Genomic DNA, 57,388 nt, shown 5'->3' with positions numbered 1-57,388 from the left:
GAGAGATAAGAATGGAAGTCGGAAGCGCCTTTGCCCGAAAGGCGCTGACCGCTTCTCCCGTTATATCCACGAATACGGGCATGTCGATATGATTGGCATTCCTTCTGGCCCCTGGCTTTGAGAACGGCAATGCCGTTCACGATTTCTTCCCGAGAGTGCTTGCTTGTCAAGAAATCCGCTGCGATCGAATCTCCGGGATACGTTACTCCGAACGCCAAAGCGACAATGTCGACCTCTGCAGGAACTTCCTCCAGCTTGTTGCCTCCGCTTCGTATCCTAACCAATACCCAATAACTATTCCGCGCTCATAGTCCATCGCCGCCTTGCAATTGATAGATTTTTAGCCCTCGGAGCCAAAACAAAGTAACCGAGTCGGCATTCACAATTAATGAAGTTGTGTTGGTGCCCGGACGTAGAATCGGAATCTCCGCCGCGAAGTAGCTGTCGACATAACCGAATCCCGCGCCGGGAAACTTGTAATTGGCAGCAAGCGGCTGATCGTTAAAGCTGATTTCAACCGGCGCGTTTCCTGCTTGATCGCGGTTTCGGGAAACGAGTCCGTTATAGTTGACAACAACCGGGAAAGCGTAGCCTTGTTGAAATTCCATTGACGCTTGGAAGGTGCCGTTTCGATCATAGGCAAAATGATCCCCTGCGAACCTCCCGTCATTGCGTTGAACCGATACGTTGTGGGTAGCCGGCGGGTTTGTCGACAGATTGCAGCTAGTCGTTTCCTGAAAATACGTGAGTCTAGTAATTTGCAAGTTATACAGCCAAAAGAACGTTCGTGCATCAGAAGCGACCTGCAATCGGGCTGTATTCGTCCCATTAGCCAGCTGTGACGAAGGGATCACAAATTGAATCAGATGCGGGCTGAAGCCTGCTCCTGGAACGGTGAATTTGGATACGATAGGCTGGCCGTTTACCGTTAACGTAATGGGAGAGTACCCTTCTCTTTCGCTGCTTCTGGATACAAGCCCATAGACCGAAAACAAGGTGTGGCCGAATTGATTCTGAAAGTCGCCCGAACCGAACTCAACGGCAACGCGGCCGTTATTTGCAATCAGGATATGATCGCCCGCAAACTTGCCACTATTCTCGATCAGCCGCAGATTTTGGTTTACTGCCGGCGGGTTTTTCGAGAAATCCGCGACATCGTTTTCTTGAACGTAACGAAAGATATTCAAGTTTAAGTTATACAGCCACAAGTAGGTTCGAGCAGCCGGGGAAGTCTGAATTTGCAACTGGTTGACTCCTTGAAAGAGATAGACCGGCGGAATGATGAAGAAATTGGGATAAGCTCCGTAACCACCGCCCGGAATCGTGTAGTCGGCGATGACGGTATTTCCGTTAACCGAAATAGTAATGGGCGAATACCCTTCACCTTCCGATGTTCTGGATACAAGCGCGCTTAAAGATAAGGCTGCGGTGTCCGATGTATGGGCTACGGCGTCCCAATTGAAGGAAAGAGTTACATTTTGGCTAATGCCTAACATAATATGATCGTTTTCAAAGGCACCGTCGCTATGGACCATGCCGAACCCTTGCAGCTGCGGCGGGTTAATGCTGAAGTTGGCTGCCAGACCGGATTTGCCAATGGTAAAAGGAACCGGTGCAGACCAAGGTCCCGCTTGTACTTGGAACATGCCGCGCACTTGGGCGTTATAACGTGCAGGCCGCGGAAGAGGCGTCATGTCTACTTTTCCTTCGTTTCCGGATATAGCGTAATTTGGCTGTAGGTCGATCGGTTGACCCGCTTCGTTCGTGACCCGGATCTGAAAATCGGTTGTTCCCGCCAAGGGGCTCCAGGAAAGCAGAAGCGTAGAATCCGATTGTGCAGCGATCGCTACTTGCTGCGGCGGCTGAAGGCCGATAATCGTCACCGGGCTGCTGTGTGTGCTCCAGTCGCTTGAGTAGCCTTCCACTGTAACTTTCACTTGCGCTGAATATTGATCTCCTTCCGCAAAAGGCTGACCGTTATCCAGCGTTAATTGTGCTGCTGGATTCGTCAGGCCGTCCATTTGCACAGCAGTCTGAAACGTGTAATTGGCTGAAAAGAGCCGGATGGAATATAACGCGGTCTTCCCCTGTAAAGCCGGAGGAAGCACGGAGGCTTGCCATGCAGCGTCGACTCGCTGTTGAATCGCCGCATACTGCAGGGATAACCCTGAAGGCGGCTGCAGCACGATCGGATCGGGATACAGCGCAGCGAGTGCTTCAGCGATTTCAGTTTCATTGAACTGGGCCGACAGCAGTGCATTCTTCATCGCTTCCTTATCCAGTTGAGGAAATACATGCGCCGATTTCAGTACCTTCGCGGTATCTAACGCATGAGGCAATTCTGGAAACACACCGGATAAATGAAGCGCTTGGGCAACAGCCGGCGGCTGGCCATAACCGACCTCCGGCCGGATCAGCACGGAAGCGGTGGCTTCCGGCGTCAAATCGGGGAAAACGGGATATGGCTCGCCATGCTTCAAAACCAGCGTCATCTGAACGGAAGTAAGCGAAGTGTAGGCTTCGTGAATCGCTTGCGTAATGTCGGCGGCTTCCTTCTGCGGAAACGCCAGGCGCAGCAACCATGCTTGGTAAGAGATGGCTTCAACCGCTGCGTCATGCTCCGTTGAGATTGCGAAAGCATCGGCTTCAATGATAGCTGGATACTGAGCACCGCCCGACGGCAGTATTAAGGGCCGGAATACATACAAGGCTTCGTTCAGCGTGATTTTCGGGTCCATTCTCTCCCGCCCCTCATGTTTACGATTTGTTGAATGCCGAATCGATGGCGTTCCGAATGTCATTTGGGGCCGACTGCGGGAACAATGTGGCCAGCGCTGCCGACAATGCCTCTTTGTCCTTGTACCCTGCGTTAAAGAACGTTTGCGCCATCAGCAAAGGCGTATTGGAGCTGTCCGTAAAGTAGACTCGCAGCAGGATGCCTAACTGCACAGGCTGAGTGTCGAACTGCGAATCGCTTTCTTTAATCGTCGCGACCGCCTCTTGAGCCGTTTTGCCTTGCTGCTGAAGCTGCAGAACGACTTGTTTTACCGATGGCGCCGGAAAGGAGCCGATTGTGAGCGTAATAAAATCCTGCATGCTGATTTTGCCTTTATAAAATACACCCAGCGCCGCGCTCGCGCGAGCAGCGGAAATGCGTGCCGCGCTCAGCGACCAAGCCACTTGGGCGGGCTGTGCGGCAGATTCGGGGAACACCTTCACCAACAGTTCAATTAGCAAAAGCGCATTGGCATGAAGCAAAGGCTTTTGGCTTACCAATATCGGAGCCGCATCAGGGGCGATCAAGCCGTTGTTTTTAAGCTGCTGTGCCAACGTTTCCACCGTCGGAAGTGAAAAAGACGGGTTGGCGACAGCCCAATACTGAAACGGCGACACGGCGTCACGGATGTTGGCGACGATTTCTCCAATGCCTAAAGGAGCGGTTGCTGAGCCTTGATACCGCTGCGTTCCGTAAGTGACCAAGCCGATGATTTTGTTTCGGTGTTCGGGAGGCAGTTCGGATTCCGGCGTCAGCAGAGAAAATTGGAACGCCTCGCTCACACCGGTAAAGGATAAGCCGGTCACAGTCTCTTCGGCCGTCCCGCCTTCCGCAGCAAGATTGTATTGTAGACGATCCAAGTACACGTTACATTTGAGCCCGGAGAACATCAGCTCGTTGGATACAAACGATACCAGCGTTTGCGGAAAGCCGATGCCCATCGAGTAATAAACATTGCCTTTGTCCGTCATGGTACGTAGCAGCCCGATCACGGTTCCCTCCTCTTTGCCAGCAGCTAGAGGGTAAGCTTTAAGACCGCTTCCGTGAGGCAAGACAGCGACGCTCTGCGCCCAGTATGTTGTAAGCTCGGATCCGTTTAAGCCTCTTATTTTGTCCGCCGGAAGCGTAGGGATTCGGTCCGGACTAAGCGTGCCGGACACGATTCGGTCCGCGTCCAAGCCGGGCAGCCGTTCAACTGCAAATTGCCCGGAATCAATCTGATCCGCGCTTAATTTCGGAATCCGGGCGATATCAAGCTGCCCCGACTGAATCATCCCGGCATGGAGGGCACCAAGCCGCCCGTCTTGCAACGTTACTTGCTTATGTACCGAAGTGTCGATGTCTAACGTATAGGCTGCGGGAGCGGACTCGTTGACAGCGTGAACGGTTAGCCTTGCAAGAGGAATTTGACCGGGTGTAAAGCTGCTGCCTTCTTCCGTCAAACTTAACAAGGGAACGCTTTGGAGCTGATTATCCGTCAGTGGGATCGGCTCTTCATTCGGTTCAATAGATAAAATCCAAGTTTTCCCCGCAAAGTCGGTCGCCCCCGCGTGAATCGTAACGACATTGGACTGCACGGTAACTTCTTGACCCGCAAAAGATGCCCTGTTAGATAATGATATCAGCTTACCTGCCGCATTTAGCGCAACACCGGTGGAGATGTTGACCGCACCGGTGTTGTCGTTCACAACCGCACTCACGGCCAAACCATACAGTATACCGGCTTCCCATAAGGAGACGGCGAGCAGCTCACGCTCCGATACGTGATAATCCCGTTCTCTTTCAAAATCCTCGACGCCCAAAAGCTGGTTTGAATAATACCGTTCTTTAATGATCGTCGGAACGGTCGTTATGGCCATTGTTCATCATCCTTTTTCGCTTATCGTGAGTCGTGCTAAGGGATTCGGGTGTTTTGGCCAATCCGGCTTTGCCCGATGGTCATATAATCCGGGATTGCCACCTTGGCGTAGACCGTATCCGTTATTACTCCGTTCGTGTTGTAAGACTTTAACTGCTCGAGCTGGCAGCGAAGATCGTCGGCATATTCCTTGGCTTTGTCGTTATCGATGCCCGCCAATTGGTCGATGGCAACTTTAATGCCTGCAACGGTGTCCGGATATATAAACGTAAGGTTCTTGACAACAGCATTCACAGATGCGTTCATGCCGTACTTTTCATACCGGGGGATGCTATCGAAAGGCACGTCGTACCTTAACTTGTTACACACTTTTATTGTGGTCCCGTCCCAGATCGGCGATTGGGAACCGATTTCACCTTGAAGCAGCTGGAAATTATACTGGATCACAGCCTCCCCGCCGGGCTCCCCACCCATCTTCCATTCAGCGTAATAGTCGCCGTTTGGTGCAATGCCTACGATTAAGCCTTGGACCTGAACATTCGATTTTACCTGACGAATAACGGCCATCACTTTGTCGATAGCGTCCTGAATTTTTTGCCTTGCCGCATCGAGCTGTTCGTTGGCTTGACGCTCCTTCTCTTCGTCTTTCCCCGTCAGCCAATCCCACAGCTCTTCAAACAAGTCTGCCAGCCCGCTGATTAATGCCGGAATCCCAAGCAAAGCTACGGCAGCTAGTGCCGCAGCCAATTCGGCCAATTCGGCGAGCGTTCCCTTCACCAAATTCTTAGCCGCTTCGGCCAGCGCCTTGGCTAGCTTCTCGAGCCCTTTAGCCAAGGCGCGGCAGATGAAGCGGGCGACGGCACTGGCGCCACCCTTCAGCGCGGCATATTCGGCAATGGCCTTATATGTATCTTCCTGCTGCAGCATTTCGCCGATGACGGACTGTGAGTTGGAAACCAAGGAGGTCCATAATGCGTTCGGCAAATCATGCACGCTGGCAGGGATGGCGAACATGACTGTGAAAGTGATTTCATTGTTTGCAATTTTGGAACCGCCGGCTTTAATCGTATAGTTAAGCTTGAGCGGAATTTCCATCAGTCCGCTGTCGTTTTTTCTCGGGCTGCCGTTCAGTTCGGGCTTCAACGAAGTTTCCGTCAACCCGTCGAGCCAATCCGATTCGATTTTCCGGCAGTTGTCTCCACTGTTGAGAACAGACAAGTAATCCTTGATCCAGTCCACGGTGTTGGACGGCAGCCCGTTCAGCTTCGAAATGTGGAATCCGCTGTTTGAGTCGGTTCCCCGAGTCCATGTAAACTCTATGTCCAGCGTAACTTCCTGGCTGCTGCTTCCATTTCCGGTAGGCAATTCGACGTAGTGCAAAGGAACTCTGACGCTGCCGACAAACGCGCTTTGGGACAAATCGTAGCTGGCGCTGACTCTAGCTATCGGGGTGTTCATAATGACGACGCAGGTGTCCAGTTTGAAATATTTGTCTCCCGCCGTTGAGCATATCTCAAGAACGGCATCCTTAAGCACGAAAAAATCGAAATCGAACGGCTGCAGGCTTCGGGCCGTCAGCTTGAACGTCTTCTCTTTGACACCGAGAGAGACGGCAAAGTCATAGTTTCCGAAAATAGTCAGAAAGGCTTCGGCATAGTAACCGGGATTAAGCTTGATAGTTTGGGACGGGTTCTCGGGGTCTTTATACGAATAGGTATAATTATCGTGTGCATCGGGAGGAGGTTTTAGAGCGTACAAAGCTCCTCTTTTAAAAGCGAATTGATTCGTTACTTCATCTGCCCAGTCCCATGAACCGCCAATCACTTTAGTAATGAAGTCGGTTAAAGTCAACTGCGGATCGGCGGATAACTCGACCCGGACCAATCTCGGAGAAGACGCTTCAAACAAAATAAGACCGGACAAGGTAAATGCATCAAGGCTTGGGAATGTAGCCGTTGCCTTGAACGTCGTATCTGCCGTCACGCTGCCGTTAAGCTTATAAATCCTTGCGCTTACTTTGAACTCGTTCAAGCGTACGCCGGTCATGCCCAACGGATCGTCAACGGACGTTGTTATGGATTCCGAATGGAGCGTAGACGGTTCACAGGGTATTCTACTTGGTACAGTAAAAATAAGCTCCTTTCCCGTACTCACTTCCATGTCGCCGTAAAGGAGGACCGGAGAACCTGAGTCTAAGTCGAATTCCATCAAGGATAACAAATATAACGTGCCTTGCGTCGTCGTATTGTAATCCATTATTCTATCCCCTAACAAGGCTGAAGATAAAAAGAAAGGGCGGACTCCCAACAGATATTGTCGAAAATCGCCCTTTGCTTTGCTTTGTGATTATGTAGTTGTTGTTGTGTATGTACGATTCACGGAAATGCCTCCGCCTAATACGCTGAAAAGGTCTCCAATAATCGGAATCGGCTTCGGCTCATGTGTATCCGGATCCAATACGGTGCCGGTTAGAGCCATGTTCAGCTTCATCGGCGGGTAATCGCCGTCGGCATCCTGCTTGTCCTGATCGATGGAGAGGCTGGTTACTTTAACGTTGGTATTGAGTATGCCGTTAAAAATTTCTTTGATCGTGTCCGGCCATTCTGGACCTACCTCTGTAGGAATGGTTTCAACTCCGCCTATCTTGTCGTTCAGCCAAGTGATCAAGTCGCTCAAACTGCCGAGATCCACCTCTGTGTCGGTCGGCAGTTGGAAATGCAAGCCTTTTTCTTTCACATGGTTCAGATCTTGCGCCGTAATGTTAACTTCCTTGTTGTCATTGCCGAGCCCGATCGTGATGTTGAATCCAAAGCTCATGCTTGGTTCATAATTCGTTGTCATTTTACTTGGCTCCTCTCACATTATCGATTTGCGGAACGCTGACCGAACATGACAAAGCCGCCAGAAGCATGGAATGCGATGTGGTACATCCCATAAGAACTGGCGGCTCATAGTTGTTAAAATATTCTAAAATTTATTATGCAGAGTAAACGAATATCCGTCAAGTGGAATTTAAGTAAAATATTATTGACTTATACGTATATTGACTGAATCACACGAAAGAGTATGGTCCGCTGATAAGACCTGTTCGTTTTTAGTAATGCACCATACCTACGCTGGTTTCCTCTGCCTATATGTATTTTCTTAACTGCGAAATTCTCCCCTGAGTAAGACCCATCATTTTAGCAATTTCACCCTGTTTTAAATCCGGTTCCCTTTCTAGTATCGATCGCAAGATAGCTGCAGCCTGCTCTCTTTTCCCTCTGGTTTGTTTTGGGAATCACCATGACGGCTTGCTGAATCAGGAACCGCAAAGCTACCTGTGCGATTGATTTGTTATACCGGTCTCCGATCGCTTTCAAGACTGGATTGAGAAAGAAGTCCTTCCGGCCTTCGGCAAAAGGTCCCCAGGATTCGATCTGCGTGTTGTACTTCCTCATAATTTAGCATCTTTACGACATAATCCGTTCTAGGGATCGTCAAATTGTGATCTTGTTTCAATTCTATTTTGTGTCCGAAAGTAACGTGTTCATCCATGGCAACTCTGCCGCACATCCATGCATTACATCCGTAATGGCCTTGGATTTTTTCATATTCTTAGATCCGAGGCTACATTACACCGCTGTTAAAATGAGCGGCTTACCTTTGGTAATGACAATCGTGTGCTCAAACTGGGCGGCGTAGTGATGGTCCGGCAACAGCAGGCCCCACCCGTCAGCGCTCTCATCTGCAAACTCCGCTCCGTCCGATACAAAGGTTTCCACCGCAAGCACCAGTCCGTTCGTAAGCAGCCTGCTGTCTCGCGGATCATAGTAATTCAGAATGCTATCCGGCATCTCATGCAATTCGCGGCCAATGCCGTGCCCGGACAAATTGCGGATGACGGTAAAGCCGTCCTTGCGGGCTTCGTTGTGAATCGCCCGTCCGATGCTGCTGATCTTCGCACCCGCCCTGGCCCTCTGAAGCCCCTGATGCAGCGCGCGAAGCGAGCTTTGACACAGCTTTTCCTTGTGCAGCGAACTGGTTCCTACCACAATCGTTGCCCCGGTGTCAGCAAAATATCCGCCCAGCTCCGCCGACACATCAATATTAACGACGTCACCTTCCTCCAGTACCCGAGGACCTGGAATGCCATGCGCAACAACCTCATTCACGGAGATACAGGTTGTTCCCGGAAATCCGTAGGTGATACCAGGCGCGGAGACGGCTCCATGCTCATCCAGCACCCTTTTGCCGATACGGTCGAGCTCTGCCGTAGTGACTCCCGCCCCGACAGAGGACAGCATCTCCTCACGGGCCATTGCGACGATACGGCCGATCCTCTGCAAAGCGATTAGATCGTGTTCTGATTCGATAGACAAGTTTTAAACCTCCGGTTTGCAATATATTTTTCTCGATTAATTTCAGTATACACGAAAAAGAGCCTCGTTTTCCTTCTGGAACTCAACTACGGCTCCTGGGCTCGCGCAAGCGATGTTCGCAATCAGGACGAATGCTCCGGCGCATGCATGTCCGTGCCCGTTCTTACCGGCGCCCCGACCTCCCCAAGGCTCAAATTGATTCTTCGGCCGTTGAACGCTACGGCGTTGATCTGGACCTCGCCTGCATTCGAGCTTGCCGGTTCCGGGGGAAACGGAACATTTTCATGTCAAACGAGCACGATGAAAAGATAAACGAAAAACCCGCTTCGATCGAAGCGGATTTTTCGTTATTCATAATGCCTCTGCTAGGGATTTCTCGATGTCCGCGACACTTTGGAATTGGCCTTGGACGATGCGGGCGATCTTCCCTTCCGGAGAGATAAGAATGGAAGTCGGAAGCGCCTTTGCCCGAAAGGCGCTGACCGCTTCTCCCGTTATATCCACGAATACGGGCATGTCGATATGATTGGCATCCATGAATTCATGGATCGTTCCACGGCTTTCCCCCACATTGACGGCTAGCACGGCCGTCGTGTTTCCAGCCAGAGCCGAGCGGGCTGCTTCGCTGATCAAAGGCAGCTCCTTGACGCAAGGAACGCACCAGCTGGCCCAAAAGTGGATCAGCACCGCCCGGCCGCGATAGTCGGATAAACGGATGCTGTCCCCGGTCAGAGACTTGACCGCGATATCCGGAGCTGCCGAGCCTTCTTTGATCGAAGCGTCCGTCCCTTGCGGCCGGTTGTCGACGATAGTGGCGACGGTCACAAGGAGAGCAGCGGCGAGAAGAAGCAAAGTCAGCATGACCTTTGGCCTTCGCAAAGAAATGATGCGGCCTCTTTTCATAATTCCTCCTTATCCGGATACAGGGCGCGTATCGCTGAAGGCTGCATGCAGCCCGCCTGGACCGTATTCCTCCAAAAAGGACGAAACAGCGCCTTGCTTGACGGCCGATCCTTCCTGAAGGAACAAGACGTAATTCGCGGAAGCTTCGGCGACGGGCAGCTGATGAGTCGAGTATATCACGGCATGGCCATCCTCGCCGGCCCTCTTCACCAGCTCCACAAAAGCATCCATCCAGTAAGGATCCAGGCCGTTGGTCGGTTCATCCAGCACGAGCAAGGACGGCCGTGAAAGCAGCGCCTGAGCGAACAGCAGCCGTTGGCGCATGCCTTTGGAAAATGAGGTGACCTGCTTGTTCCTTACTCCCGTCAAGCCGACTTCTTCCAGGACCTCCTCGGTCCTCCCGCTGGACAGTCCCCTCAGCGAAGCCCAGAAGCTCAACGTCTCCCAAGCTGTCAGTCCTCTGGCAAAGGAGTAGTCGTCCGGCATATAGCCCAACTGCCCGGCGTAGGACCGGCGGTTATCCTTCCAGCTGAGGCCGTTCACTTCAATCCGCCCTGTCGTCGGCTGAAGGATGCCCATCACCATGCGCAGCAGCGTGCTTTTGCCCGCCCCGTTGCCGCCGCAAAGGGCATAAACGTCACCTCTCTGCAAAGACAAGGATACAGGACGAAGGATCGTCTGGCCTTTGATCGTTTTGCCGGCTCCCTCGATTCGAAGAACAGGTTCATCCACGGGAACGCCCCCTTTCCCAAGCCCAGGCTGAGACTCCGGACGCCGCCGCGATCCAGAGCAGGCATACGGCTGCAAAAAGGATGGATCCCCGCGGCTCGCTCATGACGTCCACCCATTTGTAATAATCGGGACCGAGGATAGAACCGCCGCCCAGCTTCACCACGACGAATAACCGCACCAGCTCCGCCGGATTGAGAAACGTCAGGAAAATCAGCGCCGGCTTGATCCACAGATAGGGAACAAACCCAAGTCCCGCGATCAGCAGCGCCGGCCAGCCGATGACGGTGAAAAACCAGAAAGCGACCCCGTAAGAGAGCGCCTGCCAGCGGTTGCGTGCCGCAGTCCCGATCAGCAGCGCGACGGCCAGAAAGAGCAGAATCAGGAGGACGGAGAACACCAGGAACAGCAGCAAGGTCTGAAGCTGGAAGCCTCCTCCTGCCAGCGCTCCGGCCACTCCGCTCACGCCGTAAGCGAAGGCGGCGACCGTCATCAGCACAATGGCGAGCCCGGCATATTTGCCGAGAATGAACGACCATGTCCGCAGAGGGTAGGTGGACAGCAGCTGCCAGCTCCCTTCCTCTTTTTCCGCTGTCAGGGAAAAGGAACCGATCAGCAGCGTCATGAGAGGCAGCAGATACAAAATCAAGCTTAACATGGAGCCCGTCGTGCTTGTGTAGCCCGATATCGAGCTGCTGGCATGAATCAGCAGCAGAACGAGGGTGAACAGGGTGAACAGCGCCAGAAACGAGTAGGCCCAAGGGTTGCGGAAGCCGAGCTTGATTTCCCTGCGCGCGATATGCAGCATATTCATCGCTTAGTGGGAATCGGAGCCCATGTTCGCGTTGTCTCCCGCATTGGTTCCCATATCCATCTCCCCGCCCTCGTCGTGAGAATGTCCTTCTCCCATATCCATGCCCATCTGAGTTTTGTTTTGCGTCCACTCATGCGAAGCCAGGTCGGCGGCTGTCATGAGTTGGCCTTTTCCTTGTTCCTTCGTAAAAGCTTCCGCTGAAGCTTTGTCCTTGAAGCTGTAAACCCCGTATGCCATCGGCGATTTGAAATCGGCATTGTACACATAAGCGGCCTTGTCGTAAGGGATCCATTCTTTGTCGTTGTAATCACGGACGAATTCGCCGCCGATCTTTGCATCGGCGTTTTTCTCCTTCCACTCGTTCATGCAGCCGATATCGTCGAATTTGAATGTCTTGCCTTCGGTTGTCGTCAGTTGAGTGGCGAAAGCGTCGTCTTTTATCTGCATATTGCAAATAGCGCATTTGTCCACCGTCTCGTCGATCGGTACCGGCTCATAGGTTTGCTTGCCGCAACCGGCAGCCAGCAAGATGGTGAATAAGGATACGAACAGCATGAGCGTGATTTTTTTCATGATTTTTTGACCCCCATCAATGTAATGATCATCAGAGCCGCGACGAGCAGAGCCGCTCCGGCAATTCCCGTCTCCACTCTCCATGGATCCGTCCGCCTATCGGATGAAGCGATTGATGGCAATGAAGGCTCCATCCTGGGCTCGCGATCCTGAGTCCATTGCTCTGCATCCGCAGTGAAGAGACTTTCCAGAAACCTCATGCCCGGAGACTGGAAAAAAATCTGATAAGCCGGTATTCCTTTCGTCAGCCTTTGAAAAAAAGGATTCATCGCATACGGGATATCGCTGATCCCGTCGCCGCTGGGATCCAGTCCTTGAAAGGCATCCCAATAATTATGGAGCAGCTCGTTGTCCTTGCTCCCGTCCGCCTGCGTTTCGATGACATTCGAGACGAAGCGATTGCTCTCGAGCCGGTTGCTCTGGGAGTCCAGCAGCTGGATGCCGACGAAGTTGTACGATACGTCATTGTCTTCCCATACGTTGTTCCGGGACATCTCGATGTAGAGTCCGACACGGTTTCCCGTCAGCTCGTTGCCTGTGACCCGGGTATTCTGCACATCGAAGAAAAGCATGCCCTGCGAGTTGACGCTGCCTTTCTGCCGAGTAAAGACGTTGCCGGTCACCTCGGCTCCCTTGACGATCATGGCCATGATGCCGGTGACGTTGTATTCGCCGCTGTTCCCTCTCATGATCGTACCGTTGGTATACATGCAATGAATGCCGTATCGCGAATGGTCGATTTCGTTGCTCAGGACGGTATTGTCATGGCTGCTTTCCATGTAGATTCCATCGAACATGTCGGTCACCCGATTTTCCTGAATGACATTGCCGTTGGACTGAAAAAGATCGATTCCATTGCGCTTGTCGGTCTGGCGAGCCGATTTCCCCTTGAGATCATCCGTCGGTGCGACGATCGAGCTTCGAATGGTTGAACCGTCGGATTTTCGGAGCTGGATGCCGTAGGAGCGCGACTTGATCCTAAGCCCATCTACCATGACTCTGTCGGCGGATATCAGAACGGCCGGAGCTTCGCCTGCAGCCTCTTTTTCCACTGCCATTCCGTGCAGCTCCGCTCCTTCCGCCTCAAGCTTCACGACAGGAGCATCCCCGCCCGACCCGGTCAAGGTCACGCCTTCGGCTTGTACGACCAGCCGTTTCGAGATGACGATTGCTTCCGCGTACTGTCCCGGCGGCAGTGTTACGGCTTCTCCCGGCTTGGCTGCATCCAGCATTTTTTGGAGCGAAGCCGCTCTAATCTCTGGCGAGGAAGCCGCAGCCGGATCGGTATGGCCCCATGCTCCCAGTATGAATACCTTGCATACGGCTAGGATGGCTGCTCGCCTGGCGAGCCTTCCTAATCGGTAATGATGGTCAGTATGGATGGCCAGGAAACTCCCCCCTCTGTACAAAGCCCGTTTCTCCCCATCGACCATCATAAAAGAAACGGGGACTTTGCACATAACCCTTTCGGGCTATGAGCATTGACGATCCCGTGACAGGCCGTGTCAGACCGTGTCAGACCGGTATTTTTATTCCGATATCCATGCTTGCTTGGCGGAAGAACCGAATGCAAGAGGATCGGAATGCCGCGGCCGGGATGGACTAAAACCGGAAAGCAAGCCGTTCATCCCTGACTCGAAACGGCGTGAACATGCAGCAAACGCTGACAGGACTGCTGACGAGCTCAACCTACTGCCCGCAAGCAAACAAAAAGAGAGCGCCGGATCGGGGATCGGCGCTCTCTTTTAATTTTGTATCTTTTATTAAGGACATTAACAACCTAGGTCAACAATCGGAGGCAAACAATTAATATCATTAATGATATATTCCATCAAATATCGATCAAGCCTTTAACTTCTCCGCTCGCCCAATAAATCGGCTTTCCCTTAGGCGCCGTTTGACCGCAGCAGAGCTTTGATCTCTTCCAGATCTCTCTTCGTTTCGCTGCGGAAGCTTGCAAAGTCCGCCTCGAGGCGATGCAGATGCCCTTGCATATCGTCGATTTCCAGCTCGGCCTTGTAATTGATCGCATAATCGATCATGCTCTCGCGCTTGTCGCGGGCCGCTTGGCGATTCTGGCTCATCATGATGATTGGAGCTTGAAAGCCCGCCAGGAACGACAGCACAAGGTTGAGCAGGATGAATGGCGGTCCGTCGAAGCGGATCGCCTTCGTCAGCGCCAGGCTGTTGATCACGATCCATAGGGCCAGCACGGCAAAAAAGATGACGATGAACCGCCAGCTGCCGCCGAACTGGGCGATCCGGTCCGCAAGCTTGTCCGGCCAGCGGGTATTTTTATCGTACTCCTCGTTCACCTTGGAATGGATCCGCTGTTCGAACTCGGCTACGAGTCCGTTCAGCCTGGACGAATACCGGCTCAGCTCGTCCCGTGCAAGCTCGGCCTCCTGTTCAACCTCTTCGCCTGCAGCATCCATATCCTTCTTTGTATTCGCCATCGCTCATCTCTCCGCTCCGCTCTTTGTCATCGCCGCAAGGAATCTATAGAGACAAGGAAGATATCCAGAAGCTTCCGTCGCGGGAATAATCCCGGTAAGGACCCGGCACGATCACATCGATGGCATCCAGCTCTTCGCCCGTCCATTGAACGGCCAGAGCGCCCAGGTTCTCCTCGAGCTGCTCACGGTTTTTGACGCCGATGACGGGAATGACGTTTTTCCGCTGCAGCAGCCAGGACAGGGACAGCTGACTCAGCCTGACCCCTTTTTCTTCCGCAAGAGCGGCCAGCTGCTCGACGATTTCAAGCTTCTTTTGGTTCCTCGGCTCGGCCAGGTTCAAGCGCTCGCCGCGGGAATCGGCGGGAAGCGGCTGATTCTGCCTGTATTTGCCCGACAGCCAGCCGCCGGACAGGGGCGAATAAACGATTGTAGCCAATCCATGCCTCTCCGAAGCGGGCAGGATCTCCTGCTCGATCGTCCTGTCCAGCAGGCTGTAGGAAGGCTGATTCGAGACGAACCGTTCCAGGTTCATCCTGTCGCTGGTCCAGAGCGACTCCACGATCCGCCAGCCCTCGAAGTTGGAGCAGCCGATATAACGGACCTTGCCCTGCTTGACCAGATCATCCAGCGCCCTCAACGTTTCATCCAGCGGAGTATGGGGATCCGGACGATGGACCTGATACAGATCGATGTAGTCGGTGCCGAGCCTTTTCAGGCTTTGCTCCACCTGCTTCATGATCCGGTAGCGGCTCGCTCCTTCTCCATTGGGACCTTCCTCGGTCCTCACCTTGAACTTGGTCGCGACAACGACCTTGTCCCGGCGTCCCTTCAAGGCTTTGCCGATGATCTCCTCCGACGTGCCCTTGCCGTAGGTATCGGCTGTATCCAGGAAATTGATTCCGGAATCCAGCACCTGGTCAATGACCGCGAGAGAGCTTTTTTCATCCATATCCCAGCTGCCGTAAGTCATCGTGCCGAGGCAGAAGCGAGAAACCTCCAGTCCCGATCTTCCCAAGTACGTATAGTCCATGATTCCATTCCTCCTCCGATGATTAGTTGAACACGAACCAGATCAGAGCGACGACGCTGAGCACGGCCGTCACCGCATACAGCATGCTGAGCCTTGCCCATTTTTTTCCATGCGCACGGTCGTAAGCGGGGTTTCCATTTCGATTTTCCTTGGAAAAGCCAACCGCCAATGTAGCGCCAATCGCCGCCAGTATGACGGCCCCTACGAGAATATAACTGAACATGACAATCTCCTTATCGACTTATTTAATGTCAGGCTTGATAAGCGACGATGCCGTTGACGACCGTCATGAGCGCCTTGGCATGGAGCAGCTCGTCGGGATCCATGCCGTCATGGATCCGGCGGTCGACGACGGTGAAGTCGGCATGCTTGCCGATCCCGATCGATCCTCTCCGGTCGGCCTCCCCCGCAGCGGCCGCGCTGCCGTGCGTGAACAGCCCGATGGACTGCGAGATGCTCAGCTTCTCCTCCGGCAGGTAGCCTTCATGCCGCTCGCCGGGCTTGCGCCTCGTTGCCGCGGCATGAATGCCGAGGAACGGATTCAGCGGCTCGATCGGCGCATCGCTGCCTCCGGAGCATGGCAATCCCGTCTGCAGCCATTTCTTCCAGGCGTACAGGTAGCTTGTCCGCTCCGGGCCGACCCGGTCCATGACCCAGGGGAAATCGCTCGGCACGAACCGCGGCTGCAGATCGACGGCCAGATTCATCCTCTTCATGCGCTCCACCGTAGCCGGCTGCACGATCTGGGCGTGGATGAAGCGGTCCGGGAGCTTGGCGTCCGCGCCCAGCGGATGGTCCTCCAGCACATCCGCCATCATCTCGGCAGCTCCGTCCCCGATCGCGTGGAAGGCGATCGGATATCCCTGCTGCCGCGCCCTGCCGACAATGCCTGCCAGCTCCTCCGCTGTATGCATCGCCAATCCAAGCGCGGAGGGCGCGTCGTGATAAGGCTCCTTGAGCAGCGCCGTGCGGCCGCCGACCGCCCCGTCGGCGAACAGCTTCACCGCTCCGATCCGCAGCCAGTCGCTGCCGCTGCCTGCCCGCATCCCGAGCTCCTTGATCTCGTCCAGGAAGCCGTGGAACATCAGCTGATGGGTTCGGAAAGCCAGGCCTTCCTCCCGCAGCTCGCTCTGGATGCGCAGCATCGCTTCCACGCTGCCGAGCAGCCGGAGATCCTCGGTGTGGGCGGCCGTCAGTCCGAGACGGAGCGCGTCCTCGCTGGCCCGCCTCATCGAGCTCTTCAGGAATTCGTAATCCGGCACAGGCTGGACGGCGGCGAAAGGAGCGGATGCATTCTCGTAGATCCAGCCGTTCAATTGTCCGCCGGCATCTCTGCCGAAGGCGCCCGATTCCGTATCGGGAGTGTCGGCCGCAACGCCGGCTCTACGGAACGCTTCCGAATTGCCGAGAAACGCATGGAAGCAGGTCCGAGTGAGATAGATGGGATGCCGCTCCGTGATTGCATCCAGCTCGGTCCGATGCGGCGCCGTTCCGTCCGGGAAATTGTTCTCGTTCCAGTTCAGACCGAGAATCCATTCGCCGTCCGGCGTGGAGGCGGCCCGCTCGGAGATCATGGCCAGCATCTCTTCCCTCGATGCCGCTTCGGTAAAGTCCAGCATGCCGAGCTTCATGCCATGCATCCCGAGATGCATATGGGCGTCGACCAATCCGGGCAGCACCTGCGCCCCGTTCCAATCGACTTTCGCGTAAGGACGCCCGCTGAGCTGCAGCTCCAGCTCGGAAGCAGTTCCAATCGCGCGGATGATGCCATTCTCGACGTAGACCGAATCGGCCGCGGCCGATTCGGTCATGAACAGATTGCCGCGTACGAATAAGACGGCAGACATGGCGACCCCTCCCCGATTTTTCCTTCATTATACCAAATCGCCGCAGCCGTGAAAGACAAAAAACCGCCACGCGCGTGACGGTCTTGTGCCTAATGCTCCGAGGCTTATGGCGATTTCTTCAGATGCAGCTGCCTGTATTCGTCCTCGAGAATGGCCATCAGAATGGAGTCATGATAGGCATGATCATAATACAGCGCCTCGCGCTGCACGCCTTCGCGCTTGAAGCCGAGCTTCTCGTACACATGCGCCGCCCTGTCGTTGAACGCGAATACGTTCAGCTCGATGCGATGCAGATTGAGGATGCCGAATCCGTAATCCAGCATGAGCCGCATAGCCTCGCTTCCGTAGCCTTTGCCCTGATGGGACTTGTCGTTCAGCGCGATCCGTATGCCCGCATTGCGGTTGTTGCGGTCGATGTCCTGGATCGCGATGTCTCCGATCAGCTCATCCGTATCCCGGAGAGCGATCAGCAGAAGGACGGAAGAGGCATCCTTCTCCTTGCCGTGGAGATAATCCGCGATTTGTTCCCTCGTATAGTGCTTCTGCGTGCCGGTGAGCATCCGCGTCTCGGACTGGTACAGGCCGGCGTAATACCAGTCGGCATCCCAGGCTTCCACAGGTCTCAGATAGACGGATTCTCCTTCCAGAAATCGGACAGGTTTCATGATGGCTGTTCCCCTTTTCTATTGAACGCATTATTCCAAGAGATTACCAGCGTCCGTGCGGCCTGTCCAGAACCGGAATCGGTTAAACCCGTTTTTCACCATCCTTCCGGAACGGAACATAGACGAAGGACGCCTTGGCAGGCGTCCTGGCCGAAAGTGATACGAGGCATCAATCCCCGTAGTAGTACATTCTCTTGCTTGGAGAAGCTAGCATCGCCTATGTCCGAACGTTCGTTCCAATCAGTATACAAATGCCAATGCCTGCTCGCTTAGCAGCTCCACCGCAGCGGGAGACAGCTGAGGACCTTTTCCAACCAATGCTGCCGCTGAATGACTCATGATTCGGCTCCCGGGCAGCCAGGCAAAACAGGGCGTACAGCATTCGGCCCTGTGTATCCCATTCCAGCTCCAAGCCGCTGCTCCATGCCCAAGGCGCCGCACCCTATAGATCCCGCTGGATGTCTCTACCTATCCGCCGTTTCCTTGCGTCATGCCAGGAAAGGCTCTATTCCTCGCTTGCGACGGCGTCATGCCGACATATTGCTTGAACAGCCTCGTAAAATAATTGGGATTGCTGCAGCCGACGCGTTCCGCGATCTCGGTGACGGACAAGCCGGTTTCCAAGAGCAGCTTGGCTGCTTCCTGCATCCGGCAACGGTTCACGAAATCGGTGAACGTCCTTCCGGTCAGCCTCTTGAACAGCTTGCAGAAATGATGCGGGCTCACGCTCACCATCCTGGCCGCTTCCCTGACTCCCATCGGCGCTCCGCCGCTGCCTTCCACGCGCCGGATCAATTCCTTGAACCGTTCCTGCCGGAATCCGGTTTCCCTTGCCCGACCCGCCTGTCCCGGAGGCAGATGAGTCCGAGCCAGCAATGCAAAGGCAAGGAACAGATAGGTTTTGGCGATCATCCGTCCGGAAGCGGAGGACCCGGTCCCGCATTCCCCGACAGCCTTGTCGATCAGGCGAGACGCTTCTTCTCCGCATTGGCCCGGGTAGGCAGGCAAGGAAGCCCTTCCTTCCAGATAGGGACTCAGCAACGCGTCATAGTCCTCTTCCTTGGCCCAATCGCTGAACAGCGCCCCGTTGAACACGATGGAGACATACTCCACTTGCTCCGAGCTGCGGCTGAATCCCGTATGCAGATCGCCTGCCTGCACGATAAGCAGCGTTCCCGGCTCCGCCTCGCACACCTGGCTGCCGATATGGAATACAGCCAGTCCCCGCCGCATCAGGATGAACTCGAAATGTTCATGCCAGTGCAGGAACAGGACGCATTGGCCGGGCTTCGTTTTTCCGGAAGCGTTGAAAAACAGTTTGAAAGGATAGCTGCGGTCCAGAGGGTTGTTCTCCCAATGTTCCCGGTTCATCTCCATCGGCTTCACCTGCACAACATAAGAGTGTTTTTGCGCAATTTAGGATCGAGAATACAGGGCTGAATTACGCTATAATTCTCTTGACAGCGTTTACTATAGCTCAAAATCAGAGTGGATGACAAGCCCGATAGGAAGGGCCTGGCTAGAGGAGGCTAATGCTAATGAAAGAGAAGCCGTTTCGAATTGTCGTCGCCGGATGCGGCGGGATGGCGAATACTTGGGTGGAATACGCCATGGGCATGCAGGACGCGGAGGTTGTCGGACTCGTCGACATCCGTCTGGAGTCCGCTGAGCATATGGCCAAGAGGCATGGGCTGGGCTGCGGGAAGTATGTGTCGCTTGAGGAAGCAATCCGGGAAAACGGAGCCAATCTCGTATTCGATGTCACCATCCCGGCCAGCCATCACGAGATTGGCACAACTGCCATGAAGCTTGGCTGCGACGTGTTCTCCGAGAAGCCGCTCGCTGAATCGCTTGATGGCTGCCTCGATCTCGTCCGGGTATCGGATGAGACGGGACGATGTCATGCAGTCATGCAGAACAGGCGCTTCGACCCGAATATACGGGCGTTGCGGCGCTTGATCGAGGAAGGAACGATCGGCAAGCCGGGATTCGCCGGAGCGGACTTTTTTATCGGCGCTCACTTCGGCGGCTTCCGGGATGCCATGGAAAGTCCTCTCATTCTGGATATGGCCATCCATACATTCGACCAGGCGAGGCTTATTCTCGGCGCCGACCCTATATCCGTTTATTGCCATGAATTCAACCCTGCTGGCTCCTGGTATGCGGGGAGTGCGGCTGCCGTCTGCATATTCGAAATGTCCGACGGCTCCGTGTTCAACTATCGGGGCTCCTGGTGCGCAGAAGGCGCTCCTACCTCGTGGGAAGCCCAGTGGCGGATTACGGGCTCTGCCGGAACGGCGATATGGAACGGCGCGGACCGCCCTTATGCGGAAATACTCGCCCCCGAGCAAGAGCAGCAAGCCTTCTTGAAGGCCACGAAGCGGATCGATGCCTCCCCTGAAGCCGGCGGTGACTCCTGGCATCACCGCTGCCTGGACGAGATGTTCGCCTCCCTGCTGCAGGAACGCCGCGCCGAAACGGACTGCCGCGACAACCTTTTCAGCATGGCTATGGTGCTCGGCGCTATGGAAAGCTCAAGAAGCGGGCGGAAAGTGCTGATGTCGGAGCTTCTCCAACGCTAGCTGCGACTTTTCTTTGATCGGAGATGTCATCGCCGGATGATCTCTCCGATCATTCCGTTTTTTAGAGCTGTCATCGGGTGACCTCTCCGATTATGTCGTTCTTGAGAGCGCCGGAATGGCTGATGCGCGAATTCACCTTGATTTCCACAACCGGGTTCATGTCGAACAGAGACGTATCGTTCCCCAACGCTTTCCATGCGCGATTGGCTTTTTTGTACATGGCATGCTCCAAATTCAGCAGGTCCGTCTTGGTGCGGATGGATTGCTCGACCATCTGGCGGACCTCTTCTTCAATTTTCTTGCTGGAAGCCGACTCCAGCTGGGACAAAGACAAGTACTTCTCGTTTTGCCTCGACGAAATGTACCCTTTGGTCTGGATTTCGATCTCGAATGTTGGTGTCGGGCCAGGGCGGACGGAAATGCTGGATTTCGGATCCAGAAATATGATCTGCACGTCCGTTTTGTCCTCCGAAGGCACAAGCAGCGAAATCCGGTTCGATTCTTCGGCGAGCCAGCGGAGTCCCTTCAGCTGCTTGATCGGAACGAGCGATTGCAGCCGCTTTTCCTTGATGAAGTAAGCCCCGCTCACATACGGCTTTTCCTCTTTTCCTTTCTGGTCCCTCCACTGCGTTTTATTGATGGATACAGCCGGTATATAAGCGGTTTCTCCCGGCTCGAATGCGCTTCTCATCAATTCGAACAATTGCACAGGCTGCAGCTGCGAATCCTGAATGAAGATCGACTTGGGCTCATGCAAGATCGTATTCAGAGCGGATTGCCGGAAAAATCCGTTCATCATAAGGATGTCCTCCATCTTATCCTTGGTCCCGTATACCCAAGGCGTCAGCCTGATCTCATGGTAACGGGGCAAGCTGTCGAACACATGCTCGAGTCCGTGGCGAATGGCTCCTTCGCCGAAGACGATCGCCGTCATATGAGACCATACAATCATGGACTGGCTTGTTTTATAGATCTGAAACATCGCGTCGTTCAGCGTGGAGCCTTCGCCATGACCAACCCAGATCATCGGACTCTGAGCGTTCGCATTGGTTTCCGTTTTGGCGACGGATGCGAAATCGAGCATTTGATAATACCCGACGTACTTGCCGTCCACGTAGTCGATTCCGATCGCGGTAACGTAATTCAGATCCTGGGGATCGACGATATCCGTTCTTCCAGAGCAGGATGTCATCGTCAGCAAGACGGCGATCCCGCCAAGCACATGTCGGAGCATTCTATCCCTTCTTCCGTTTTTTCAGCATCGTTGCCGTATAGCTGCGCCTTTGGCGCGGATTCAAGGCAAAAGCGGACAACCACTCCCGGAAGTTCAGCGAAGCGATCGGCTCCAAATAGTTGAGGCCGAACGAATCGAGCCGGCAAAGATAGATCAGGATGCCGATGCCGGACAGCATGAATCCGTACACGCCCAGGTAAGAGGAGAGAAGCAGGACGAAGAGCCGAATGACGCTCACCGTGCCGGATAGGGATTGGTTGACGAGCACGAACGTCGCGACCGCGGATGTCGAGATGACCACGAGCATGGTAGGCGAAGCAAGTCCTGCACGGACGGCGGCATCTCCGATGATGATGCCGCCGACGATGCCTACCGTCTGGCCGACCGCTTTGGGCAGCCTGACCCCCGCTTCCCGGAGCAGTTCAAACAGGATCAGGAGCGTAAGCGCCTCGAGCGCCAGAGGAAGCGGAATGCCGCTTCTGGAGACGACCACCGTCGCCAGCAGCTGAAACGGGATTTGGGATACGTTCACCGAGCCTATCGCGACCCAGAAGCCGGGCAGGAAAATGGCGATCAGAAATCCAATCATCCGGAGCAGCCGCTGAAGAATGACGAAATGATACGGGAAATGCACATCCTCCGGCGACTTGAGCACCTCGAAGAAATTGATCGGTCCGATCAGCACCATCGGAGACCCGTTGACGATGACGATGAACCTTCCTCTAAGCAGGCATTCCGTTGCAAAATCGGGCCGGGCAATGTAATCGAAGAGAGGAAACAGGGAAAAAGACCGGTCCGACAGCCACTGCTCCAGTTGGCCGCTCCCAATGATGCTCTCCGTCTCGAAGCTGGAAAGCCGCTTCCTGATTTCCTCGATAAGGACCGGATCGGCTTTATGATCCAGATATACCAGGTATACCTTCGTGCGGCTCAAAGACCCGATCTCGAACTGCTCGCTGAATAGATGAGACGTCTGCAGCCTTTTGCGGATCAAGGCGAGGTTCGTATTCACCTCTTCGGTGAAGGAATCCTTGGGCCCTTTGATGGAAATTTCCGTATTGGACTCGGCAGGCTGCCGCTTCGGAATATCCGCGATGTTGAGGGCATGGAACCTCCGCTCCCCCGCTTGATGAAAGAGGACATAACCGGTGAAAAGCAGATCGATCATCCGGCCGGCGGTGTCCGCCTCGATGATTGGCGGGGACACTGGCGGGCTGTCCTGCTCGCTCCCCCCTTTGTCGAGCCAAGCGATAAGCGGATTCATGTATTCGTTAAGCTCGGCATTATCGATCATTCCATCGCAATAGAAGACAGCGAACTTGGATGCATATCCTTCCGGAACGGGAGCAAAGCGTAGATCCGCATAGACCGAAAGTCCTTGCTTCAGATCCCCCTCCTTCAGCTTGCCCTCCGCCAGCAGTTCCTCCAGACGAACAATCGCCGGCGGCTGCTTCCGCTTATCCTTCATTTCGGCTCATCCCTCTTCCAGGCGGAATGAAGCTGGCGATGAAAAAGATCAGCAGCATGGCAAGACCGAACAGGACAAGACCCGGATAATAAAGGAACTCCATGAATTGCTGCATCGTGATGTCGCTGATGGGCAGCAGGATCATCACGACCAGGGCAAGCGCCATTCCCGTTGTCCACCACTGCCGGAATCTCTTCGATTTTGTCTCCAAAATATCCGTCAACAAGTAAAGCATCAGAGCGACTCGAACGACCGAGCCGGTCATCAGCTGCAGAATGGCCAGGAAATCGACATGGGATATCCGCTTGCCGACAATGAGCAGCCTCCATTGCTCGAAGGCAGGGAAACGCAAGCTGCCCGCAACCGAAGGTCCAAAAGCAGCGAGGCTGCCCGTTACGGGTCCAATGACCAGCCCGCACAACAACGTGATCAGGATGACGAGGCTGATATAGTTGAGAGGCTTTTGGAGCTTATGCTGAAGCAGCAGCAGCAGAAGCAGATCCGTCGTTCCGCCTACGACGATCATGCTCCCCTTGAGCACAGGTCCTGCTCCGTTGGCCAGGACGGGCATCAAATAGCCGTAGTCTTTGGCGTAAAACGTAAATGCCGAAACGAAATGACCTAAAATCCAGACGATCGGCAGAAGCATGGCCGACATTTGAAACAGCGTGCTTCCTCCTTTGTAAGAAGCGCCCAGGGCGAACAGCATGAACAATACGGTAATAATCCAGATGGGTGTAAACGGCAGGAAAAAAATCGCCACGACCTCGACCATATCGAAGAGGGCAATATACCCCGCGAGAAAATAGTTCAATGCCAAAGCGGCGATGAGCGGAACGGCGATCCAGATGCCCATGCGCGACTTCAGCCAACCATACAGCTTCTCCTTGCCGATGGATTTGGATATCCGCACAAAGAACAGGCCCCATGCAAGCAGAAATACGTATGCGACCAGGACACTGATCCAAGAGTCCCTTCCGGAAGTCTTCAGCAGCTGCGGCAGGATGAGAACATGATTTGATATGCCCAGCGATAACAGGAGAAGAAAAATAACCTGCGTCCGTGAGTACATGTTGTTTTCGCCTCCATTGCAGCAAGTAACGCTTAGAGTATCCATTTTCATCCATGGATATTCGGCAGCAAACCTTGCAGGCGACTATGCTTTCTCGTTGCCGAGCGTATAAAAAAAGAAACGCATCTTTGGCCAAAGGCTGAAGATGCGGTCGGCAGGAGATGATGCTGCCGGCAGGCTTAATATGTAATCGTTGGACCAGGAACTTCCATGCGACTATCCCCTCTTCACCCATGTCGGTATTTTGCCGGCAACGGAATCCATCGCCTCTCGCAGCTGCTTGTTGTCGATATGCGTATAGATTTGAGTCGTCTCGATGCTCGCGTGTCCGAGCAGCTCCTGCAGCGTCCGGATATCCGTGCCGCTGCGGATCTGCATCGTGGCGAAGCTATGCCTCAGCTTATGGCTCGACAGCTTCTTCATCGACAGCTCCGGCAGGCTGGCCTGCAGCCTGGAGAGCGTGGAGTCCGCCATGTTCTGAATCATCCGGATCGACAGGCGCCTGCCCAGCTGAGACACGAACATCGGCTGCTCCTTTCCTTGCTTCATCTTGAGCTCGGAGGTTTCCATCATTTGGAGCAGCAGCCGCGCGAGCGACGACGGCAGCGGCAGATAACGCCATTTGCGCCCTTTGCCGAGTACGGACAGCATGCCTTCAGACGTCAGGTCGTGGCGGTTGAGCCTATGGATTTCTCCGACCCGAAGTCCGGCATAAGACATCAGCAGCAAGATCGATAGATTGCGCTCGCGATGCTTGCCTTCGACATGCTCGAACAGCAGCTGCAGCTGCTCCTCCTCCAGATAGACCGGAATACGGTTTTTCTGCTGCCTGGATTTGGCCGTCAGCGCGGCCGGATTCACATTCAGCAGGTCCATCTCGTTGAGAGCCTTGTAAAAGGCGCGCAGCGAAGACAGCTTCCGGTTGCGCGCTTCATCCCCGGCCCCCGCTTCCCTCGTGCGCGACAAATAACGCATGATGTCGAGCTTGGTGGACTGCTCCAGCGGAGCGGGATGCATCATCGCGAGATATTGGCCGACATCGGCTTTGTATGCTCTTTCGGTCGAGGCAGTCATGCCCTGGTTTTTCATCCAGATGCCGAACAGCTCGAGTTCCGTTCCATAGGTGTCCTGAAGCTCATGATACGTTGTGAACAAGTCCTCCAACCCTCCCGCATTGAGTACTTTTATTGCTTTAAAATCGAAGTTGCGTAAAATATGTATTTCACGCCATTTTTAAGGCAACAAAAATCGGCAATCCTATGGCTAGGAATGCCGGATATGCTGCAGCGTCTGCGTGAATATTTGCTCCACATGGTCGTCGTCCAAGGAGTAGAACACGGTTTTGCCTGCCTTGCGGCGTTTGACGATGCGCATGTTGCGCAGATAACGAAGCTGATGGGATACAGCCGACTGGTTCATATCCAGCAGCACGGTCAAGTCATGCACGCATAATTCGGCATGAAGCAGTGCGCCGACCAGCCTCACGCGCGTAGGATCCGAAAAGGCCTTCATCCAATCGGCCAGCTGGCCGGCGGAATTCCCGTCGAGCATCGATGCGCGCACAACATCCAGATTGGCTGTCGAGCCTTCCCCGAAGTCCTCGTCCAACAATTCGGCCGTCTCCTGCAGCCCGTCACCGGAATCAGGCCGCTCAGCCGAAGAATAGGATGTTTCATCGGTCATTCTTCATCACTCCGGTTTCTCTAGGGTTGTTTTATTATATCAAACGTGGAGTTAATGCGGAACTTTTACGGATAATAAAAAAAGATATCCCTCGAAGGGCTGTTTGCATTGACACTCCAATGGTTTAATCATATTATATGAGCAAGTGATCATATGTTATATTTATTCTCTTTCTGGAAAGTAGGTACCGACGATGACGGAATACCGCGTGAAAGGTCTCAGCTGCGGCAATTGCACGCTCGAGCTCGAACGTGAAATTCGCAAGCTTCCTTACGGCGATACTGCAACGCTTCATTATTCCTCCGCTCGGCTTGTCATCGACGAGCGGGTGCCGCTCGATAAGCTGCGCAAAATATTGAAATCCGACGGAGCGGCATTGATCGGTTCAGCCGTGGCTGCTTCAGGCTCTGCTGCAGAAGATTCCTCTTCTTGCGGTTTGCCGGAATCAGGCCAAGGTCATGCGTCGGAACATGAACATGGCAGCAGCGAAGATAGCCATAGCCATAGCCACAGCAACCACAACCACTCGAAATTGAACAGCACTACTGGTGTTGCGGCGGTTGCTTCAGACGGCGCCCAAGACACTGGCAATGCTCACGCAGGTTCTCAAACCCGCAGCCATAACCACACGCATGATCATGACGGTGATCATCATGACCACGATCATGGGGATGGAAGCCGATCGACCTTATATCTATTAGGCGCATCCTTCCTTCTGTTCGCTGTGGCGGCATGGTCAGGATCGCTTCTCTCCGGCACGATGCAAGTCGTCTTATATGTCGCGGCGATCGTTCTGAGCGGCTGGTCGACGTTCTGGAGAGGGTTCCGCAATCTGCTGCGCCTTCGCTTCAACATCGATACGCTCATGACCGTCGCCTTGATCGGGGCGGCAGCCATTCAGGAATGGAAGGAAGCGACGCTCGTCGCCATACTGTTCGGCATCAACGAGCTGCTTGAAGGTCTCGGGATGAACCGCGCCCGCCGTTCCATGGACCGGCTGCTGCAGGCGGCGCCGAAGGAAGCCGTGCTGCTTGCTGACGGCAGCCAGCAATCCGTCCCGGCAAGCCGACTGCTTGAAGGCGATCTCGTGCTCGTCAAAGCAGGCTCGCAGATTCCATCGGACGGCACGATCGTAAGCGGCCAGAGCTCTGTCAACGAAGCGGCTATCACAGGCGAGTCGCTCCCCGTCGACAAGAAGATCGGCGATCAGGTTTTCGGCGGCAGCCTCAACAACGAAGGCATGCTGACAGTCCGGATCGACCGGGCCTACCAGCAGTCCTCGCTGGCCAGAATCCTGCAGCTCGTGCAGGAAGCCCAGGAATCGAAAACGCCGACAGAGCTGTTCATCAACCGCTTCTCCCGGTACTACACGCCCTTTATTATGCTTGTTTCCCTTCTCGTCATCCTCATCCCTCCGCTGCTGCTCGGCGGTTCATGGAACCACTGGCTTTATGAAGGGCTGGCCGTCCTTATCGTAGGATGTCCCTGCGCCTTGATCCTCTCTTCGCCTGTTGCCATCCTGGCCGGAATTACCCGCTTGGCGCGCGAAGGAATTCTTGTCAAAGGCGGAGCCTTTTTGGAGCAGCTCGGCAAAATCGACATTATCGCCTTCGATAAAACCGGAACGCTGACCAAAGGCCGGCCGCATGTCGCAGCCGCGGAAATTTGGGATGACCGGTTCCTGCCGATCGCGGCCGCGATCGAGAGCGGTTCGTCCCATCCGCTTGCGGGAGCGGTTCTGGATTATGCCAAGCAGCACTCCGTACCTGTCGAGCCGCTGGAATCGGAGACGGCCGCGGGGCGCGGGCTGAAGGCGACGAAGGACGGAACGACCTATACCCTCGGCAGCCAGCAGCTCATCGAGAGTCTTGGCCTTGCCGGCTATGACAACATCAGGCCGTCGGTCGAAGCATTCTTGAAGCAAGGCTATACGCTTGTGCTTGTTGCCGACGATACCCGCGTGATGGGCATGTTCGGCATATCTGACGAGCTGCGGCCGGAAAGCCCGACGGTGCTGCAGAGGCTGCGCCGGGCAGGCATCAGGCGCACGGTCATGCTGACCGGCGACAATGCTCAATCCGCGGACCGCATGGCAAAGGCAGCCGGCTTGACCGATGTATATGCCGGCCTGCTGCCGGAGGATAAAGTCAAGCGCATCCAAGAGCTCAAGTCATCCGGCAAGGTAGCCATGATCGGCGACGGCATCAATGATGCTCCTGCTTTGGCGGCTGCCGATCTCGGCATCGCCATGGGAAAAGGCACGGACAGCGCCATAGAAACGGCCGATCTGGTGCTCATGCAGGACAATCTGACAAAGCTCCCCTCCGCTGTCCGGACCGCAAAGACAACGAATCGGATCATCCGCTTCAATCTCGCCGTAGCTCTCGGCCTCAAGCTCATCGCCCTTTTGCTCACCATTCCGGGCTGGCTGACGCTTTGGATCGCGATCCTGTCGGATATGGGCGCCACGATCTTCGTGTCGCTGGTCAGTCTAACGCTGCTCATTCCTGCACGAAAAAAAGATAAAGCCCATTCATAGACATCATAAAGGCGCCTTTCCACCAGGAAAGGCGCCTTTATATTCCGGGTTACTAGCAGGGCAAGAGCGTCTTCGACGGCATCACCGTTTCCCCAATTGTGGAGCCGCCAGATAAGTACCGCAAAGGTTTGTCCATGAACCCAATCGATCTTCATTCAGCCATTTCCCCCTCTCTATCGAACGGAATCTTCCAGACATTGCCTCTCCGCAGTCAAATAAGTTACGCTGGATACGAGCTGAAGCGAAAACTCAGGGGAGGCAAGGCTTGTGGAGCAAGAACCGATCATCACTCTTTCCAATATCTCCAAATCGTATGAAAAGCGCAAAATATTATCTTCCGTTAACTTATCCGTTCAACCCGGACATGTCTATATGCTGCAGGGGAGCAATGGTTCCGGCAAAAGCACGCTCATCAAGATCGCCGCGAACCTGGTGGCTCCTTCTTCCGGAATCCGCAAGGTTGCCGCATGTAAAACCATTACGATCGGTTACGCGCCCGATCATCTTCCCAAGCTGAAATTGTCTTCGTCCGAATACCTCCGATATATGGGACGGATAGCCGGCATGGACAAGCATGTCTTAACGGACAAAATCCTCGAGCTCCATCGGCTCTTTCAGCTGGATCCCGATTCCTCCTCCTATTTGCTTCACTATTCCAAAGGGATGCTCCAAAAAGTAAACCTCATGCAGGCTTCGCTGCAGAAGCCGGATCTGCTTTTGCTGGATGAACCTCTGTCCGGCCTGGATGCGGTATCGCAAGCTCATCTGCTGGAAGCGTTGCAGAAGATCAATCGCCAAGGCACAGCGGTTGTGGCAGCCGTGCATGATTCCTTGCTGATCGAGGCTCTTGGCGGCACCATGCTCCAACTGAACAAGGGCATCCTTTCGGTGGAATCGAGCGGTCAATCAAGACCTGCAGCAGCGGCCCCGGACAGCCAGGTCGAAATCAAAGGCAGAGCCGAGACGGACGTGCTGACACAAATTCTGATCCGATATCCGCAAGCCAAGCGTCAGCCTGTCGAGTCCAAAGATTTGACCGGGCCCAATGACTTCATTATTCATCTTCCCCATGGACAGTCGCAGCCGCTGCTGCTTGCCTTGCTGCAAGCCGGGGCGGTCGTCGACCATATGATTCCGATAAAGGAGTGCTGAAAATGCGCCACCTGCTGGCATACCATTACCGCTGCCATCTTCGTTCTTACCGCTATGCGGCGCCGCTCTCGCTTTTCTTGCTGGCCCTTTTGTTCATCTACGCCCAGGTTCCGAATCCGGTCATGGGCAGCTATGGTTTTTCCTCCTCCTTATTGTTCTTGATAATGATCTGGGTCTGCATCGGAGTCATGGAAGGAGAAGAGGCCAATCAAGACATGATCCTTTCCTTGCAGGCAGGTTCGTTCCTGCGGCTCTTCGCTTCCAAGCTGCTCTATGCTTGGTGCTTTTCGCTGCCCTTGGCCGCATTCGCCGTTCTCTACCCTGCCCTGTTCCATAAATTCGCCAGAGCTCCCGAGCTGTCCGAATTGGCCTTTTCATTCGGAAGCCACATCGCGATGTCCGTGCTTGGCGTCGGACTTGCATCGTTGTTCAACAGCAGATTGATAGCTTCCCGCTCGATTTCCTATCTGCTGCTGCTGGCCGTCATTGCCCTTTCTTTCTCGGGACAAGGCATCCTGGACAAGCTTCCGATGCCGGCCAACGGATTGGCCTGGCTAGCTCCTCCGGCTTGGAACATGGTCCGCACCCTGACGCAGTACGACGGCGAAGCCTTTGCAGCCCGAATAGCAGCGCTTGCATTTCCATTGCTGTACGGAGCCGTCGCGGCTGTCTTGGCGGGCAAGCTTATGAACAGCCGCAAGCTCGATCTTCCAGCCAAGTAACCCGGAACAAAAAAAGCCCCGCTGATCAGCGGGGCTTCGCATTCATCAAGGCACGAATTGTTGAACGATCTTCGTTACGACTCCGTCCTTGACGGTAATATGATACGGGAAATAGCTCAAATCAAGCACGTCGGTCTGCGGATAAAGCTTGGCGAATTTCTCGAGCGAGATCGGCTCGTTCCACTCGGTATCCGCCGCGTCGTTTCCTTTGTCATAGATCTGCATCAGGACTTCTGCATCCGGAGCCACCTCGTAGGTTTTGACGGAAGGATCGTCATTGACGATGTAATAACCGTCCGGAGCTCCGTCCAAGCCGGAATCCGGCTCATGCTTGAGGAACTGCTCATCCGCCTGAGCGCCTTCGTACCAGTCGATCTTGTCGGCGGTTATGTACCATTTGCCGTCTTTATGAGTCATTCCATTAATATAATCCGTTTGGGTATCGGCGGTCTTCTTCACGGGCTGATAATCGCCGCCGACCGCATTGGCCGTGGAGATGAAGTAGAATACAATTGCCGCTGCAGCCATCATGCTGAACATCGTTTTTTTCATTGGGGTTCGACTCCCTTTCTCTTCGCAGGCCGATTCATTGGCATATTACCCGTTCCCGTCCGCCCTGAATCATTTGCCCTTGTTCCCTATTATAAACGGCTCATCTCCCCAAGAAGTTGCAACAAAGTTACAAAAGGCTGTAACCTGTAATTAAAGACTATGTTCTTGTCCAAAGGGATTTCAGCGCGGACAATAAAAAGGAGCTGCCAGACGACAACATGAAGGTAAAAAGAAGCGCAGGCGCCGCGGTATTTATGCTTATCTACGCGGCCATTACCTATTATATTGGATGGTCCGCATCGGCATTCATGCAATCCTACCATCTCAAGACGGGCTGGATTTGGCTGCCCGTCATCTTCTTCTCCCTTTCCTACTTTGCGGCCATGGCGCTCATCCGCATCTGGGATTCGGCGCTGATACGCGGGGTCAAAGTCGTTTCTTCCTTCTACGTCGCGATTCTCGAATACTTGATTCTTCTCCTTCCCGCTGCCGGATTGATCGGCTTCGCATGGAACGCCGCAGGCGGCGATTCGGAAGCTTACGTCCAAGCAGCCGGATGGGCGGTGCTGGCACTGCTGGCGATTCTGCTCATCTGGGGCTCTCGGAACGCATGGAGTCCTGTCGTCAGAGAGCACACGCTTGAGATCGCCAAATCCGTGCCCGGACGAACCAGCATCCGAATCATGGTCGCATCGGATATCCACCTGGGCAACATCGTCGGCAACAGGCATCTGCGCAAGCTCGTGCGCAAGGCCGAACAACTGAAGCCGGATCTGATCCTGCTTCCCGGCGATGTCATCGACGACAGCGTCAAGCCGTTTTTGCGCAACAAAATGGCCGATACGATCCGGGGGCTAAAGGCTCCGCTCGGAACGTATGCCGTTCTCGGCAACCACGAATATTACGGCGGCCATATTGGAGAGTATGCGGCAGCCATGGCACAAGCCGGCATCCCGGTCCTGCAGGACGAGCTGGTCGAGACCGGCGGCGTCTTCATCGCCGGACGCAAGGACAAAACCGCCGAAAGCCCGGCCTTCGGCGGCCGTCTTACCGTACAGGAGCTCGTAAGCGGCGCCGATCCATCCGCCCCGTTGATCGTCATGGACCATCAGCCTTATGCCTTCGACAAAGCCGAGGCTGCCGGAGCCGACCTCCTGTTATGCGGCCATACCCACCGGGGCCAGTTCGCTCCCAATCACCTCGTCACTCGCCGCCTGTTCGAGCTGGATTGGGGATATATGATCAAGTCCCGCATGCATGTGCTCGTTTCTTCCGGATTCGGAACATGGGGACCGCCGATTCGGCTGTTCAGCCGCAGCGAAATTCTGCATATTAAAATTAATTTTTTTTAAGCGTTGACTTGAATACGAATTCCAGGCACAGGCCTATTTCCGGCCTGTTCTTTTTTTTTCATCAATTTGGTTTACATAACTATTCTTACTATAAGGTGATTGTTGGAAACGTCCTGTCTTGATAAAATAAAGAGTCTAGACTGGAGGCCATTCATGCCATGAATATTTTAAAAATAAAAGACCGTCAAGAGCTCGACCGGCGCATCCCCTCCATGCCCTGGTATGTGGAGAAGTTCATCAACTACAAGCTGCCCGACCTCTCCCCCTCTTCCTTGCTTGAATATGTGCGGGATTATGAAACCTTCTTCGGGTGGATGATCGCCGAAGGCTTGTCCAATGGCCCTACCCTCCGGGATGTTGCCTTGGAGGAGCTCGAGAAGCTGCATATGGACAGCATCGACCATTATCGGATGCACCTGGCTTCCCGCCCCGAACACGCCAATACGCGGACAACGATATCCCGGAAGCTGAGCTCTCTCCGCTCGCTCTTCCATTACTTGAGCCAAATTGCCGAGGATGACGACTTCTACCCGCTGCTGAAGCGGAACATCATGGCCAAGGTCGCGATCAAGCGCACCCACAAGCCCAAGGATACAGCGGCGAAGCTGGAGGGAAAGCTGCTTCAGGAGGAGGAAATCTCCGAATTCCTGCACTATGTCCGTGTCGGCTACGGCGCCGATGTGGCGAACAACAAGCAGGCTTTGTCGGCCTACGAGCGCAATTCCGTCCGGGATGCGTGCATTGTCAGCCTCATCCTCCACTCCGGACTGCGAGTCTCCGAGGTCGTCAATCTCAACGTCGATGATCTCGATCTGAAGAAGAAGCTTACCTACGTCTACCGCAAAGGGAGCAACGACGACACGTTCAAGACGCCTGTCTACTTCCGCCAGGAGGCGCTCGACGACCTGGGCAGTTATATCCAGCTCCGGGACAGCCGCTATAAGGCGCCGCGCCGCGAGAAGGCGATGTTCCTCGCCATTGCCAACGGCAATCAGGAAGGCTCGCGCATGACGAAGAGAGCCATCCAGCAGATGGTGCTCAAATATGCCAAGCGGTTCGGCAAGCCTTATTTGTCCGTCCACAAGCTCCGGCATTCGTTCGCCACCGACTATTATTTGCGCAACGACCTGTACAAGACGCAGGAGCAGCTCGGCCATGCTTCTCCGGATACGACGCAGATCTACGCGCATCTGACCGACAAAACGATGTCCGAGGCGATCGACCGGAACAAAAAAGAGGAATAGCCCGCGTCTCCGCGGGCTGTTCCTCTTCGTTGATGCCGTACCGTTAAAGCTGCGGCGCCTCTTCCAGCGCATAATCGAAATCCTCGATGTCGAACACAAGCACCGGCACCTCGGCCTCGATCAGCTTGTCCTGGAACTCGTACTGATCCGACAAGAGCGGAATCTGAAGCTTGGATGCCGTCAGCAGCAGCTCCGTCTCCACAGGGTCGAAATAATCCCCGTAATGCGCATTGTCTACGGCATTCACGACCGTGAATTGAATCCGTTCATCCAATATAAGCGGAGAGCTTTCCCTCCACGGCACTTGGAGAGCCCTCTCGATTTTTTTGCGATTCAGCGAATCCTCGAAAAATTGGATCAGCTCGGCCACTTTGCCTCGCACGAACACATCCTCGGCCGGATCGTCCATGATCGGCTCCGTGCTGTCCTTCATTTCGTAGAGTTCCAGAATGGTGGAATAAGGCAGCACGAAGTCGACCGGCAGGCTCGGAACGAGCAGCTGTCCGTAGGTCGCTACCATGACCGCTTCAATGACGAATCTCCGCCGCATCCCAGATCCCCCCTCACCCAATAAACTTTTGAAATCAATGAATTCATTATACATGAAATAGAGGCGCCGTACACAGAGGTGCTTGCACAGCTTGCCCCTCACCGGCTTGAATTGTACAATATAGGTTACAGTTGCATGATCGGAGGTTGTCAGCAAGTGCAAGAAGAAGAAATCATCATCGTTGGAGCCGGTCCATGCGGCTTGGCCGCAGCGGTCGAATTCCAGAGCCGCGGCATCGGCTCCTTGATCATCGAGAAAGAGAATCTGGTCCATTCCATCTCCCAATATCCTACTTACCTGCAATTTTTCAGCTCTCCCGAAATGCTCGAGGTCGGCGGCATTCCTTTCACGACGGCAATGGAGAAGCCCTCCCGTCTCGAAGCGCTGAATTATTACCGGACCGTGGCGCTGCGCAGCGGCGTCCGCGTGAACGCCTATGAAGCGGTCGCTTCGATAACAGCCCGGCCGAATGGCGGCTTTGTCCTGGAAACCGAAAACCGCTACGGGGAAAAACAAGCCTATTCGGCCAAAGCCGTCGTCGTGGCGACCGGATACTTCGACCATCCGAACCGTCTCGGCATCCCTGGAGAGGAGATGGGCAAAGTATCCCATTTCTTCCGGGAAGCTCATCCTTATACCGGCATGGAGGTCGCCATCATCGGAGGAAGCAATTCCGCCATCGATGCCGCGCTCGAGCTGAACCGCGCCGGCGCTAAAGTGACGGTCGTCTACCGCAAGCCGGACTATTCTCGATCGATCAAGCCGTGGGTCCGTCCGATTTTCGAAGGCCTGGTCGCCAAGGAAAAGATCGCCATGCTGTTCAGCTCCCGGGTCATCGAGATCAAGCCGCACACCCTCGTCATTCAGGATGAGGCCGGCATCCGCGAGCTCGACAACGACTTCGTGCTTGCTCTTACCGGCTTCCATCCCGACCGCGAGTTCCTGATGTCGGCTGGCGTCGCTATCGAGGCCGAGGGTTACCCACGCTTCGACGAGGAGACGATGGAAACCAATGTTCCCGGCATCTATCTCGCCGGAGTCGTTGCTTCCAGGCATCAAGCCAATGAAATCTTCATCGAGTCCGGGCGATTCCACGGACAGCGAATAGCCGATCATTGGCTCCGCACACGCTGAACAAGAGTTGAGACTGCTATTTGTTTTTTCGAGTTCGATCCAGGGCTGATTTTGGATTTCTCCCCTTTCGGCCCTTTTTTTAATTTTGATCATCTATGGTTTACATAATTATCTTTACTTGTTCAATTTATTGATTCGCGTCGTTAAGGTTTCTTTCCAGTTGCTGGACAGTTCAGGAATGGCCGCCAATTTCCCCATTTCTGCCTCATCGGTTTTGTGCAAATAATAGATAACATTGGCTGCCGCCACAGTCATCCCGTGCTCCGGCCTGCTGACAAGCGTCAAGCTGTCTCCTGCCTGAATGTCCCCTTCCCGAAGAACGCGCAGGTAGAACCCTGTCTTGCCTGTCTGCTGCACCTTCGCCGGCAGGTCGGCTTGTCCATGCCGAAGGCCGAGCTTGAAGCACGGCTGCCGCGGCTGGCTTACTTGCAGCAGCGCCGTTCCGGCCGCCAGAATATCTCCGATGACGACATCCTGCTCCGTCGTCCCTTCCAGCGTGACGTTTTCTCCGAAAGCACCGGCCTCGAGCCGCTTGCCCATTTCGTTCTCCCAATAAGGATAATGGTCATGAGCATAAACGCATATGGCCTTGTCAGGTCCCCCGTGATGCTCAAGATCTCCTTGGCCGTCGCCTTCCGGGCCAGTCCATCCGACCCGGACCGCTCCCTTGCTCGGAGTTTTGCTTATTGCCGTCATAATCGTCTGCCTGCCGTAGGCCATCTCGACCGGCAGCCCGGTGTTGACGGATGTGATCGTTCCCAATTTCATGGGCTTCCCCCCCTTTTTCAGGCTCCATTATAAAGGATTGACCGAAGGAAAGAAATGGCTGCGGGCGGCCGGAGCTCTCACGTTTCGACATTCAGGCCGCGTTGACGACAACGGGCTGTCGAACTTTTCTCCATCTTGTTGCTTTGTGCGCTTCCCCGGGAAATAGAGAGCGGGAAATGAGCCATTTCCCGCTCTCTCGCTGCTCTGCCCACAAGCCGTATTCTGTTCTTATTGGGGATGATACCTCTCCGTCCGCAGCAGCTCTTCCTGGCTGAGCCTCATTCCCTTCTCCATGCCCTCGTAACGATGTCTTCCCATGAGCAGGAACATGCCTCCGGAGACAAGCAGCCATGCTGCCGCGGCTGCGGCTGCGGCAGGAGCCGCGAATGCCGCTGCGGCCATCATCGCCGCCAGCGTCGCGACGGCGAGCGGCTTCGCATAAGAGCCCGCTCTTCCGAGCGACCAGAGGGGCTGCATGGCCGTCAGCTTGTCATTCCCTTCCCGTGTGATCGACAAGACGAGAGGGATCAGCTGGGCTCCATGCTGCAGCAGGATCGCCAGCGCCAGCAAAAACAGGACAGCACCCGTCAGCGCATTCATCAGCATGCCGGCCGCCAGCGCCAGCAGAGCTGCGCAAGCTGCGGCAGCGCAAGCACCCCAGGCGAATGTCCTGCCCTTGCGAACAATCGAGGACAACTGCCTGCTGAAAGGCAAAGCCTCATCCCTCGAGAGGCTTCCAGCGAGCCTGCTTGCAGCGAACAGCACCGATCCGCCGGATGCGCAAAGGCTGACCCCCACCGCTGCTGCCGCTGTCGCCCTCCAGCCGCCGCCCCAAGGGGCAGCAGCCTGCAGAAAGAAATCATGCTCCGCTCCCAGCGGAAGCTTGAGGAGCGTCATAGCAGCCAGCCCAAGCAGGATAAATCCGCCGACGTATACATACGCCCCCGACAGCACATGCCCCCAGGGAAGCCTGATTCTCGGCTCGACCGTCTCTTCCGACAAATGCTCCGCCGTCGCCGACCCCATGAACATCCGGTAAAGCAGGAGCAGACCCATGATCCATCCCGCTCCGACGGCTCCCGGTTCCCCGGCAGCCGCGAGCGGCCGGGCGGAATAGAGCTTCTCCAATCCGAAGGAAGGCCATAAGTAGGCCGTCATGACGGCGATCACTGCTGCTACGGATGCGATTTGCAGCAGCGCCGCGCTTTTTTGCAGCGTTGAGAAGCCGTAATTGCCGAACAGGCACAAGGACAGCTGGACCAGCATCAGGACGACAAACAGCATGGCCGTGCCTGCTGCATGGCTCCATCCGTTCCATGGAGCCAATAGGCCCTGAATCCAATTCGCTGCCGCCAAATTCACGAAGGCGAGCATGCTGATCTGGCCGCCAAGCTGCAGCCAGCCCGTCAGGAAGCCCCTTCTCTTGCCGCCCAGAAGCAGCGCGGCATGGTAGCTGCCCCCGGCTGAAGGAACGGCCGACATCAGCTCCGCCTGCGCGGCATGGACCGAGAGCGCCAGCAAGCCGAGGACGGGCCACGCCCATACAAGCAGCCATTCGTTGCCTGTATTCCAAGCGTACGCGTAGAACAGCGCCGCTCCTCCCAGCAGCGACAAGGCATTGAACGAGACGCCGAAGGCGGCGAACGGTCCGAAAGCGCGTTTGAGCTGCTGCGGTATGCCGAGCCTGTTCAGCTCCCTTTTGTCCTGCATGAACTGGATATAAGCGGCGTAGCGAGTCATGGAACGATACCCTCTTCTCCTGAGTCCGTTCTCCGCCGCAGCTGCGGCAGCGAGCCAAGCGACCGCCACTAGGCAAAACAAAGCAAACCCCGTCCACATCAACATGCTCCATGCCCCCTGTCCGTATCGAATATCTATCCATCGTCTCCAAGCAGGCGCCCGCGGCAAACAACCCGTCGCAGGTCAACAGGCGCGGGCAAGCAGGAAATCGGACCGTCAATTTTCATTCATTACGGATAAAGGGCCTTCGTCGGCGACAATGTCGGACAGGTCATAAACGGAGATCGGAAAATAGGGGAAGCCGTACACGTAAGGGGTAATTTCGTAAATGCTGAACCAAATCACGAGCGCACGGTCCGCGATGTAATAATCCTGATCGGCCCGGATGCCCTCGAACGGCTGCAGCAGCTCGATCTGCCGTCTCTTGATCTGCGCTGCCACCAGCGCGCTCAGCCTGGCGCTGTAATCGGATCCGGGCTTGAATAGGCTGGCGAGCTTGCGCGGATGGCCGTCTGCAGTCATGAAGGTAAGCGACTGCTGCAGCGTCAAGCCATGGGCTCCGCCCGTGAAGGCATAGTTGAAGAGAGAAAGGCTGAAGACGCCTCTCTCGTTGGTTTTGACTTCATAATAAGCGATCATTTCGGAGGACGGGTCGGCCAGTGAGCCTTGATCTTCGATCATCTGTCGAACGGATCTGCGGATGGCGGAATTCATATGCGCCGCAGCCAGCTCCCCGCCTTCAAGGCTTACGACGGGAATGAACAGCTCTGTGCGTAGCCTGGTAACCTTGGTCGTGTGGACCGATACGGGAGGCTCGAATGCCATGGGGCGCCACCTGCTTCCTGCATGGGATCTTTGCTCCTATCCTATGCGTGGCAGATCCCCGTTCATGCTCTAGAGCAGCATTTTCTCCTTGCTCGTCAGCCGCCTGCCGCTCACTTGCAGCACCAGCTTGCCTCCGCTAAGACCTAGAATCCGGTCGGCGAATCTCTCCGCCCAATCGCCTTGATGAAGTACGGCTATGACGATGAGTCCTTGATTTTTGCACAGCTGCTTGAGGTCCGCCAGCACCTGTTCCCCGGCATGGGGATCGAGGCCGGAAATCGGCTCGTCCAGCAGCAGCACCTTGGCTCCGTGCACAAGCGCGCGGGCGATCGCGACCCGCTGGCGTTCGCCTCCGCTCAGCTTGTCCGCCTTGTTATGCGCCTTGTCCAGGAGTCCGACCTTCTCGAGCATATCCATGGCTCCCATATAATCGTCATTGCGGACCATGCCTGTTGCGCGGCGCAGGAGCGAAGCCTGTGCGGCCGATCCGATCAAGACGTTTTTGAGAGCGGTCCTGTTCGCGTTCAGGAAAGGCTTCTCTTCGACGAGCGTCACTTCCCTGCGGATGCGCATCCTTCCGATAGCCGATGTCTGTATTTGCCTGCCGTCTATCTTATAAGAGCCCGATGTCCAGCCTTCCTGGAGGGCCAGGCATTTAAGCAGCATCGACTTGCCGCTCCCGCTGCCGCCTTTGATCGCGATGAATTCGCCTTCATCCGCGCGGAAGCTGATATCGTCCAGCACGAGAGGTCCCGCCGGAATCTGTTTCTTGAGATGGGCTATATGGATCATGGAAGTTGAAGCACTCCTTTGGCCGCTTCCGGACAATTGCCGGCAAGCTCTGGGTTGTCCAGCTTATTCTTCAGTGTACGGGATAAAAATTTCTCTTTCCACCCGAACAAATGTTTGCTATAATCAAAACAGAACAAACGTTCCTAAACCTCTCTTTCCCGAAGGAGTGAGTTCCGATGAGCTGCGAGCATTTTCGCTTTGTTGAACGTCATCGCCCTTTCCGCGATCTGACCTTCAAGTTCTATGACGACGGGCGTCTCACCATTATTGACAACGAATCCGAATCCATCGTAACTCCCAACGATCTTCGCGGCGATAGCCGGGACTTCTATGTCCGCAAGCGAATCGCCTTCATCAAGAAGGATCTGCAGAGCAAGGTGCAGAAGTACGCCTGATTTTGCCGAGCCTACGCCGGGATTATTTCTTCAAGCTTCTCCTCCGATTGAGTTTCCTTTCTTCAATCGTCCTCATAGATTGACACCATGACCTAGCCCCATCCGGGGCTTTTTTCCGTTCTCATTCCTTCTGTCCTGTCGCTTATTCGAGCTTGCACCGGCTTCATCCCGCAAGGCTGGAATTGACTGCGCGCATTCCCTTGCTGTAGATTGGATGAAAATAGATCCGACGCAAGCTTACAAAAGGGGTTAGACCACCATGAACGCGCCAATCAGACAAACGATTCTGTTCGATCTCGACGATACGCTCATCCATTGCAACAAATATTTCAACCTGGTCATCGATCAGTTCGTGGATGCCATGCTGACCTGGTTCCACGCTTATCCGGACATGACGGAAGCCGCAATCCGCCGCAAGCAGATCGAAATCGACATCGCCGGCGTACAAGCAACCGGGTTCAAGAGCGACCACTTTCCGCAATCCTTCCTCGACACCTACGTCGACTTTACCCGGTTGACCGGCAGGCCGGAGGATTCCAACGAGATCGACCTGCTCTGGAGCATGGGACAGAGCGTCTACGAGCAGGAGGCAGAGCCCTATCCCGATATGGAGGAGACGCTCCTGCGGCTGAAGGACGAAGGTCATGACCTGCATCTCTACACCGGGGGCGAGCCGGCGATCCAGCGCCGCAAGGTGGACAGGCTTCGCCTGGACCGCTACTTCGGTGACAAGATCTATATCCGCCAACATAAGAATATCGCAGCGCTGGAGCAAATTCTGGCGGAAGGGCATTTCGACCGCCCGAACACTTGGATGATCGGCAATTCCATCCGCACGGATGTCGTGCCTGCATTGACCGCAGGCATCCACGCGATCCATGTGGAAGCGCAGACCGAATGGGAATACAACAACATCTCCATCGAAGTCGCTCCTCAAGGCGCTTTCCTGCAGCTCCATCATCTGAGAGATGTTCCGGATGGCATCCAGCGTTACATCCTGGCAAATAAATAAACGAAGGGCATGGTTCAACCGGTTTTATCGGTTAAGCCATGCCCTTCGTTTTTTGCTTGCCTTCGCTGCGGCTTGCCGCTTGCGGCCGCTCATTTTTTCATGCCCATGAACAAGATCATGGCGTGTACCGGTTTCCATACTTGGCGGCTAGCTCTGCCCATGTAATCGGTCCGGTTGGGTTCGACAGCCTGTTTCCAAATCGAATCCGCGTGTTTCCTCTCGTGGTTGGACTGGTGGAATCGTTTGATTTCCAGTTCGCTTCGGTATACCTGTTCGTAATTCATTGTCAGTGACACTCCCTGTTTTTCGTTATCGGCCAGGTTTTCATCGCTCCTTGCCGTTGAATCAAGTATCTCATGACATATCAGGAACAAAAAGTGTACAATAATTTCAAATGACTTCCTCTTTTACAGCTTGGAAAGGGCTTCCATTCCTCCATGCCGCTTGCATGAAGGGTCATATCGAGCGAAAAGGAGAAATCTGCGCGCATGCTCAACGCCGAACGATACTTACTGCTGCTCAACCGGTTCCATATCGAAGAGCCGGACACTGATGCCGAGACAGCTCTGGACGAGCTGGCCGAGCTGTTTCACTGCACCGAACGCAATGTGAAGCTCATCGTGCGCAAACTCGAGGAGGAAGGCTGGATCCGCTGGGTTCCGGGCAAAGGAAGGGGCAACCTCTCCAAGATCCATTTCCTGAAAAGCCGGGAACGCTTCCTGCTCGATCTCGCCAAAACGCTTGCTTCGGAAGGGGATTACCAGCAAGCCTTCCAGCTGCTTCAAATTCATGGCGAGCATACTTCCGCCCGCGACCGCTTTGTCGAATGGCTGAGCGGACATTTCGGATCTGACCGGATCGAGGAAGGCTCCCCCGCGCAGCGGGATGTATTCCGGCTTCCCGTCTACCGTCCCCCTTATTCCCTTGATCCCGGCAAGCTGTTCTTCGCCTTCGACTCCCATTTGATCCATCAGATTTTCGACCGGCTGCTCGGATTCGAGGATGATACCAAATCGCTCGTTCCTGGTCTGGCCCATTATTGGGAAAGCAACGATTCGGCAACGGCATGGACCTTCCATCTTCGCAAAGGCGTCCGCTTCCATCATGGTCGGGAGCTGAACGCATCCGACGTCTGCTTCACGCTGAGCAGGCTGGCCGACGGGCAGCCCAATCGCTTCCTCCTGGAGTCGGTCGAAGCCATCACCGCTCTGGATGCGCGGACGGTCCGCATCGCGCTGAACAAGCCCAATCGCCTTCTCCCCCGCCTGCTGTGCTCCGGGGCCGCCTCCATTCTCCCGGCCGATCTCGTCCAGGAAGACGAGAAGCGCTACTGGATGCTTCCATCGGGCACTGGCCCCTTCCGGGTCGATTGCTGGACATCTGATCGGATCGATTTGTCCGTCCACGAGCAATACTTCCAAGGAAGAGCTTATTTGGACGAGGTTCAGATCGCTTTCATGCCCGAGGACATCCCACCCGAATTGAGGCTTAAATGGGGGCAGATCATGGCCAGCGATTCCCGCATGGCTTCCAAGGATGAGCAAGGCTGGGGCATGATCAGAACCGTCCATCAAGGATGCACGCTGCTCAGCTGGAACCGTCTCAACGAAGGGCCGCAGCAGTCGCTCGCCTTCCGGCAGGCCGTAGGGCTTTCCATGGACCGGGTCGGCATGATTGGCGCCGGCGGCGAACTTAGCTATCCGGCGTATGGCTTCTTCCCCGTTCCAGGCGCAGAGCTGTCGGCAGAGCGCTACGAACCGGATACAGCCATCCGGATGCTGAAGGAAGACGGTTATGACGGCGCTCCTCTCAAGCTGCTGACAACGAACCAGCATGCCAAGGAAGCGCTTTGGATCAAAGACCGCTGCGGGGAGATCGGCATTCCCGTGGACATCCGCTGCGAGCAGCACAAAATCGTGCATTCGAGCGATATCGTCAAGGAAGCCGACTGCATCCTGATGAGCCTGGTCATGGCCGAGGAGGAAGTCGGAGAGCTGGAGACGTACCTGCAGGAGCACAGCTATATCCGGCAGCATCTGGATCCCGCTCTGGAACGCTGGATCCGCCGGGTGACCGATGCCATTCTCGCATCGGATCGGCGCGATACCCGGCGCACCCTGTTCAACCAGATCGAGCAGCGGCTAGTGCAAGAAGGCCAGGTGCTTTTCCTGCAGCATCGCTCCCTCAACACCTATGTGCATCCCTCGGTCCGCGGGATCGGCATCAATACGTTCGGATGGATGGACTTCAAGGATATTTGGCTTGTCTCGGATAATCCGGTCTGACTTCAGATAGGAAAAAAAAGAACCTCATCCCATCTTCTTGGACCAAGAAGGCGGATGAGGTTTTTTGATTCATGGCCTTAATTGTCCGTCATGTCCATTCCACGACGGTATCGCCTGTTCGGGCATCCTTGAGCCGCAGACGGCCCTTGGCGCTGCCCTCCGGACCGGGGAATGCGGCCGATGCCGTGCTCCCCTTGGCGAGAAGCGATTGCAGCATGGCCGGCGTCAGCGTCCGGCCATGCTGTTCTTTCCAGAGGACGAACTTACAGCCGTCCCGGAACCGGGAACAGCCGTAGCCCCGCTTGCCTTCGACGATGCTGCCGCCGCAGCTCGGGCAAGTTCCTAGCGGCTTCAGACCGGCCGAAGACGACTGCCCTGGCGAGGAGGCTTGTCCGGACTGGAATGCTTGCTTGGATGCAGAGGCTTTTCCTGCTCCTGATGGCAGACCAGCTGCCGCTATCGAAGTTGCCCGCGCCCGGGCAACCTGCGGTGGATTCGAAGCAGATGCCGCAGCGGACGATCGGGCGGAGCCAGAAGTCTCCGAGTTCCCGCTGCGCCCAGCACTTGAAGCTGCTGTGCGGCTCGCTCCTGCTCCAGAGCGGGAAGCTCCGCTCCCCTCAGCCGCCTTGCCTCTCCGCGAGCCGCCGCCCTTGGCGGCCACCTTGCCCCGCTCCGGCTCAGCGAACGTTCCTGCAGGCGCAGGCGCCTGCTCCGCTACCTTCTGGACGATCATCCGAGCGAACTGCTTGACCTGCTCCATGAACTTTTCGTCGGATGCCTCATCCCTGGCGATCTGGCTGAGCCGGCGCTCCCATTGTCCGGTCATGACCGGCGAAGCCAGAAGCTCTACGCCGGCTCCCCGGATCAACTCGATGGCCGCGCAGCCTTTCGCTTCGATCTCCAGCTTCTTGCCGCTGGCACGGATATAACCTACCGTCTTCAACCGCTCGATCGTTGCCGCGCGCGTCGCAGGCGTTCCCAAGCCGCTATCCTTCATCGTCTCGCGCAGCTCTTCGTCCTCCATGGCCCTGCCGGCGCTTTCCATCGCTTTCAGAAGCGTTCCTTCCGTATAGGACTTGGGCGGCTGCGTCGACTTCTCTTCGGCTTTTGCCTGCTTGCACAACACCGGGAGCGATTCGTCGACTTGGAAGGACGCATCGGTCAGCTCCTGCTCTTCCTCGTCTCCATCCTCTTCCTGCTTGGCCTTGCCCTTGCCGCGCTTGGGCTTGTCCTCCGTCTCCGCAGCTCCCTGGGTCACTTTCCACCCGGGATCAAGCAGCTGCTTGATGCGGGTGCGGAACGTCTCTCCCTCCACCTCGGTCATGACCGTATGGTTGAGATACAAGGCGGGTCCGTAGTAATGGGACAGGAAACGGCGAACGATAAGATCATAGATCTTTTTTTCGTCCGGACTCAGCGCGCCGGGTTTTTTGGGTGTCGGCAAAATCGCATGGTGATCTTCCACCTTGGCCGGATTGCAGACGGCTTTGTTGCCTTTATGTACCCGGGACCTGTCCGCCCCGGCGGCAAGCTCCGCATACTCGGTTCCCCGCAGCATGTCGAGCGCCTTGCCCATGACGGGAACCGTTTCTTCCGTCACATAGTTCGAATTCGTTCTCGGATACGTGATGACCTTATGCTTCTCGTATAAAGCCTGCGCCACATCAAGCGTCTTTTTGGCGGGAAAGCCGTATCGCCCGTTGGCCTCGCGCTGCAGCAGCGTAAGATCATGCAGACGGTAAGGATATTCCTTGCTCTCGGCCTTGTCGTAGCGGACGATTGTTCCCTTTTTTCCTTTGACCTTGGCTGCGATGGCTTCCGCCTTGGCCCCGTCCGTAAGCTTGTCGCCTTGCCAGATGCCGCTGTACTTGGAGCTTTTCTGATCGAAGGAAGCCTTGATCTTGTAATACGTTTCCGGCTTGAACGCCGCGATTTCCTGATGGCGGTCGTACAGCAGCGCCAGCACCGGCGTCTGCACCCGTCCTACCGACAACAGCGACTTATGGCGGATCGTGAAGGCGCGCGAGGCGTTCATCCCGATCAGCCAGTCGGCCTCGCTGCGGGCCTGAGCCGCCCTCGTGAGCGGCGCATACTTCTCGTCGCTGCCCAGCTGATCGAATCCCCTGCGGATCGTCTCCGGCGTCAAATCGGATATCCACAGACGGTCTACGGGCTGATGGAGCTTCAAATACCGGCGGATCAAATGGAAAATAAGCTGGCCCTCCCGCCCCGCATCGCATGCATTGACGAGCCGTCCGCATTTGCGGGCGAGCTCGCCGATGACCTTAAGCTGGTCGCGGGTGCGGGGATTGGGGGACAGCCTGAACGTATCCGGTATGATGGGAAGATCCTGCGCCTGCCATTTTTTGTACCGGGGATCGTAATCATCCGGTTCCGCGAGGCCGACCAGATGCCCGATTGCCCAGGTGATGATATAACGTTCGCCTTCGAGATGCGTGCGGCGGTTCGTCGCCCCGGGCTCGATCGCGGACGCGATATTGCGGCCCATATCCGGCTTTTCTGCGATAATCAATGTCTTCAAGGAACCGCCTCCTTCTATTCCGGGTGGTCCTTGGCCAACAATGGCGTCAAGCGGCAACCTTTTCCTGAAGCATCGCGAAAATCTGGCGGACGCCGCGGGACCACTTCGGGTCTTCCGCGTATTTGCGGTTGATCCATGTCAACGGGTCGGCATTCTGCGGCCTGTTCTTGCTCAAGTTGACGACGGTCTTGGCTGCGATCCGCGAAGACTCCTCGATGCTGGTGTTGAAATCCTGCCAGCTGTAATACACATTGAACGGATTGTTGGCCATCTTGACCGCGCGCTTGTGGTCGTCGGGCACGAAGCTCTGTTCTTGGCCGGTAATGGCGAACAGAAGCAGCGGATGCACGTTGTACTGCTTGGCGGCCGCGATAATGGCGTTCATATAACGGGGCTTGGCCAGCATCGACGAGCGGCTCTCCAAATAAGCCGTCAGGCGCTCCACTTCAATATCGGCATATTGAAGCGACTGTGGAAGCTCGTTTTTGGCTAAAGGCGCCACGGGCGCTGATTGCGCCTTCTTGGCGACGGGCTGTGCCTTGGGAGCCGGTACGGCAGCCTCTGCTGAGGCCGCGACGGGAATCGCAGCGGCATGGCGATGGAACAGCGACCAGCCATATACAAGTGTACCTCCAAGAAGCATGACGGACAATACCGCCATCATCAGAACCCTGGTGCTGCTGCTTCCAAGCATGGAGGATTCTCGTTTAGCGGACGGATCGGAGACGGTTTCCGGCAAGTTGAGATGATCCGCCACGGCAGCCAGCAGCGCTTCTTCGCGTGAAGCCGCGAACGGCTTGACGCGCCTGAGAATGCGCTCGAATTCGTCATGCTCGAGCGACACGTCCAGCTTTTTCTCCACCCAGTTCATCAGAGGACGGGCGATGCGCTGATCGCGGAAGTTGAGGTTCAGGCAGGCGGCAAAAATATCGTCGCTGTTGACAATGCCTGCTTTGGAGATAATATGGGTACGAATCAATCTTGCCGTCAGCTCTTTCTTGATCGTCTCGGCGAAATCAGGGAGCTGTTGGAAGATGATTCGGCGAATGGCGTCGGATAGAATTTCAGAACGTTCACTTTGAGGTTTGTCAAAGTATTTCACATCGATAAAGGTTCTGATATGGTGAATATCCGCCGGCGTCAAGACAGATGCGCCTTCGGTTGTGTTCACGGGCAGTCTCTCCTTTAGGTACACAGACTTATGGACAATACGAGTATTGTACCATAGGTCCCATCGTGCAGGCTGCTCCACATTCTGGCTCTTCTCCTGTTTCTCCTCCTGGACACCCGGACACCATTCCATCTGGCGCTGGCTTTCTTATCTTCCGTTCCTTTTCGATGGAAAAAGAAAAAGCGCCGGAAAGGCGCTTTTAGAGCCGTGCAAAGTGAGGCATTAAGGCAGCATCGTCGTTCCCATCAAATAACGGTCCACTTCGCGGGCGGCTTCACGGCCTTCGTTGATGGCCCAGACGACGAGGCTTTGTCCGCGGCGCATGTCGCCTGCGGCGAATACCTTGTCCACGCTTGTGCGGTAATCGCCTTTGCGGGCTTTGACGTTCGTGCGGCGGTCCTGCTCGACGGAGAACGCATCCACAAGCGTGGATTCCGGACCCTCGAAGCCTACGGCGACGAACACGAGATCGGCCGGCCATACTTTTTCGGTACCGGGAATTTCCTTGTAGATCTTGCGGCCGGTCTCGTCGACCGTGCGCTCGATTTGAACCGTATGAAGCTCCTTGAGCTGGCCGTTCTCGTCGCCGACGAACTTCTTCGTCAGGACGGAGAAGGCGCGGGGATCTTCGCCGTAGACCGCCTTGGCCTCCTCATGGGCGTAATCGAGCGTGTACACGTTCGGGAACTGTGGCCATGGATTGTTGATGCTGTCCCGCTCAAGCGGAGCCTTGGCATGCGTGCCGAACTGGGTGACGGACTTGCAGCCATGGCGCAGAGCGGTCGCAACGCAGTCGGTGCCGGTGTCGCCGCCGCCGATGACGATGACATCCTTGTCCTTGGCCGAGATGAAGTTGCCGTCTTCGAGACCGGAATCCAGGTAGCTCTTGATCGTTCCGTTGAGGTAGTCCATTGCAGGGTGAATGCCGCCAAGGGTGGAGCCTTCGATGTCTACTCCGCGGGCTTTGGTGGCGCCGCCGCAAAGGACGATGGCATCAAAGCCTTCCAGAAGCTCCTCCGCTCCGATATCCTTGCCGATCTCCGTGTTCGTCACGAAGCTGACGCCTTCGGCTTCCATCAGATCGACGCGGCGCTGCACGATGCCCTTGTCGAGCTTCATCGTCGGAATGCCGTACGTGAGCAGGCCGCCGATCCGGTCCGCGCGCTCGTAGACGGTCACGGTGTGGCCGGCTTTGTTGAGCTGGGCGGCACAGGCCATGCCGGCAGGTCCGGAGCCGATGACCGCAACGCGCTTGCTCGTACGCATCTTCGGAGGCTGCGGGACGACCCAGCCTTCATCGAAGCCGCGGTCGATGATCGCCTGCTCGATCGTCTTGATCGTGACGGAATCGCCGATCAGGCCGACCGTACAGGAGCCTTCGCAAGGCGCCGGACATACACGTCCGGTGAATTCCGGGAAGTTGTTCGTTTTGTGGAGGCGCTCCAACGCTTCGCGCCATAGGCCGCGATAGATCAGATTGTTCCATTCCGGTATGAGGTTGTTGACAGGGCATCCGGAAGCGCCGCCGGCAATCTCCATGCCGGTGTGGCAGTAAGGGGTGCCGCAATCCATGCAGCGGGCTCCCTGCGTGCGCAGCTGGTCATCCGGCAGATGCTTGTGGAATTCTTCCCAATCCTTGACCCTCTCGAGCGGGCTGCGGTCCGCAGGCAGCTCGCGCTTGTAGTCCATAAAACCAGTAGGTGTCGACATCTTGCCCATTCCTCCATCCGTAAGGTCCCTATCGTTATGTCATCTGTCTGTCGGCTCCAAAGGACGCAGCCCCGAATGCCGCTGCCGGAAAAAGCAAAAAGTTGCATTCCAGCGCATACTTGTACCTCATCGTAGCATTGTTGACCGGTCGATCATAATGGAGTAAGCGTACAATCATTTGCACTTTGTCGCATGACAGCAATAAAGACTAATCCTTCACCCGTTCATAACGGTTGAAGCGGTAAGCGACTCCCAGCTTCTCGTCGCCCTTGCCGGGATAGGAATCCGCGAGCTTCCATTCTTCCTCGCGGAAGGAAGGAAAGAAGGCGTCTCCGCCTCCGAAAGAAGCGTCGATCTCCGTAAGCAGCAGGCAATCGGCATGAGGCAGCAGCAGCTCGTAGATCTGCTCGCCGCCGATCACCATCAGCTCCTCCCCCTCCGTCTCCAACCGCAGCGCCGCCTCCAGGGAATGCACCGTTTCGGCTCCTTCCGGCTTGAAGCCGGCGTCCCGGGTCAGGATGACGTTGCGCCTGTTCTTGAGCGGCCGGCCGCCGAACGACTCGAACGTCTTGCGTCCCATCAGCACCGTCTTGCCCATCGTCCGCTCCTTGAAGTAGCTCATGTCTTCGGGAAGCTTCCACGGAAGGTCGTTGCCGCGCCCGATTAGGCGGTCGCGGTCCATGCAGGCGATCATCGTGATCATATGGCTACCTCGGCCTTGATGGCGGGATGATGCTGGTAGCCTACGATCTCGAAATCCTCGTACCGGTAATCGAAAACGGATTCAGGACGCCTCTTCAGCACCAGCTGCGGCAGCGGATGCGGCTCCCTGGTCAGCTGCAGCTTCACCTGCTCCAGATGATTGCTGTAGATGTGGACGTCTCCGCCGGAATAGATCAACTCGCCGGGCTCCAGATCGCATTGCTGGGCGATCATATGGGTCAGCATCGCATACTGGGCGATGTTGAACGGAAGCCCAAGGAAGGTATCCGAGGACCGCATCGTGAACATGCAGTTCAGCTTGCCGGCAGCCACCTGGAACTGGAAGACGAAATGGCATGGCGGAAGCTTCATATTGTCGACCTCCGCCACGTTCCAGGCGCTCACCATATGACGGCGCGAATCGGGATTGGCGCGGATGGAATCCACGACTCTCTGGATCTGATCGTGGACCGTGCCGTCCTTTCCCTCCCATGCCCGCCACTGGGAGCCGTACACAGGCCCGAGATCGCCGTTCTCGTCCGCCCATTCGTTCCAGATGCGCACTCCATTCTCCTGCAAGTAACGGATATTGGTGTCTCCGCTCAAAAACCACAGCAGCTCATGGATGATGGACTTCACATGCACCCGCTTGGTCGTCACCAAAGGAAATCCCTTCGACAAATCAAAGCGAAGCTGCCTGCCGAAGACGGCAATCGTTCCCGTGCCCGTCCGGTCGGAACGCTCCGTGCCGTTGTCCAGGATATCCTGCAAAAGCTCCAAGTAATTTTTCATGCAACCTTCCCCTTTGTCCCAATCTGTCTACAACCCGCTTGAAAACCTTTTTCCTATTCTACCATCCGCAGCCGAGTTTTGTCTCCATTATGCAAGGAAATGTCGCAAGAAAGCGATCGAATCGTTGCATAATCTTTTGGCGCGGTAACGATTAGGGGCAATAAAGATCACTGATAGGAAGGAAAAACCAAATAAGTAAGAAAAACAAAAACAGCCGGCACTCGGGGTGCCGGCTGTTGCTGCAGCCGCCGGAAATCGGCAGCTGGGCATGTTACTTGACGAAAACGTGGATCGGGTGGCCGAGAGCCACTTCCGCCGCATCCAGCACGATTTCGCCGAGCGTCGGGTGAGCATGGATCGTGAGGGCGATATCTTCAAGCGTAGCGCCCATCTCGATCGCCAGACCGAGTTCGGAGATCATGTTGGAAGCTTCGATGCCCGCGATGTGGGCGCCGAGCACGAGGCCGCTGTCTTTGTCGGCTACGATTTTGACGAAGCCTTCTCCAGCGTTCAGGGATAGCGCGCGTCCGTTCGCTGCAAACGGGAATTTGCCGACTTGGACGTTGTAGCCTTTGTCCTTGGCTTCCTTCTCCGTCAGGCCGACGCTTGCGCATTCCGGATCGGAGAAGCAGACCGCAGGCATGCACTTGTAGTCGACTTTGCTCGGCTCTCCGCCGATGACTTCAGCCGCGACGCGGCCTTCATACATCGCTTTGTGGGCAAGCGCAGGACCGGCAACGATGTCGCCGATAGCGAAGATATGCGGAATGCTCGTGCGTCCTTCGTCGTTGACTTCGATGAGGCCGCGATCCGTCATCTTGATGTTGATGAGGTCAAGGCCAAGCTCTCCGTCCGTGTTCGGACGGCGTCCGACCGTTACGAGCAGATAGTCGGCAGTGATCTTCTCTTCCTTGTCGCCGACCGTGTACGTAACCGTGACGTCCTTGTCGGTCTGCTCGGAGCTTTTTGCCATCGCGCCGGTGATGATGTCGGCTTTTTTGGCTTTGAGCTTCTTCGCCACGAGCTGGGACATGTCTTTGTCGAAGCCGGGCAGGATGGAGTCGGAGCCTTCGAGGATCGTCACCTTCGTGCCGAACTTGCTGTACATCTGGCTCAGCTCGATGCCGATGTAGCCGCCGCCGATGACGACGAGGCTTTTCGGAATCTCAGGCAGCGTCAGAGCGCCCGTGGAGGACACGATGCGTCCGCCGAACGGGAATGCCTTCAGCTCGATCGGACGGGAGCCCGTCGCGATGATGCAGTTCTTGAACCGGTAGCGCGGCGCTTCCTGATCATTGAAGACGCGGGCTTCGTTTTCGTTGATGAACATGACTTCGCCGGCAAAGTACTGGACTTTGTTGGCTTTCAGCAGGCTGGCTACGCCGCCCGTCAGCTTCTTGACGACGCTGCCGCGGAACTCCTGGATTTTGGACCAGTCGACCTTCACGTCGGCGGCCGTGATGCCGATCGCTTCGGAGTGGCTGACCGTGTCGTACTGATGGGAAGCCGAGATCAGAGCCTTGGAAGGAATGCAGCCGACGTTCAAGCAGACGCCGCCTACATATTCCTTATCCACGCAGAGGACGCTCTGGCCGAGCTGGGCGGCGCGAATCGCCGCTACATAGCCGCCAGGGCCTGCACCAATTACCAGTGTATCGATATCGAGAGATGGATCTCCTACTACCATGAGTTATACCTCCATAACGAGCAGCTGTGGGTCGGCCAGAAGCTGCTTAATGTAGTTCAGGAAATTCTGTGCCGTCGCACCGTCGATGATGCGATGATCAAAGCTGAGGGACAGGGCCATTACGGATGCAGGAACGATTTCGCCGTTCTTGACGACCGGCTTGTCGGAAATGCGGCCTACGCCGAGAATCGCGACTTCAGGGAAGTTGATGATCGGCGTGAAGAACATGCCGCCGGCGGAGCCGATGTTCGTGATCGTGATCGTGCTGCCTTTGAGCTCGGCGCCGGTAAGCTTGCCGTCGCGTCCGCGGATGGCCAGGTCGCGAATGGAATCCGCGATCGTCCAGACGTTCTTGCGGTCCGCATGCTCGATGACCGGAACGATAAGCCCGTTGTCGGTGTCCGTCGCAATACCGATGTTGTAGTATTTGCGAAGCACGATTTCCTGGGATTCCTCGTCCAGCATCGCATTCATGATCGGGAACTCGCGGCAAGCAGCTACGAGAGCTTTCACGATGAACGGCAAGTAAGTCAGCTTGACGCCTTTTTTCTCGGCGACAGGCTTCGCTTTTTGGCGAAGCTCGACAAGAGCGGTCACGTCGACTTCATCCATCAGCGTAACATGCGGAGCCGTGTAAGCGGACTTCGCCATCGCGCCGGCGATGATTTTGCGGATGCCCTTGAACGGCAAGCGCTCTTCCGGACGGTCTCCGCCTTGGGATGCCACCGGAGCGGCTTTCGCTTCTCCTGCGCCTTTGGCTGCAACAGCCGCATTGTCCGCAGCTGCCGCTGGAGCGGATTTGCCCCCGCCTGCCGCAAACTGCTCGACATCCTCGCGGGTTACTTTGCCGTTTTTGCCCGAGCCTTGGACGGCCGTGATGTCCACGCCTTTTTCGCGGGCGAATTTGCGCACGCTAGGCGTAGCAAGCACGCTGCCCTTGGCTGCGCCTTCGGCCTTGGCAGGCTGGGCGGCTGCGGGAGCGGCATCTTTCGCCGTGACTTCGGCATCAGCCTTGACAGCGCCAGGAGCGACGCTGGCCGCTTCGTCCTTCGCTACATCCTTCGGGCTGTCCTCGGCAGGCGCCGCGCCTTCCGGAAGATCGCCTTCGGCATCGATGATCGCGATCACTTCGCCTACATGGCACACCTGTCCGTCCTTCGCGAATACTTCAAGAACGGTGCCGTTGACCGGACAAGGCACTTCCACGACGGCTTTGTCGTTCTGGACTTCCATAATGATATCATCGTCGGTCACTTTGTCGCCCGGCTTGATATGCATGGTCATGATCTCGCCCTCATGCAGACCTTCGCCGAGCTCCGGGAACCGATATTCGAATTTTGCCACGGATGTACCTCCTTTTGCGTTTAGAGCTTGGAGATGGCCGCGGGCGGGACAAGCTCCGGCAGAGCCGGGCCAGCCCTTCCCCCGCCATCGGTAACGGCCGCAAGCCGGCCGGATGGATTAGAAGTCGAGAACTTTCTTCACGCCTGCGACGATGCGAGCCGGCGTAGGAAGCCATTGATCCTCGATCTGCGCATACGGGTACACCGTATCCGGTCCGGCAACGCGCAGGACAGGCGCTTCCAGATGGAGGATGGCCTTCTCGTTGATCTGCGCGATGACCTCGGCAGCAGCGCCGGAAGTCTTTTGCGCTTCCTGGACGACGATGACGCGGTTCGTCTTCTTGATGGACTCCACGATCGTATCGATGTCAAGCGGCATCAGCGTGCGCAGGTCGATGACTTCGACCTTGACGCCTTCCTTCTCCAGCTCCTCGGCTGCTTTCACAGAGGTGTGGACCATCATGCCGTAGGTTACGATCGTCACGTCGCTGCCCTCGCGGACGACGTTGGCCTTGCCGAGCGGAATCGTGTACTCTTCTTCCGGCACTTCGGCGCGGAAAGCGCGGTACAGGTTCAAGTGCTCCATGAAGAAGACCGGATCGTTGTCGCGGATAGCGGAGATCATGAGGCCCTTGGCATCGTATGGATTGGAAGGAATGACGACCTTGATGCCCGGAGTCTGCATCGCGAGGCCTTCCAGGGAATCCGTATGCAGCTCGGCTGCCTTGACGCCGCCGCCGAACGGCGTGCGGAATACGATCGGCGAGTTGTAGCGGCCGCCGGAACGGTAGCGCATGCGGGCCGCTTGAACGAACATTTGGTCCAGAGCTTCATAGATGAAGCCGACGAACTGGATTTCCGCAACCGGGCGGAAGCCTTGGACGCCGAGGCCTACAGCCATGCCGGCGAGAGCCGATTCCGCGAGCGGCGTATCGAATACGCGCTCCTCGCCGAATTCCTTCTGCAGACCTTCCGTCACGCGGAAGACGCCGCCGGTATGGCCGACGTCCTCCCCGAACAGCATTACATTATCGTCACGCTTAAGCTCGGTCCGCAGAGCGTCGCGGATTGCTTCAAGCATATTCATTTGAGCCATGTTAACAGGTTCCTCCTTCGGTGGATCGGCCGCTTTGGCCGCTTAGAAATCGGCTTTTTGTTCTTCAAGATGCGCAGGCGTGTTCTCGAACATCGAGTCGATCAGGCCGCCGACCGTCATTTTCTCGGTCGCTTCGGCTTTTTTGATCGCATCGTTCACGGCTGCTTTGGCTTCTTCTTTCACGCGAGCCGTATCTTCCTCTGTCCAGAGGCCTTTTTTGTCCAGATATTTGCCGAAGCGGATGATCGGATCCTTTTGGGTCCACTCGCTTTCCTCGTCCTTGGTGCGGTACTTGGTCGTATCGTCGGAGAGGGAATGCGGACGGAAACGGTAGGTCAGAAGCTCGATCAGCGTCGCGCCTTCGCCGTTCCGGCCGCGCTCGGCAGCCTCGGATACCGCCTTGACGACAGCCAATACGTCCATGCCGTCAACCTGCACGCCCTTGATGCCGGCAGCGAGAGCCTTGTGGGCGATCGACTGGGCAGCCGTCTGCTTGGAGTAAGGAGTCGTAATCGCATAGCCGTTGTTCTGAACGACATAGATCGCTGGCAGCTTGTAAGCGCCCGCGAAGTTAAGGCCTTCGTAGAAATCGCCCTCGGAGGAGCCGCCGTCGCCGGTGTACGTGATCGCGACGCGCTTCTCGCCGCGCTTCTTGAACGCCATCGCAACGCCGGTCGCATGGAGGATCTGCGCGCCGATGATGATTTGCGGCATCAGGACGTTGACGCCTTCGGGAATCTGTCCGCCGTGCTGATGGCCGCGGGAGTACAGGAACGCCTGGTACAGCGGAAGGCCGTGCCAGACGATCTGCGGCATGTCGCGGTAAGCCGGGCAGATGAAGTCTTCCTTGTTCAGCGCGTATTCGCTGCCGATCATGGAAGCTTCCTGGCCGGATACCGGCGCGTAGAAGCCGAGACGGCCTTGACGGCCGAGATTCACGGCGCGCTCATCCCAAGTGCGCGTGAAGACCATGCGGTACATCAGTTCCTTCAATTGTTCGTCGCTGAGCTCCGGCATGAGATCCGGGTTCACGACTTCGCCCTCCGGCGAAAGAATCGTAAGCGGCTCTACGTTATCACTGTGGACTTCGTAAGAATGCTTGTTCATGAGCTTGCTCATCAGGGAGGTTCACCTCGATTTGTTATTTGAATCTTGATCTGCTCTGTTATAGAATTATTATAAACCTGTTACCTTGAAACGGTCAAAAAGAATTGCGTGAAAGCGGCGCTTTTTCATGATTTTCAAGAAATATGTGCATGAATTGTATGTGTAACAGCCTTGCAATTTCAGTATTACAGAATAGTACAACAAGCGTTTTCATAAGCGGCGGACTTTCTGAATTCCAAGCAACGGCGAGAGCCGGCTGCGACGGGATGGGATTTCCTGCCTTCAGAACCGCATTTCAGAAAAATGAAAAACAGCTGCCGATTGGAACGGCGGGGCGCGGGACATCTCCTTATTGTTTACCCTAAGCTCCGCTTTCCCATGCAGCCCAAGGAGGACATAAGCATGACCGACGACAAATACTTGAAACGGACCATTGTAAAGGAGACGGTGCCGAGCACCTATCTGGAAACGGGCTCCCGGGATCTGCGGATCTACCTTCCCCCTGGCTACAACGAAGTGCTGAGCTATCCCGTCGTGTACGGCCAGGACGGCGAGGATCTGTTCAACTTCGGGCGGATCGCTACGCTCGCCAACAAGCTGATCATCGACGGCGAGATCGAGCCCTTCATCATCGTCGGAGTCGACGTGGACAAAAAGAAGCGCACGGCCGAATATTCTCCGGACGGAAGCCTGCACGATGCCTACGTCCGCTTCTTCGCGGAAGAGATGCTTCCTTTTGTCGAGGAACGCTACCCCGTCCGGCGCGAGCGCTCGGAGCGGCTGCTCGTCGGCGATTCGCTCGGAGGCACGGTCTCCCTCCATCTCGCGCTCCGCTACCCGGACATATGGAGCCGCATCCTCTCGCTGTCCGGCGCGTTTTATGCGGCTTCGCAGCAGCTTGCGGCACAGGAGCAGGAGCTTGGCTGGCTGCAGCTGTACCAATATGTCGGCTTGCAGGAAACGGACTACCAGACGGATACGGGCATCTACGACTTCGTCACGCTGAACCGCGAAATGCGGGAGCTGCTGGAGGGCAAGGGCGCTTCGATTCTCTATACGGAAAAAGACGGCAAGCATCAATGGGGCTTCTGGCAGCGGGAAATTCCCGACGGCCTCAAGCATTTTATCCGCTGATTGCAGGTATCGCGCAAAAAAAAGGGAAGCGGCCGAAAGCCCGCTTCCCTTTTTAATTCGTATCCGCCATTTCGCTGCCTGCTGCTCATTTCTATCCGCGCGCATGGCCGGCAAGCCTGGCCTGATCGTTGCTGATCCGATTCAGCAGCCGGTCGCAGCCTTCGCTCACAAGCCGGAATGTCTCCTCGAAGTCGCCGGTATAATAAGGATCCGGTACGCCGGTCCCCTCCTCCCCGGGAAGCAGCTCCATGAACCGCAGCAGCTTGTCGTCCGGTTCCATGGACCACTCTTGAAGCAGCTCCCTCACATCCTGCTCGTTCTTCTCGTCCATGCAGACGATATAGTCGGCCTGCTCCAGAGCCTGCCGGCTGACCAGCGTCGAGATCATGCCTTTGTAGGAAATTCCGGCCGAGTCCAGCATCCGGCGCGTTCCCTCATGAGGAGAATGGCCGAGATGCCAGTCTCCGGTGCCGCAGCTGCCAGCTTCGACGATGCCGCTAAGACCTGCTTCCTCAGCCTTGTGCCTGAGAACCGCCTCGGCCATCGGGGAACGGCAGATGTTGCCGAGGCAAACGAACAGAACCTTAGCCTTCTCTTTGTCCGCCATCAGAACAAGCCCCCTTTTCTCATGTCTCCCGAAACGGGACGCAGCGACCTTCTCGGCAGCCTCCACTTGTATATGACCGAAAACATGCGCATGACGATGATCAGCACGAACAGGACGATCAGCCCGGCCGTGCTTCCCGGCCATCCGAGACCGATCGCTGCGCCGGCGAGAATGGCCCATACGGCATAGATCTCGTCCCGCAGTACGAGCGGCTTGCGCCCGGCCAGAAGATCGCGGATGATACCGCCTCCGATGCCCGTAAGCGTGGCTGCGACCATGACCGCGCTGAGCGGATGCTTCATGCCCTCCGCGTACAAGGCGCCCTGGATCGCGAAGGCCGACAGCCCGATCGCATCGAACAGCGCCTCCATTTTGCGCCAATGC

51 protein-coding genes (1 of these 51 running past the window's edge) are annotated in these 57,388 nt (G+C 55.9%); 11 read left to right on the top strand and 40 right to left on the bottom strand.

Annotated features, from left to right (window positions below):
* Nucleotides 1-305: 305 nt before the first annotated feature.
* The 17 genes from ACLBWT_RS19335 to ACLBWT_RS19255 all read right to left on the bottom strand — a co-directional run bounded on the left by ACLBWT_RS19335 (nucleotide 306) and on the right by ACLBWT_RS19255 (nucleotide 19,383).
* On the bottom strand, nucleotides 306-2,738 hold the full coding sequence (locus tag ACLBWT_RS19335; RefSeq protein ID WP_447664752.1) for a fibronectin type III domain-containing protein: 2,433 nt from the start codon (nucleotides 2,736-2,738) through the stop codon (nucleotides 306-308).
* A gap of 19 nt (nucleotides 2,739-2,757) precedes the next feature.
* Entirely contained in the window at nucleotides 2,758-4,635 is a 1,878-nt protein-coding gene (locus tag ACLBWT_RS19330) for a hypothetical protein (RefSeq protein WP_447664751.1), read from the bottom strand.
* A gap of 35 nt (nucleotides 4,636-4,670) precedes the next feature.
* Nucleotides 4,671-6,890, bottom strand: a complete 2,220-nt coding sequence (locus ACLBWT_RS19325; RefSeq protein WP_447664750.1) for a hypothetical protein — start codon at nucleotides 6,888-6,890, stop codon at nucleotides 4,671-4,673.
* A 90-nt stretch (nucleotides 6,891-6,980) separates the two neighbouring features.
* Nucleotides 6,981-7,475 carry a hypothetical protein gene (locus ACLBWT_RS19320; RefSeq protein WP_447664749.1) on the bottom strand — a complete coding sequence of 165 codons (495 nt, stop codon included), beginning with the start codon at nucleotides 7,473-7,475 and terminating at the stop codon, nucleotides 6,981-6,983.
* A 289-nt stretch (nucleotides 7,476-7,764) separates the two neighbouring features.
* On the bottom strand, nucleotides 7,765-7,869 hold the full coding sequence (locus ACLBWT_RS19315) for a sigma factor-like helix-turn-helix DNA-binding protein (protein WP_447664748.1): 105 nt from the start codon (nucleotides 7,867-7,869) through the stop codon (nucleotides 7,765-7,767).
* 379 nt (nucleotides 7,870-8,248) lie between these two features.
* Nucleotides 8,249-8,995 carry a type I methionyl aminopeptidase gene (gene map / locus ACLBWT_RS19310; RefSeq protein ID WP_447664747.1) on the bottom strand — a complete coding sequence of 249 codons (747 nt, stop codon included), beginning with the start codon at nucleotides 8,993-8,995 and terminating at the stop codon, nucleotides 8,249-8,251.
* Between the two features lie 351 nt (nucleotides 8,996-9,346).
* A complete protein-coding gene (locus tag ACLBWT_RS19305; protein ID WP_447664746.1) occupies nucleotides 9,347-9,856 on the bottom strand; it encodes a TlpA family protein disulfide reductase in 510 nt (169 codons plus the stop codon).
* Nucleotides 9,857-9,907: 51 nt separating this feature from the next.
* A complete protein-coding gene (locus ACLBWT_RS19300; protein ID WP_447664745.1) occupies nucleotides 9,908-10,630 on the bottom strand; it encodes an ABC transporter ATP-binding protein in 723 nt (240 codons plus the stop codon).
* The gene (locus tag ACLBWT_RS19295; RefSeq protein ID WP_447664744.1) at nucleotides 10,623-11,441 is read right to left on the bottom strand and encodes an ABC transporter permease; all 819 of its coding nucleotides are present in this window, start codon (nucleotides 11,439-11,441) and stop codon (nucleotides 10,623-10,625) included. The genes ACLBWT_RS19300 and ACLBWT_RS19295 overlap by 8 nt, the downstream gene beginning before the upstream one ends.
* A 3-nt stretch (nucleotides 11,442-11,444) precedes the next feature.
* On the bottom strand, nucleotides 11,445-12,014 hold the full coding sequence (locus tag ACLBWT_RS19290) for a nitrous oxide reductase accessory protein NosL (RefSeq protein WP_447664743.1): 570 nt from the start codon (nucleotides 12,012-12,014) through the stop codon (nucleotides 11,445-11,447).
* Nucleotides 12,011-13,423: a right-handed parallel beta-helix repeat-containing protein gene (locus ACLBWT_RS19285; protein ID WP_447664742.1), complete on the bottom strand. Its 1,413-nt coding sequence runs from the start codon at nucleotides 13,421-13,423 to the stop codon at nucleotides 12,011-12,013. The genes ACLBWT_RS19290 and ACLBWT_RS19285 overlap by 4 nt, the downstream gene beginning before the upstream one ends.
* Nucleotides 13,424-13,900: 477 nt before the next feature.
* Nucleotides 13,901-14,470 (bottom strand): DUF1003 domain-containing protein, encoded by a 570-nt coding sequence (locus ACLBWT_RS19280; RefSeq protein ID WP_447664741.1) that lies wholly within the window; start codon nucleotides 14,468-14,470, stop codon nucleotides 13,901-13,903.
* Between the two features lie 43 nt (nucleotides 14,471-14,513).
* Nucleotides 14,514-15,500, bottom strand: a complete 987-nt coding sequence (locus ACLBWT_RS19275; RefSeq protein ID WP_447664740.1) for an aldo/keto reductase — start codon at nucleotides 15,498-15,500, stop codon at nucleotides 14,514-14,516.
* 22 nt (nucleotides 15,501-15,522) lie between these two features.
* Nucleotides 15,523-15,723 carry a hypothetical protein gene (locus ACLBWT_RS19270; RefSeq protein ID WP_447664739.1) on the bottom strand — a complete coding sequence of 67 codons (201 nt, stop codon included), beginning with the start codon at nucleotides 15,721-15,723 and terminating at the stop codon, nucleotides 15,523-15,525.
* A gap of 28 nt (nucleotides 15,724-15,751) precedes the next feature.
* Complete coding sequence (locus tag ACLBWT_RS19265; RefSeq protein ID WP_447664738.1) at nucleotides 15,752-17,347, bottom strand: amidohydrolase; 1,596 nt, start codon at nucleotides 17,345-17,347, stop codon at nucleotides 15,752-15,754.
* A 104-nt stretch (nucleotides 17,348-17,451) separates the two neighbouring features.
* Nucleotides 17,452-18,012 (bottom strand): GNAT family N-acetyltransferase, encoded by a 561-nt coding sequence (locus tag ACLBWT_RS19260; RefSeq protein ID WP_447664737.1) that lies wholly within the window; start codon nucleotides 18,010-18,012, stop codon nucleotides 17,452-17,454.
* A gap of 468 nt (nucleotides 18,013-18,480) precedes the next feature.
* On the bottom strand, nucleotides 18,481-19,383 hold the full coding sequence (locus tag ACLBWT_RS19255; RefSeq protein WP_447664736.1) for an AraC family transcriptional regulator: 903 nt from the start codon (nucleotides 19,381-19,383) through the stop codon (nucleotides 18,481-18,483).
* Nucleotides 19,384-19,550: 167 nt separating this feature from the next.
* Here ACLBWT_RS19255 and ACLBWT_RS19250 point away from each other — a divergent pair, with 167 nt between their 5' ends.
* A complete protein-coding gene (locus tag ACLBWT_RS19250) occupies nucleotides 19,551-20,594 on the top strand; it encodes a Gfo/Idh/MocA family protein (protein WP_447664735.1) in 1,044 nt (347 codons plus the stop codon).
* A gap of 70 nt (nucleotides 20,595-20,664) precedes the next feature.
* Here the strand turns inward: ACLBWT_RS19250 and ACLBWT_RS19245 are convergent, their stop codons facing one another.
* The 5 genes from ACLBWT_RS19245 to ACLBWT_RS19225 all read right to left on the bottom strand — a co-directional run bounded on the left by ACLBWT_RS19245 (nucleotide 20,665) and on the right by ACLBWT_RS19225 (nucleotide 26,051).
* A complete protein-coding gene (locus tag ACLBWT_RS19245; RefSeq protein ID WP_447664734.1) occupies nucleotides 20,665-21,828 on the bottom strand; it encodes a Ger(x)C family spore germination protein in 1,164 nt (387 codons plus the stop codon).
* 1 nt (nucleotide 21,829) lies between these two features.
* Nucleotides 21,830-23,296, bottom strand: a complete 1,467-nt coding sequence (locus tag ACLBWT_RS19240) for a spore germination protein (RefSeq protein WP_447664733.1) — start codon at nucleotides 23,294-23,296, stop codon at nucleotides 21,830-21,832.
* Nucleotides 23,286-24,368, bottom strand: coding sequence for an endospore germination permease (locus ACLBWT_RS19235; protein ID WP_447664732.1), 1,083 nt, complete (start codon nucleotides 24,366-24,368; stop codon nucleotides 23,286-23,288). Before ACLBWT_RS19235 ends, ACLBWT_RS19240 begins: the two co-directional genes overlap by 11 nt.
* 216 nt (nucleotides 24,369-24,584) lie before the next feature.
* Nucleotides 24,585-25,523: a tyrosine-type recombinase/integrase gene (locus ACLBWT_RS19230; RefSeq protein WP_447664731.1), complete on the bottom strand. Its 939-nt coding sequence runs from the start codon at nucleotides 25,521-25,523 to the stop codon at nucleotides 24,585-24,587.
* 108 nt (nucleotides 25,524-25,631) lie between these two features.
* Entirely contained in the window at nucleotides 25,632-26,051 is a 420-nt protein-coding gene (locus ACLBWT_RS19225; RefSeq protein ID WP_447664730.1) for an ArsR/SmtB family transcription factor, read from the bottom strand.
* Nucleotides 26,052-26,244: 193 nt separating this feature from the next.
* Here ACLBWT_RS19225 and ACLBWT_RS19220 point away from each other — a divergent pair, with 193 nt between their 5' ends.
* From ACLBWT_RS19220 to ACLBWT_RS19210, 3 genes are all read left to right on the top strand, one after another.
* The gene (locus ACLBWT_RS19220) at nucleotides 26,245-28,590 is read left to right on the top strand and encodes a heavy metal translocating P-type ATPase (RefSeq protein ID WP_447664729.1); all 2,346 of its coding nucleotides are present in this window, start codon (nucleotides 26,245-26,247) and stop codon (nucleotides 28,588-28,590) included.
* Between the two features lie 267 nt (nucleotides 28,591-28,857).
* On the top strand, nucleotides 28,858-29,742 hold the full coding sequence (locus ACLBWT_RS19215) for an ATP-binding cassette domain-containing protein (RefSeq protein ID WP_447664728.1): 885 nt from the start codon (nucleotides 28,858-28,860) through the stop codon (nucleotides 29,740-29,742).
* A 2-nt stretch (nucleotides 29,743-29,744) separates the two neighbouring features.
* Entirely contained in the window at nucleotides 29,745-30,464 is a 720-nt protein-coding gene (locus tag ACLBWT_RS19210) for a hypothetical protein (protein WP_447664727.1), read from the top strand.
* Between the two features lie 45 nt (nucleotides 30,465-30,509).
* Here ACLBWT_RS19210 and ACLBWT_RS19205 read toward each other — a convergent pair whose 3' ends face one another.
* Nucleotides 30,510-31,016, bottom strand: a complete 507-nt coding sequence (locus tag ACLBWT_RS19205; protein ID WP_447664726.1) for a hypothetical protein — start codon at nucleotides 31,014-31,016, stop codon at nucleotides 30,510-30,512.
* A 218-nt stretch (nucleotides 31,017-31,234) separates the two neighbouring features.
* Here ACLBWT_RS19205 and ACLBWT_RS19200 point away from each other — a divergent pair, with 218 nt between their 5' ends.
* Both ACLBWT_RS19200 and xerS read left to right on the top strand, forming a co-directional pair.
* Nucleotides 31,235-32,368 carry a metallophosphoesterase gene (locus tag ACLBWT_RS19200; protein ID WP_447664725.1) on the top strand — a complete coding sequence of 378 codons (1,134 nt, stop codon included), beginning with the start codon at nucleotides 31,235-31,237 and terminating at the stop codon, nucleotides 32,366-32,368.
* Nucleotides 32,369-32,526: 158 nt separating this feature from the next.
* The gene (xerS, locus tag ACLBWT_RS19195; RefSeq protein ID WP_447664724.1) at nucleotides 32,527-33,612 is read left to right on the top strand and encodes a tyrosine recombinase XerS; all 1,086 of its coding nucleotides are present in this window, start codon (nucleotides 32,527-32,529) and stop codon (nucleotides 33,610-33,612) included.
* 43 nt (nucleotides 33,613-33,655) lie between these two features.
* On the opposite strand, the gene ACLBWT_RS19190 is transcribed toward xerS, so the two are convergent.
* Nucleotides 33,656-34,162 (bottom strand): ADP-heptose synthase, encoded by a 507-nt coding sequence (locus ACLBWT_RS19190; RefSeq protein ID WP_076356059.1) that lies wholly within the window; start codon nucleotides 34,160-34,162, stop codon nucleotides 33,656-33,658.
* A gap of 135 nt (nucleotides 34,163-34,297) precedes the next feature.
* Here ACLBWT_RS19190 and ACLBWT_RS19185 point away from each other — a divergent pair, with 135 nt between their 5' ends.
* Nucleotides 34,298-35,296: a YpdA family putative bacillithiol disulfide reductase gene (locus ACLBWT_RS19185; protein ID WP_447664723.1), complete on the top strand. Its 999-nt coding sequence runs from the start codon at nucleotides 34,298-34,300 to the stop codon at nucleotides 35,294-35,296.
* A gap of 114 nt (nucleotides 35,297-35,410) precedes the next feature.
* Here the strand turns inward: ACLBWT_RS19185 and ACLBWT_RS19180 are convergent, their stop codons facing one another.
* The 4 genes from ACLBWT_RS19180 to ACLBWT_RS19165 all read right to left on the bottom strand — a co-directional run bounded on the left by ACLBWT_RS19180 (nucleotide 35,411) and on the right by ACLBWT_RS19165 (nucleotide 39,421).
* On the bottom strand, nucleotides 35,411-36,064 hold the full coding sequence (locus ACLBWT_RS19180; RefSeq protein WP_447664722.1) for an MOSC domain-containing protein: 654 nt from the start codon (nucleotides 36,062-36,064) through the stop codon (nucleotides 35,411-35,413).
* A gap of 228 nt (nucleotides 36,065-36,292) precedes the next feature.
* Complete coding sequence (locus tag ACLBWT_RS19175) at nucleotides 36,293-37,909, bottom strand: amino acid permease (protein ID WP_447664721.1); 1,617 nt, start codon at nucleotides 37,907-37,909, stop codon at nucleotides 36,293-36,295.
* Nucleotides 37,910-38,020: 111 nt separating this feature from the next.
* On the bottom strand, nucleotides 38,021-38,629 hold the full coding sequence (locus ACLBWT_RS19170; RefSeq protein ID WP_447664720.1) for a DUF3298 domain-containing protein: 609 nt from the start codon (nucleotides 38,627-38,629) through the stop codon (nucleotides 38,021-38,023).
* A 69-nt stretch (nucleotides 38,630-38,698) separates the two neighbouring features.
* Nucleotides 38,699-39,421: a phosphonate ABC transporter ATP-binding protein gene (locus ACLBWT_RS19165; RefSeq protein ID WP_447664719.1), complete on the bottom strand. Its 723-nt coding sequence runs from the start codon at nucleotides 39,419-39,421 to the stop codon at nucleotides 38,699-38,701.
* A 176-nt stretch (nucleotides 39,422-39,597) separates the two neighbouring features.
* Between ACLBWT_RS19165 and ACLBWT_RS19160 the strand changes: the two genes are divergently transcribed.
* Together ACLBWT_RS19160 and ACLBWT_RS19155 are read left to right on the top strand one after the other, a co-directional pair.
* Nucleotides 39,598-39,816: a hypothetical protein gene (locus tag ACLBWT_RS19160; RefSeq protein WP_076356071.1), complete on the top strand. Its 219-nt coding sequence runs from the start codon at nucleotides 39,598-39,600 to the stop codon at nucleotides 39,814-39,816.
* Between the two features lie 259 nt (nucleotides 39,817-40,075).
* Nucleotides 40,076-40,828: an HAD family hydrolase gene (locus ACLBWT_RS19155; RefSeq protein WP_447664718.1), complete on the top strand. Its 753-nt coding sequence runs from the start codon at nucleotides 40,076-40,078 to the stop codon at nucleotides 40,826-40,828.
* Nucleotides 40,829-40,917: 89 nt separating this feature from the next.
* On the opposite strand, the gene ACLBWT_RS19150 is transcribed toward ACLBWT_RS19155, so the two are convergent.
* A complete protein-coding gene (locus ACLBWT_RS19150; RefSeq protein WP_447664717.1) occupies nucleotides 40,918-41,112 on the bottom strand; it encodes a hypothetical protein in 195 nt (64 codons plus the stop codon).
* Nucleotides 41,113-41,316: 204 nt separating this feature from the next.
* On the opposite strand from ACLBWT_RS19150, the gene ACLBWT_RS19145 reads away from it, so the two are divergent.
* On the top strand, nucleotides 41,317-43,113 hold the full coding sequence (locus ACLBWT_RS19145; RefSeq protein ID WP_447664716.1) for an ABC transporter substrate-binding protein: 1,797 nt from the start codon (nucleotides 41,317-41,319) through the stop codon (nucleotides 43,111-43,113).
* A gap of 88 nt (nucleotides 43,114-43,201) precedes the next feature.
* Here ACLBWT_RS19145 and ACLBWT_RS19140 read toward each other — a convergent pair whose 3' ends face one another.
* The 9 genes from ACLBWT_RS19140 to pdhA all read right to left on the bottom strand — a co-directional run bounded on the left by ACLBWT_RS19140 (nucleotide 43,202) and on the right by pdhA (nucleotide 55,263).
* Nucleotides 43,202-45,655, bottom strand: coding sequence for a DNA topoisomerase 3 (locus ACLBWT_RS19140; protein WP_447664715.1), 2,454 nt, complete (start codon nucleotides 45,653-45,655; stop codon nucleotides 43,202-43,204).
* 46 nt (nucleotides 45,656-45,701) lie between these two features.
* Nucleotides 45,702-46,826 carry a hypothetical protein gene (locus tag ACLBWT_RS19135; protein ID WP_447664714.1) on the bottom strand — a complete coding sequence of 375 codons (1,125 nt, stop codon included), beginning with the start codon at nucleotides 46,824-46,826 and terminating at the stop codon, nucleotides 45,702-45,704.
* Between the two features lie 222 nt (nucleotides 46,827-47,048).
* Nucleotides 47,049-48,536 (bottom strand): glutamate synthase subunit beta, encoded by a 1,488-nt coding sequence (locus tag ACLBWT_RS19130; RefSeq protein WP_447664713.1) that lies wholly within the window; start codon nucleotides 48,534-48,536, stop codon nucleotides 47,049-47,051.
* A gap of 208 nt (nucleotides 48,537-48,744) precedes the next feature.
* Nucleotides 48,745-49,239, bottom strand: a complete 495-nt coding sequence (locus tag ACLBWT_RS19125) for a dihydrofolate reductase (protein ID WP_447664712.1) — start codon at nucleotides 49,237-49,239, stop codon at nucleotides 48,745-48,747.
* Entirely contained in the window at nucleotides 49,236-50,030 is a 795-nt protein-coding gene (thyA, locus tag ACLBWT_RS19120) for a thymidylate synthase (protein ID WP_447664711.1), read from the bottom strand. Before thyA ends, ACLBWT_RS19125 begins: the two co-directional genes overlap by 4 nt.
* A 271-nt stretch (nucleotides 50,031-50,301) precedes the next feature.
* Nucleotides 50,302-51,717 (bottom strand): dihydrolipoyl dehydrogenase, encoded by a 1,416-nt coding sequence (lpdA, locus tag ACLBWT_RS19115; RefSeq protein WP_076356085.1) that lies wholly within the window; start codon nucleotides 51,715-51,717, stop codon nucleotides 50,302-50,304.
* Between the two features lie 3 nt (nucleotides 51,718-51,720).
* Nucleotides 51,721-53,061, bottom strand: a complete 1,341-nt coding sequence (locus ACLBWT_RS19110) for a dihydrolipoamide acetyltransferase family protein (protein ID WP_447664710.1) — start codon at nucleotides 53,059-53,061, stop codon at nucleotides 51,721-51,723.
* Nucleotides 53,062-53,178: 117 nt separating this feature from the next.
* Entirely contained in the window at nucleotides 53,179-54,156 is a 978-nt protein-coding gene (locus ACLBWT_RS19105; RefSeq protein WP_447664709.1) for an alpha-ketoacid dehydrogenase subunit beta, read from the bottom strand.
* A 42-nt stretch (nucleotides 54,157-54,198) separates the two neighbouring features.
* Nucleotides 54,199-55,263, bottom strand: a complete 1,065-nt coding sequence (gene pdhA, locus ACLBWT_RS19100) for a pyruvate dehydrogenase (acetyl-transferring) E1 component subunit alpha (RefSeq protein ID WP_048745914.1) — start codon at nucleotides 55,261-55,263, stop codon at nucleotides 54,199-54,201.
* Between the two features lie 402 nt (nucleotides 55,264-55,665).
* Between pdhA and ACLBWT_RS19095 the strand changes: the two genes are divergently transcribed.
* Complete coding sequence (locus ACLBWT_RS19095; protein WP_447664708.1) at nucleotides 55,666-56,397, top strand: alpha/beta hydrolase; 732 nt, start codon at nucleotides 55,666-55,668, stop codon at nucleotides 56,395-56,397.
* Between the two features lie 91 nt (nucleotides 56,398-56,488).
* Here the strand turns inward: ACLBWT_RS19095 and ACLBWT_RS19090 are convergent, their stop codons facing one another.
* Together ACLBWT_RS19090 and ACLBWT_RS19085 are read right to left on the bottom strand one after the other, a co-directional pair.
* Entirely contained in the window at nucleotides 56,489-57,004 is a 516-nt protein-coding gene (locus ACLBWT_RS19090; RefSeq protein WP_447664707.1) for a low molecular weight protein-tyrosine-phosphatase, read from the bottom strand.
* Nucleotides 57,004-57,388: the 3' portion of a trimeric intracellular cation channel family protein gene (locus ACLBWT_RS19085; RefSeq protein WP_447664706.1), read on the bottom strand. The gene runs 260 nt beyond the window's last position; the window shows 385 of its 645 coding nt (coding positions 261-645); its start codon lies beyond the right edge, outside the window; the stop codon is at nucleotides 57,004-57,006. The genes ACLBWT_RS19090 and ACLBWT_RS19085 overlap by 1 nt, the downstream gene beginning before the upstream one ends.

Source organism: Paenibacillus sp. D51F, assembly GCF_053345695.1.
Note: the sequence above shows the minus strand (reverse complement) of the source record. Positions and strands in the feature narration are given on the sequence as shown.

Coding starts and splice junctions, on each gene's coding strand:
- ACLBWT_RS19255 (WP_447664736.1), bottom strand. CDS start 19,383: ATGAACCGGGAACATTGGGAGAACAACCCTCTGGACCGCAGCTATCCT.
- ACLBWT_RS19240 (WP_447664733.1), bottom strand. CDS start 23,296: ATGAAGGATAAGCGGAAGCAGCCGCCGGCGATTGTTCGTCTGGAGGAA.
- ACLBWT_RS19220 (WP_447664729.1), top strand. CDS start 26,245: ATGACGGAATACCGCGTGAAAGGTCTCAGCTGCGGCAATTGCACGCTC.
- pdhA (WP_048745914.1), bottom strand. CDS start 55,263: ATGAACAAGCATTCTTACGAAGTCCACAGTGATAACGTAGAGCCGCTT.
- ACLBWT_RS19320 (WP_447664749.1), bottom strand. CDS start 7,475: ATGACAACGAATTATGAACCAAGCATGAGCTTTGGATTCAACATCACG.
- ACLBWT_RS19190 (WP_076356059.1), bottom strand. CDS start 34,162: ATGCGGCGGAGATTCGTCATTGAAGCGGTCATGGTAGCGACCTACGGA.
- ACLBWT_RS19175 (WP_447664721.1), bottom strand. CDS start 37,909: ATGTTGATGTGGACGGGGTTTGCTTTGTTTTGCCTAGTGGCGGTCGCT.
- lpdA (WP_076356085.1), bottom strand. CDS start 51,717: ATGGTAGTAGGAGATCCATCTCTCGATATCGATACACTGGTAATTGGT.
- ACLBWT_RS19105 (WP_447664709.1), bottom strand. CDS start 54,156: ATGGCTCAAATGAATATGCTTGAAGCAATCCGCGACGCTCTGCGGACC.
- ACLBWT_RS19155 (WP_447664718.1), top strand. CDS start 40,076: ATGAACGCGCCAATCAGACAAACGATTCTGTTCGATCTCGACGATACG.
- ACLBWT_RS19170 (WP_447664720.1), bottom strand. CDS start 38,629: ATGGCATTCGAGCCTCCCGTATCGGTCCACACGACCAAGGTTACCAGG.
- ACLBWT_RS19280 (WP_447664741.1), bottom strand. CDS start 14,470: ATGGCGAATACAAAGAAGGATATGGATGCTGCAGGCGAAGAGGTTGAA.
- ACLBWT_RS19335 (WP_447664752.1), bottom strand. CDS start 2,738: ATGGACCCGAAAATCACGCTGAACGAAGCCTTGTATGTATTCCGGCCC.
- ACLBWT_RS19200 (WP_447664725.1), top strand. CDS start 31,235: ATGAAGGTAAAAAGAAGCGCAGGCGCCGCGGTATTTATGCTTATCTAC.
- ACLBWT_RS19185 (WP_447664723.1), top strand. CDS start 34,298: ATGATCGGAGGTTGTCAGCAAGTGCAAGAAGAAGAAATCATCATCGTT.
- ACLBWT_RS19150 (WP_447664717.1), bottom strand. CDS start 41,112: ATGAATTACGAACAGGTATACCGAAGCGAACTGGAAATCAAACGATTC.
- ACLBWT_RS19275 (WP_447664740.1), bottom strand. CDS start 15,500: ATGGACTATACGTACTTGGGAAGATCGGGACTGGAGGTTTCTCGCTTC.
- ACLBWT_RS19290 (WP_447664743.1), bottom strand. CDS start 12,014: ATGAAAAAAATCACGCTCATGCTGTTCGTATCCTTATTCACCATCTTG.
- ACLBWT_RS19165 (WP_447664719.1), bottom strand. CDS start 39,421: ATGATCCATATAGCCCATCTCAAGAAACAGATTCCGGCGGGACCTCTC.
- ACLBWT_RS19330 (WP_447664751.1), bottom strand. CDS start 4,635: ATGGCCATAACGACCGTTCCGACGATCATTAAAGAACGGTATTATTCA.
- ACLBWT_RS19160 (WP_076356071.1), top strand. CDS start 39,598: ATGAGCTGCGAGCATTTTCGCTTTGTTGAACGTCATCGCCCTTTCCGC.
- ACLBWT_RS19270 (WP_447664739.1), bottom strand. CDS start 15,723: ATGTTCAGTTATATTCTCGTAGGGGCCGTCATACTGGCGGCGATTGGC.
- ACLBWT_RS19210 (WP_447664727.1), top strand. CDS start 29,745: ATGCGCCACCTGCTGGCATACCATTACCGCTGCCATCTTCGTTCTTAC.
- ACLBWT_RS19130 (WP_447664713.1), bottom strand. CDS start 48,536: ATGTCGACACCTACTGGTTTTATGGACTACAAGCGCGAGCTGCCTGCG.
- ACLBWT_RS19205 (WP_447664726.1), bottom strand. CDS start 31,016: ATGAAAAAAACGATGTTCAGCATGATGGCTGCAGCGGCAATTGTATTC.
- ACLBWT_RS19235 (WP_447664732.1), bottom strand. CDS start 24,368: ATGTACTCACGGACGCAGGTTATTTTTCTTCTCCTGTTATCGCTGGGC.
- ACLBWT_RS19325 (WP_447664750.1), bottom strand. CDS start 6,890: ATGGATTACAATACGACGACGCAAGGCACGTTATATTTGTTATCCTTG.
- ACLBWT_RS19125 (WP_447664712.1), bottom strand. CDS start 49,239: ATGATCACGATGATCGCCTGCATGGACCGCGACCGCCTAATCGGGCGC.
- ACLBWT_RS19295 (WP_447664744.1), bottom strand. CDS start 11,441: ATGAATATGCTGCATATCGCGCGCAGGGAAATCAAGCTCGGCTTCCGC.
- xerS (WP_447664724.1), top strand. CDS start 32,527: ATGAATATTTTAAAAATAAAAGACCGTCAAGAGCTCGACCGGCGCATC.
- ACLBWT_RS19090 (WP_447664707.1), bottom strand. CDS start 57,004: ATGGCGGACAAAGAGAAGGCTAAGGTTCTGTTCGTTTGCCTCGGCAAC.
- ACLBWT_RS19250 (WP_447664735.1), top strand. CDS start 19,551: ATGAAAGAGAAGCCGTTTCGAATTGTCGTCGCCGGATGCGGCGGGATG.
- ACLBWT_RS19265 (WP_447664738.1), bottom strand. CDS start 17,347: ATGTCTGCCGTCTTATTCGTACGCGGCAATCTGTTCATGACCGAATCG.
- ACLBWT_RS19305 (WP_447664746.1), bottom strand. CDS start 9,856: ATGCTGACTTTGCTTCTTCTCGCCGCTGCTCTCCTTGTGACCGTCGCC.
- ACLBWT_RS19260 (WP_447664737.1), bottom strand. CDS start 18,012: ATGAAACCTGTCCGATTTCTGGAAGGAGAATCCGTCTATCTGAGACCT.
- ACLBWT_RS19245 (WP_447664734.1), bottom strand. CDS start 21,828: ATGCTCCGACATGTGCTTGGCGGGATCGCCGTCTTGCTGACGATGACA.
- ACLBWT_RS19180 (WP_447664722.1), bottom strand. CDS start 36,064: ATGAAATTGGGAACGATCACATCCGTCAACACCGGGCTGCCGGTCGAG.
- ACLBWT_RS19095 (WP_447664708.1), top strand. CDS start 55,666: ATGACCGACGACAAATACTTGAAACGGACCATTGTAAAGGAGACGGTG.
- thyA (WP_447664711.1), bottom strand. CDS start 50,030: ATGAAAAATTACTTGGAGCTTTTGCAGGATATCCTGGACAACGGCACG.
- ACLBWT_RS19225 (WP_447664730.1), bottom strand. CDS start 26,051: ATGACCGATGAAACATCCTATTCTTCGGCTGAGCGGCCTGATTCCGGT.
- ACLBWT_RS19145 (WP_447664716.1), top strand. CDS start 41,317: ATGCTCAACGCCGAACGATACTTACTGCTGCTCAACCGGTTCCATATC.